Consider the following 57,671-nt stretch of genomic DNA (forward strand, 5'->3'; position numbering starts at 1 on the left):
CGCGATCGGCGGGTTCCTCACCGCGCTGGTCCTCTTCGCGGTGGTGGAGTGGATGGCCCGCCGGGAGGGGTCCCGCATTCCCACGCTGGGCGAGGTCTGCGCGTACGTGATGCGGTACGAGGTCGGCTCGGTGCCGGTGGGCCGGATCGGTCTGTTCGGGTTCTGGTGGTGGCTGGGCTGGCACTTTCTGGCCCGCTGAGCCGGGTTGTCGCGTGTCCAGATGGCGGGAACCGTGAGCAGTATGTGGACCTGAACGATAACTTGGGAGAGGGCCGGCGCCGCCTGGCGGTGCAGGTCACGGGCGGTGGTGTCACACCCTGTGCCGCCTCCCTCCAGGGTCGACCGACCCGGGCTCACGTTGCCCAGCCGGCTGCTCCGGTAACCCCGGACCGCCGTGGGGCGCTCAGCACGATCGCCCGTGAGGGCCGCCGCCTGCCGGCGGCTCCCGCCTGGAAGAGGAGCGCCACCATGCCGAACAAGCCCAAGCCCGAGACCACCACCGACGACGCCCGCGAGCAGGCCCGCCGCGCGCTGCAGACGTCGATGGACACCCGTCAGTGAGCCGACCGCACCAGTGGTGATCCCCTCTGTCGACACGGCCGGGGAGGATCCGACGCCTCCTGGTGCGCCTTTGGAGCTGAATCGTCTACGACATCGCAGGACCTGCCCTGTCTGCGACGTCACGGCCTGAGTCGTCTACGGCGTGACGACGCGCTTTGTCTGCGACGTCACGACGTGATTCGTCTACGACGTGACGACGCGCTTTGTCTGCGACGTCACGACGTGATTCGTCTACGACATCAGCTCCAAAGCCTCTGACCACAGTTCCTCGCCCCGGCCGGCCCGACCGCAACCGGCCGGCCCGACCGCAACCGGCCGGCCCGACCGCAACCGGCCGGCCCGACCGCAACCGGCCGCCCGGCGACCGGGGTAAGCCCTGGGCGGGATTGCGATCCTTACTGTCGTCGTGTCAGGATCGGCGGCGATGAGTCAGACCGCCGCCACCGCCCACCGACCCGCCTCGCCGCGCCGGATCGCCGCGCTCGCCCTGCCGGCCCTCGTGGTGCTCGCCGCCGAGCCGCTCTACGTGCTGGTCGACACGGCGGTGGTCGGTCACCTCGGCCGGGTGCCGCTCGCCGCGCTCGCCGTCGGTGGCACGGTCATGACGCTGACCGCCTGGGTCGGCACCGTGGTCGCGTACGGCACCACCGGGCGCGCGGCCCGCCGGTTCGGCGCGGGTGACCGGGCGGCCGCCGTCTCCGAAGGCGTCCAGTCGTCCTGGCTGGCGTTCGGTGTCGGTCTCCTGATCGCGGTCGGCATGCAGTTCGGCGGTGGCGCGCTCGCGCGTACCCTCGTCGGTGGTGGTGGCGAGGTGGCCGACGACGCCGCGCAGTGGTTGCGGATCGCGGCCCTCGGCGCTCCCGGCCTGCTGCTCGCCGCCGCCGGAAACGGCTGGCTGCGCGGCGTGCAGGACACTCGCCGCCCGTTGGTCTTCGTGCTCGGCCCCAACCTGCTCTCCGCGCTGCTCTGCCCGCTGCTGGTCTACCCCGGCGGGCTGGGCCTGATCGGCTCGGCGGTGGCCAACGTCGTCGCGCAGACGCTCTGCGGGGTGCTCTTCGCCGCCGCCCTGGTCGCTGAGCGGGTGTCGCTGCGACCCCGGCCCCGGGTGATCCGCCAGCAGTTGGTGCTCAGCCGGGACCTGCTGATCCGCGGGCTGGCGTTCCAGGCCAGCTTCCTGTCCGCGACCGCCGTCGCCGCCCGGTTCGGCGCCGCCGCCGTCGGCGCCCACCAGATCGCCCTGCAACTCTGGTTCTTCACCGCGCTGGTGCTCGACGCCCTCGCCATCGCCGCGCAGTCCCTGGTCGGCGCCGCGCTCGGCGCCGGCGACGACGCGGGGGCGCGGGCGCTCGCCCGCCGGATCGGGCTGCTCGGCGGCATCTGCGGCGTGGGCTTCGCGCTGCTCATCGCCGCCGGCGCCGGCATCGTGCCGTCGTGGTTCAGCTCCGATCCGGGGGTACGCGAGCAGGCCGCCGTCGCCTGGCCGTGGTTCGTCGTCATGCTGCCGCTGGCCGGGGTGGTGTTCGCCCTCGACGGCGTGCTGATCGGCGCGGGCGACGTGCGTTATCTGCGCAACCTCACCATCGTGGCGGCGCTCGGCGGCTTCCTGCCGGCCATCTGGCTGGCGTACGCGCTCGATCTCGGGCTGGGCGGCATCTGGGCCGGGCTCACGGTGTTCGTGGTGATCCGGCTGGTCGCCCTGCTGCTGCGACTGCGCAACGGCGGCTGGGCGGTGACCGGCGCGGTCCGCTGAGTGCCCCGCCGGTCGTCCGGGTCACGCGGGGGCCCGCCCACGCACTCTCCGACAGCGGTCATCTGGCAGGCTTGGCCGACGTGAGCACCGATGGTCTGATCGTGGTCGACAAGCCCGGCGGCATGACGTCGCACGACGTGGTGGCGCGGATCCGCCGACTGGCGAAGACCCGACGGGTCGGGCACGGCGGCACCCTCGACCCGATGGCCACCGGGGTGCTGGTGATCGGTGTCGGCCGGGCCACCCGGTTGCTGACGTACGTGATCGGCGCGGGCAAGAGCTACACCGGCACCATCCGGCTCGGCCAGACCACCGTCACCGACGACGCCGAGGGCGACGTGACCGCCACCGTGCCGGCCGGCCACGTCACCGACGACGCGATCCGCTCGGCGCTGGCCGGGCTCAGCGGCGAGGTGGACCAGGTGCCGAGCGCGGTCAGCGCCATCAAGATCGACGGGCAGCGGGCGTACAAGCGGGTCCGCGACGGGGAGAGCGTCGAGCTGCCGGCGCGGCGGGTCATCATCTCCCGGTTGGCGGTGCTGGCGATCCGCCGCACCGAGCCGGACGTGGTGGACGTGGACGTGGACGTGACCTGTTCCTCCGGCACGTACATCCGGGCCATCGCCCGGGACGCGGGCCTGGCGCTCGGCGTCGGTGGGCACCTCACGGCGCTGCGGCGCACCGCGGTGGGTGGCTTCACCCTCGGCGAGGCGGCCACCCTCGACGAGTTGGAGCAGCGCGCCCCGGACGTGGTGAACCTGCCCCTGGACGCGGCGGCCGACCGGTTCTTCGCGCGCCGGGAGGCCACGCCCGACGAGGCCCGGGTGCTCGCCCACGGTGGGCCACTGGACCCGGCCGGCCTCACCGGGCCGTACGCCGTGTTCGGGCCGGCCGGCGGCCTGATCGCTATCGTCAGCGAGCGGGACGGCCGGGCTCGGGCGGAGATCGTGCTCGCCCCGGCCTGACCGCGGGCGCAGGTCCGCCGGCCGGCAGCCGGCGGTGTCGACCCGCCGGCCGGCGGGACAGCAGAGAGGAACGGCATGCAGCGGTGGCGGGGCTACGACGCGGCGCCCGGCGGGTGGGGACGCTCGGTGGTCACCATCGGCGTCTTCGACGGCGTGCACAAGGGGCACCAGGCGACCATCGGGCACACCGTGGCCCGGGCCCGGGAGCTGGGCGTGCAGTCGGTGGTGGTCACCTTCGACCCGCACCCGGCCGAGGTGGTCCGCCCCGGTTCGCACCCGGCGGTGCTCACCGAGCCGGCCCGCAAGGCCGAGCTGATCGAGGCGCTCGGCGTGGACGTGCTCTGCGTGGTGCCGTTCACCCCGGAGTTCTCCCGGGTGCCGGCCGAACAGTTCGTGCACGACGTCCTGGTCGAGCACCTGCACGCGGCGCTGGTGGTGGTCGGCAGCAACTTCCGCTTCGGGCACCGGGCGGCCGGCGACGTCGCGTTGCTGGAGCAGTTGGGTCGGACGTTCGGCTTCGGCGTGGAGGGCGGCCCGCTGGTCGCCGAGGACGGCACCGTCTTCTCCTCCACGTACATCCGGTCCTGCGTCGACGCGGGCGACGTGGGCGCGGCGGCCGCCGCGCTGGGTCGCCCACACCGGCTGGAGGGGGTCGTGGTCCGCGGCGACCAGCGGGGCCGGGAGCTGGGCTTCCCCACCGCCAACCTGCTCTGCCACCGGTACGCGGCGGTGCCCGCCGACGGGGTGTACGCGGCCCGGCTGATCCGGCGCGGCCAGCGTGAACCGCTGCTGGCGGCGGTCTCGGTGGGCACCAACCCGACCTTCTCCGGCCGGGAACGGCGGGTCGAGGCGTACGCGCTGGACTTCTCCGGCGACCTGTACGGCGAGCGGCTGGCTCTGGACTTCGTGGCGCACCTGCGTGGTCAGGTCCGCTACGACTCGATCGAGCCGTTGATCGCCCAGATGAACCAGGACGTCGAGCGCACCAGGCGCGCGTTGGCCTGATCGTCGTGGCGTGACGGGCCGCCACCGAGGCCCTTCGCCGGGTGTTACCGGCGAGTGCTGGTAGTCTTGCCGGGACGTCGGGTGACCGGCGTGGGGCCTCGCGTGCCTGCTCGACGCCGCGGGTGCGAGGTACCGGTCCGTTCCCGGTCCATCGGGACGACGGACACCTACTTGATCAACCCATCGAAACAGGGAGAACATGGCGCTCGATCAGGAAGCCAAGGCCAGCATCCGCGCGGAGTACGCGACCGCCGAGGGCGACACCGGTTCGCCGGAGGTTCAGGTCGCGGTCCTCACCAAGCGGATCGCGGAGCTGACCGAGCACCTGAAGGTGCACAAGCACGACCACCACAGCCGCCGTGGGCTGCTGCTGCTGGTCGGCCGGCGCCGTCGGTTGCTCAACTACGTCCAGAAGAAGGACATTGCCCGCTACCGGTCGCTCATCGAGCGGCTCGGTCTGCGCCGGTGACGTGACGGGGGAGTGGCCGGACGGCCGCTCCCCCGTGCCGCGTCCCACCTGAAGAAACACGGGCCGCGCGACCACCCGAGAGGGAGCCGGTCAGCGTACCGGTCTCCGGTAGTGGCCCCCGGGAACCCGGCATCATGCCGACCACCCGGGCGCTTCGATCGAAGACCGGCCGGCTGAGCAGCTCCCCGATGTCGTGGGCCCACGACGCGAAGGAGCACGACAGCACATGACCGAGACCAAACTCGGCACCGAATCCCGCACCGCCGTGATCGACAACGGGTCCTTCGGCACCCGTGAGATCACCTTCTCCACCGGTCGGCTGGCTCGCCAGGCCGCCGGTTCCGTCATCGCCCAGCTGGGCGAGACGGTGGTTCTCTCCGCCACGACCGCCGGTAAGCACCCGAAGGAGCAGTTCGACTTCTTCCCGCTGACCGTCGACGTCGAGGAGCGGATGTACGCCGCGGGCCGCATCCCCGGCTCGTTCTTCCGCCGTGAGGGTCGGCCCAGCGAGGACGCGATCCTCACCTGCCGGCTGATCGACCGGCCGCTGCGCCCGTCCTTCGTCAAGGGCCTGCGCAACGAGGTCCAGGTCGTCGAGACCGTCCTCGCGCTCGACCCGCAGCACCCGTACGACGTCGTGGCGATCAACGCCGCCTCGATGTCGACCAAGCTCTCCGGCCTGCCGTTCTCCGGCCCGATCGGGGCGACCCGCGTCGCCCACATCGACGGCCAGTGGGTCGCCTTCCCGACCCTGGAGGAGCTGGCCCGCGCCACCTTCGACATGGTCGTGGCCGGCCATACGCTCGACGACGGCGACGTCGCGATCATGATGGTCGAGGCCGAGGCCACCCCGAACGCCGTCGCCCTCATCTCGGCCGGTGCCACCGCCCCGACCGAGGAGATCGTCGCCAGCGGCCTGGAGGCCGCCAAGCCGGCGATCCGTGAGCTGTGCCGCGCGCAGAGCGAGCTGGCCGAGGTCGCTGCCAAGCCGGTCACCGAGTTCCCGGTCTTCCTGGACTACCAGGACGACGTGTACGACGCCGTCGCCGAGTTCGCCCGCGCCGACGTGGCCGAGGCGATCACCATCGCCGGCAAGGCCGACCGCGAGGAGGCCCTGGACCGGGTCAAGGCCCGCGTCGCCGAGGAGCTGGGCGCTCGGTTCGAGGGTCGGGAGAAGGAGCTCAGCGCTGCCTTCCGCTCGCTGACCAAGTCCGAGGTGCGCAACCGCGTGCTGCGCGAGCAGGTCCGCATGGACGGGCGTGGCCCGCGCGACATCCGGGCGCTGACCGCCGAGGTCGGGGTGCTGCCCCGGGTGCACGGTTCGGCGCTGTTCGAGCGGGGCGAGACCCAGATCCTGGGCGTCACCACGCTGAACATGCTCCGCATGGAGCAGATGGTGGACACGCTCTCCCCGGAGAACCGCAAGCGCTACATGCACAACTACAACTTCCCGCCGTACTCGACCGGTGAGACCGGCCGGGTCGGCTCGCCGAAGCGTCGGGAGATCGGCCACGGCGCCCTCGCCGAGCGGGCGCTGATCCCGGTGCTGCCGTCGCGCGAGGAGTTCCCGTACGCCATCCGGCAGGTCTCCGAGGCGCTCGGCTCCAACGGCTCCACCTCGATGGGTTCGGTCTGCGCGTCGACGCTGGGCCTGCTCTCCGCGGGTGTCCCGCTGAAGGCGCCGGTCGCCGGCATCGCGATGGGTCTCATCTCCGACGAGGTCGACGGCAAGACCCAGTACGTGACGCTGACCGACATCCTCGGTGCCGAGGACGCGTTCGGTGACATGGACTTCAAGGTCGCCGGCACCCCGGAGTTCGTCACCGCGCTGCAGCTCGACACCAAGCTCAACGGCATCCCGTCGGACGTGCTCGCCGCCGCGCTCCAGCAGGCGAACGAGGCCCGGCAGGTCATCCTCGGCGTCATGAAGGCGGCGATCGAGGCTCCGGCCGAGATGTCCGACTACGCGCCGCGGGTCACCACCGTCAAGATCCCGGTGGACAAGATCGGCATGGTGATCGGCCCGAAGGGGCAGACCATCAACGCGATCCAGGACGAGACCGGCGCCGAGATCTCCATCGAGGACGACGGCACGATCTACGTCGGCGCCACCAACGGCCCGTCGGCCCAGGCGGCCGTCGACCGGATCAACGGCATCGCCAACCCGACGCTGCCGAAGCAGGGCGAGCGGTTCCTCGGCACGGTGGTCAAGACCGCCGCGTTCGGCGCGTTCATCTCGCTCCTGCCGGGCCGCGACGGCCTGCTGCACATCTCCAAGGTGGGCGACGGCAAGCGGGTCGAGCGGGTCGAGGACTTCCTCAACGTCGGTGACCGGGTCGAGGTCGAGATCGCGGACATCGACGCCCGCGGCAAGATCTACCTGGACAAGGTCCGCCCGGAGGGTGCCGAGGCTCCGGCCGCCGGTGAGGCCGCCGCTGGCGACCGGCCGGCTGGTCGGGACCGGGGCGACCGGGCTCCGCGTGACCGCGGTGACCGTGAGCGCGGCGGCGACCGTGGCGGGCGTGGCCCGGAGCGCGGCGGCGAGGGCGGTAGCGGCGGCGAGGGTGGCGAGGGCGGCGAGCGTCCGCGCCGCCGGACCCGGCACAGCTGATCGTCGTACCTCGCATCACCCACCCCTCGTCGAACCGGGAGCACCACGTGAGTCGGGCCTTCAGCGCGCCGTTTCCACCGGATCGACGGGGGGTGGCTGCGTCTCGGGGCACCGGGGCGGGCCGTTCCGGCGGCACCGCCCGCGCGGTGACCCGGACGCTCAGCGACGACCCGCTGGGCGGCACGGTACGACGTACCGTGCTGCCCAGCGGCCTGCGCGTCCTCACCGAGGCGATTCCGGCGATGCGCAGCGTCTCGTTCGGCATCTGGGTGGCGGTCGGCTCGCGCGACGAGACCGGCCCGCAGGCGGGTGCCGCGCACTTCCTGGAGCACCTGCTCTTCAAGGGCACCCACAAGCGCACCGCACTGGAGATCTCCTCGCAGATCGAAGCGGTGGGTGGTGAGACCAACGCCTTCACCACGAAGGAATACACCTGCTACTACGCGCGGGTGCTGGACGAGGACCTGCCGCTGGCGATCGACGTGATGTGCGACCTTGTCGCCGACTCGTTGTTGGAGCCGGCCGACGTCGAGACCGAGCGCGGCGTGATCCTGGAAGAGATCGCCATGCACGACGACGAGCCGGGTGACGAGGTGCACGACCTCTTCGTCCAGGCCGTCTACGGCGATCACCCGCTGGGCCGGCTCATCTCCGGCACCGCGGAGACCGTCACCCCGATGACCCGCCGGCAGATCCAGAACTTCTACCGGGGGCGCTACACCGCGCCGCAGATCGTCATCGCCGCCGCCGGCAACCTCGACCACGCGGCGGTGGTCAAGCTGGTCCGTCAGGCGGTGCGCGGCACCCCGCTGGACAGCGACCCGGCCAGCCCGGCACCGCACCGCGCGGCGACCCCGGCGGTACGCACCAGGCCGGTGACCACGGTGGTGGAGCCGAAGGAGACCGAGCAGGCGCACGTCATCCTCGGTTGCCCCGGCATCGACCGGCTCGACGATCGCCGGTTCGCCCTCGGGGTGCTCAACAACGTGCTCGGCGGCGGCATGTCCAGCCGCCTGTTCCAGGAGATCCGCGAGCAGCGCGGCCTGGCCTACTCGGTCTACTCCTACGCCAGCCAGTACGCCGACAGCGGCCTGTTCGCCGTCTACGCCGGCTGCGCGCCGGGCAAGGTGGACGAGGTGCTGGCGCTGACCCGTGCCGAGCTGGCCCGGGTGGCCGCGGACGGGCTGACCGAGGCCGAGGTGGCCCGGGGCAAGGGGATGAGCAAGGGCTCGTTCGTGCTCGGCCTGGAGGACACCGGTTCCCGGATGAGTCGGCTGGCGAAGGGCGAGCTGCTCTACGGCGACCTGATGCCCGTCGACGAGTTGCTCCGCCGGGTCGACGAGGTCACCGTGGCGGACGTCAACGTCCTCGCCGCCGAGTTGCTCAGCCGCCCGATGTCGTTGGCAGTGGTGGGCCCGTTCGGCGCTGGCGACTTCGCGGTCTGAGGGCTGTCGCGGCACGGTCCGGCGCGCGTCCCGGTCGGTGGAGCCGCCCGGATCCGACGACTGGGGCACGTCCCGATTGGGATAGGTTGTGCCCCGTGACTGACGAGCAGGAGAAGATTCGGGTCGGCGTCTTCGGCGCGCGCGGCCGGATGGGCATCGAGGTCTGCAAGGCCGTCGACGCCGCCGACGACCTCACCCTGACGGCGTCGATCGACCAGGGTGACAGTCGTTCGGCCGTCTCCGCCGCCGAGGTCGTCGTCGACTTCACCACGCCGGACGTCGTGATGGACAACCTCCGGTGGTGCGTCGAGCAGGGCATCAGCGCGGTGGTCGGCACGACCGGCTTCACCGAGCAGCGGTTGGAGCAGGTGCGCGGCTGGCTGGCCGACCGGCCCGAGGTGGGTGTGGTCATCGCCCCGAACTTCGGCATCGGCGCGGTGCTGATGATGCAGTTCGCCGCCCGCGCCGCCCGACACTTCGAGTCCGTCGAGATCATCGAGCAGCACCACCCGCGCAAGCTGGACGCCCCGAGCGGCACCGCCACCCACACCGCCCGGCAGATCGCCCGGGCCCGCGCCGAGGCCGGCCTCGGCCCGGTGCCGGACGCCACCAAGGACGAGGTGCCGGGTGCGCGCGGCGCCGAGATCGACGGGGTACGCGTCCACGCGGTGCGCGCCACCGGCCTGGTCGCCCACCAGGAGGTGCTGTTCGGCGGCACCGGTGAGACGCTCACCATCCGACACGACTCGTACGACCGGGTGTCGTTCATGCCGGGCGTGCTGCTGGCCGTCCGCGCGGTGCGCAACCGCCCCGGCCTCACCGTCGGTCTGGACGCCCTGCTCGACTGACCGCAGATCGTGGACAGTTTCCGTTCTCGCGTAACGGAAACTGTCCACGATCTCCCTGTCCGGGCCGGGTAGCATCCGCCGATGATCGATGACGCACACCTGGATCGGCTCGGTCGGCGGGTCACCCTCCGGCCGGTCGACGACGACAACTGGCGGGCGGTCGCCGACGTCGCCCCGCGCGACGACCAGCGCCGGTTCGTGGCCGCGCTGGGTGCCCGCTACCTGCTGCTCAGCATGCGCTCCGACGTGTGGAACTCGCTGGCGGTGTACGCCGACGAGGCCGTCGTCGGCCACGTCATGTGGGGCGTGGACGACGACGGCTCGCACTGGATCGGCGGGATGCTGATCGACGCGGCGGAGCAGGGCCGGGGCGTCGGCCGGGCCACCGTGCAAACCCTGGCCCCCTGGCTGGCGGCCCAGGACGGAAACCCTGCGGTCCGCCTCTCGTACCACCCCGACAACACCCAGGCAGCAGCCCTGTACGCCTCCCTGGGCTTCCACCCCACCGGCGACACCGACGACGACGAGCTGATCGCCGAACTCCGCCCCTGACCCCCACCGCCGCGTCCACGCCGGCTCCCACCCCCCTGCCCCCGTTGATCATGAAGTTATCGCCACGGCGCGCCGCGCCGGATGACAACAACTTCATGATCACGGGGGGCAGGGGGCAGGGGGCAGGGGGCAGGGGGGAGTGGGGCCGCCTGTAGCAGCAGCACCGCACCGGCGGCAGCCCAGGCCTGTGGTCGGCACGCGGCCGGGTACGGCACCGGACGGTTCACCAGTGCCCGGTCGTCCCCGCCGTACAGCTCCGGCATCCGGTAGTCGAACGCCTCGGCCGCGCTGAGCAGCCCGTCGGCCAGGCCGAGTGCGGCGTCGCGGTGCCCGGCGCGGGCCAACCCACCGAGCACGATCGTGGTGTTCCAGCGCTACTTCGTCCGCGACGCCAACGACGGCTCGGACAAGGGCTGACCTGGTTCGGTGTGGCGGCCCCGATCCGGGTCCGCCACACCTGTCACTCGACCTTCTCGGCCGGAACGGCGACGTGCAGGCGCACCTGCGGCACCAGCATGTCGTCCACGTCGAGCGCGCGGGCCGCCCCGTCGGGCTCCCACCCGGTGCTGGTGAGGAACTTCCGGGTCGCCTCGTCCCCGTCGAACGCCCAGGCCACCGCTCGGCTCAGGCCGTCCTCCCGCCACAGGTCGACGGCGGCGGCGAGCAGCCGACTGCCGTGCCCCCGCCGGCCCCAACGCGGCTCCACCAGCAGGTCGGTCACCGCCGCCACGTCCGGGCCGAGCGCGTCGGCCGGCTCACCCGGCGTGAGGGCCTCGCCGTCGGCCGGGCCGGAGGCGGCGAACCCCACCAGATACGATTGCTCGGCCTGTTCGACGGCGACCAGCACCCGGTGCTTGCCCGAGGGCGGCTCCAGCACTGCGGCGCTCCACCGCCGGGCGAGGAACGCCTCGTCCAGGTTGTCGAGCACATGCCGAGGCAGGATCCGGCGGTACGCGACCCGCCAGGTCGCGAGTTGGATGCGTGCGATCTCGCCGGCGTCCTCGGGACGCGCCGGGCGGACGTACCCGAGAGCCATGGGACGGAAGCCTACGCAGGGCGGGGGAGACGACGGTGGCGCAGGGTGCCAACAGGACGACCGCGCAGGTCGTGGGGGTGGTGGTGCTCGCCGCGGCGGTCACCGGGTTCCTCGCCGTCGCCGCCGTCCGGCACGGCTTCTTCGACCTGAAGGTCTACTACGGTGCGTTGACCTGGTGGGTGCACGACGGCGGGGAGATCTACGACTACCTCAAGCCGGGCACCCAGTACGGCTTCACCTATCCGCCGTTCGCCGCACTGGCCATGCTGCCGATGGCGTACCTGCCGTGGACGGCGGCGATCGTGGTGAGCGTGCTCGCCAGCGTGGCCACCACCACGGTGCTGATCTGGTGGCTGGTCGACCCGATCGCCCGCCGCGCCGGCTGGACCCGGTGGTTCGCCCTCGCCGTTGCGCTCTGCCTGGCCGCCGCGTTCGAGCCGATGCGGGAGACGGTCAATTTCGGCCAGGTCAACACGCTGCTGCTCTTCCTGGTGGCGGTGGACCTGCTGCGACTGCTGCCGGCGGGCAGCCGGTGGACCGGAGTGGGCATCGGCCTTGCCACAGCGATCAAACTGACCCCGGGCGTGTTCATCGTCTACCTGCTGGTGACTGGGCGGTGGCGGGCCGCGCTCACCGCGAGCGGCACGGCTGCCGGGGTGTCGCTGCTGGCCGCCGCGCTCTTCCCGGACGCGTCCCGGGAGTTCTGGACCGAGGCGCTGTGGAACACCGGTCGGGTGGGTGAGCTGGCCTTCGTCTCCAACCAGTCGCTGCGCGGGGTGGTCGCCCGGCTCGACCCGGAACACCCGAGCACGCTGCTGTGGCTGCTGCTGGTGCTCGGCACCCTGGCGCTCTGGGCCTGGCGGTCCCGGGCCGCCGTCGCGGTCGGCGACGAGGCGACCGGCCTGGCGCTGACCGGTGCGGTGATGTGCCTGGTCAGCCCGGTCACCTGGGTGCACCACCTGGTCTGGCTGCTGCCCGCGTTGATCCTCCTGGTGGACAACGCGATGGCCGCGCCGGCCGGCCGCCGACGGCGGGTCCTGCTGGCCGCCGCGACCATCGGGTACGCGCTGCTGATCAGCCGCACCGTCTGGTTCTGGGAGAAGGACTTCACCGGTGTGGACGGCTTCCTGGGCAGCAACGCCTACGTGTGGATCAGTCTGGCGCTGCTGGCCTTCCTGCCGATCCGCCGGTGGCTCACCCCGCACGGGTCAACGGTCGAGGCGTCCGGCGTACCGCAGCTCGACCAGCCCGACCGGCGGGCCCCCGCCGGCCAGCGGCACCTGATAGGTCGACCGCTCACCGTCCGGTGACAGGCCGGCACGCTCGCAGAACCGACGGGCCCGCCGGTTGTCCGCCAGCACCCACGCCCGGTACCCCGCCCAGCCGCGCTCGGTGAGCCCGCTCCGGGCCGCGTCCAGCAGCGCATCGGCGGTCCCGTCACCCCAGCGGGCCGGCTCCACGTAGAGCGCCACCACCTCGCCGACCGTCTGGTCCAGGTCGTCCCGGTCCTGGTTGCGGCGGTACGGCCCGAAGGTGGTGAAGCCCACCACCGACCCGTCCACCTCGCCGAGCAGTGTGGTGAACGGGTGCTCCGGATCGGCGGTGCCGACGTCGCGGCGACGCTGCGCCCAGGCCACCACGTTGAGCCGCCCGAGCACCTCGTCCGGCATGAAGCCGGCATAGCCCGCCTGCCAGCCGTGCACGTGCACCCGGGCGACCGCCTCGGCGTCGTCCGGCTCCTCCCGACGGATGGTCAGCATTGCACCGTTCTATGCCTCGTTGGTCGTCACGTCCAGCTTCCCGCACCGGCGTCGTACCGATGAATTAAGGTCGCCGACGATGACCACACCGGAATCACTCTCGCTCGCCCAGGCCCGCCGCGTGGCGCTCGCCGCACAGGGCTTCGCCGACCCGGCGCCGACGGGGGTGCCCACCCGCCGGCACCTGCGTCGGGTGCTGAGCCGGGTCGGGCTGATCCAGATGGACTCGGTCAACGTGCTGCAACGCGCGCACTACCTGCCGCTCTACAGCCGACTCGGGCCGTACCCGACCACACTGCTCGACCAGGCCGCCTACCGGCGCCCGCGGGAGCTGTTCGAGTACTGGGGCCACGAGGCGTCGCTGGTCCCGGTCGAGCTGCACCCGTTGCTGCGCTGGCGGATGGCCCGCGCGCACAGCGAATCCTGGGGTGGCATGCGGCGGATCGCGCAGGAGCAGCCGGAGCTGGTCGCCTGGGTCCGCGACGAGGTGGCCGCCCGGGGGCCGCTGACCGCCGCCGAGATCGAGCACGACGCGCCCCGGGAGACCGGCAACTGGGGGTGGAACTGGTCGGCCGTCAAGCGGGCCCTGGAGTTCCTGTTCTGGGCCGGGGAGGTGGCCGCCGCCGAGCGCAGCACCTCGTTCGCCCGCCGCTACGACCTGCCCGAGCGGGTGCTGCCGGCGGCGGCGCTGGCCGCGCCCACCCCGAGCGACGCCGAGGCGTACCGGACGCTGGTGGCCCTCGCCGCGCGGTCGCTCGGGGTGGCCGCCGAGCCGGAGTTGCGCGACTACTTCCGGTTGCCGTTGGCCGGTGCCCGGCAGGCCGTCGCGGAGCTGGCCGAGGCCGGTGAGCTGGTGCCGGTCACCGTGGCGGGCTGGCGACAGCCGGCGTGGCTGCACACGTCCGCCCGGTTGCCGCGCTGGGTGCGGGGCAACACACTGGTCAGTCCCTTCGATCCGTTGATCTGGGAACGTGCCCGCACCGAGCGGCTGTTCGACTTCAGCTACCGGATCGAGATCTACGTCCCGGCGCCACAGCGGGTCTACGGCTACTACGTGTTGCCGTTCCTGCAGGGCGACCGGTTCACCGCCCGGGTCGACCTGAAGGCCGACCGCAAGGCCAAGGTGCTGCTGGTCCCGGCCGCCTGGCTCGAGCCCGGCGCCGACCCGGGAGAGACCGCGGTGGCGCTCGCCGCCGAGCTGTACCGGCTGGCCGGCTGGCTCGGGCTGGACGCGGTGGCACCGCCCGCGGCCGGCGACCTGGCCGGTCCGCTCACCGCCGCGTTGGCCGGCGTGTCCGGTGTACCGTGAGCGCGTGACGAGCGTTCCCGGACCGGTCGACAAGCCGCAGCCCGCCCCCGGTGCGGTGCACCAGGCCGCCCTCGCCGACGGCGGTCCCGGAGGCGCGGGTCCCGGAGGCTCGGCTCCCGGAGGCTTTGGTCCGCATGGCGCGGGTCCCGAGGGGGCGGGTTCGGAGGGTTGGCCGGCGACCCCGCCGGGCGGTTACCCGGCACCCGAGCCGGACCGGCTCACCCGGTTCGTGCTGCGGCTCTACGAACGCTCCCCGCGTTGGGCGGTGCCACTGGCCGCGGTCGGCTGCGTCGCCGTCGGTATGAGCTACGCGCTGCTCAGCAACCCGACCCACGCCGACCCGGACGCCGCGCCCACCTGTCTGCTCAAGTTGACCACCGGGCTGGACTGCCCGGGCTGTGGTGGCACCCGCGCCCTCTGGTACGTGCTGCACGGCGACCTTCCGGCCGCCGCCCGACACCACTTCCTGTTCGTCTTCGCGCTGCCGTTCCTGGCGTACCTCTTCGTGGCCTGGGCAGGAAGCCAGGCGTTCGGGTGGCGAATGCCCGAGCTGCGGATCAGCTCGAAGGTCATCGGCGGCTTCCTGGCCGCATGGCTGGCCTTTTCTGTGCTCCGCAACCTGCCCTGGGCGCCGTTCACCTCGCTCTACGTCTGACCGCGCCGTCGCCCGACGCGCTGGTGCCCCGAGGTGCGCGTCGCCCGACGCGCTGTCCCGGGGTTCCTCGTCACTCATCCGCACACCCTCCGTCGTCTCCGTCCCGTCCGGCCCGCTGGTGCCCCGATGCTCCAGCGCGATGTAGGGCTGGCATGCGTTGTTCGGCGTCCTTTGGAGCTGATCCGTTTACGACATCACGGGACTCCTCCGCCGGTCGCCACTTGATCGACTCGGTATTCAGAAAACGGGGCCATCCACCCGGCCCGGACACCCCGACTTACAGAAACGCGAGTCGATCACCAGTAGGCAGCCGGCAACCGCGCTCGCGGCGCACCGCGGCCGACGCATTTCGCCCCAGGATCGTGCTCGATCCTGGATGTAGTGGTGTCAGGCGCGGGGGATGCCACTACATCCAGGATGTTGCGTGATCTTGTGGGTGGAGCGGCTGCCGGGCCGCTCGGGCCGCTCGGGGCGTTCGGGCGCGCTCGTCAGGTTGGGAGCCCGTCCTCGGCAGAGAGACGTGCCTGGTCGAGAGAGCCCGATCCACGGCGCTGATGTCGCAAACGATTCAGCTCCAAAGGACGCCGATGGAACTGCCCGCCCCGACCCCGAGGCCCAGCAACGATGACGCCGGACGCGGACGCCGGACGCCGGACGCCGGACCAGCCCAGTGGATCCCGGCTCGGGCTTCGGCGGCGCCGCCACTGCCTGAGTGATCGACGTTGCACGGGGCGCGCCTGAGTTGGGCCGACCGGCACCGCACCACTACAGTCCCAGGAATGCCGGACATGGTGCAGCCCCAGGTCAAGTTGATCGCGTGGACCCAATTCGCGGCCCCGGACGACGTGCCGTGGTCGACCGACGCGGAGGGTGGCCAGGCGCTCGCCGAGTTCGCCGGTCGGGCCTGCTACCAGTCGTGGAAGAAGCCGAACCCGGCGACCGCCACCAACGCCGGCTACCTGGCGCACATCCTCGAGGTGGGCCACCTCAGCGTGCTGGAGCACGGCTCGGTCACCTTCTACTTCACCGGGGTGTCCCGCTCCTTCACCCACGAGCTGATCCGGCACCGGCACTTCTCGTACTCCCAGCTGTCCCAGCGGTACGTCCCGGAGCGGGACGCGGCCATGGTCGAGCCGGCGGTCATCGCCGACGACCCCGAGCTGCACAAGAGGTTCGTGGAGGCGGCCGAGGCCAGCGTTCGGGCGTACACCGAGTTGCTGGAGGGCCTCGAGCAGCGCTTCTCCGACGAGCCGAACCCGACGCTGCGCCGCAAGCAGGCCCGGCAGGCGGCCCGGGCGGTGCTGCCCAACGCCACCGAGACCCGGATCGTGGTCTCCGGCAACTACCGGGCCTGGCGGCACTTCATCGCGATGCGGGCCACCGAGCATGCCGATGTGGAGATCCGTGAGCTGGCCGTCGAGTGCCTGCGCCAGCTGCAGGGTGTCGCCCCGAACGTGTTCGCCGACTTCGTGATCTCCACGCTGCCGGACGGCACCGAGGTGGCGGCCAGCCCGCACGAGGCGTCCTGAGCCCTTCCCCGGCAGGGCCCGGCTGGTCGTCCGCTAGGTTGGAGGGTATGACGCACGACCACCTCGACGCCGCGGCCCGACCGGCGTCCCGCCCTTTCGGCCGGCTGCTGACAGCCATGGTGACCCCGTTCACCCCCGACGGTTCCCTCGATCTCGACGGCGCCGCCCGGCTGGCGAGCCACCTGGTCGACGAGCAGGGCAACGACGCGCTGGTGGTCAACGGCACCACCGGTGAGTCGCCGACCACCACCGACGCGGAGAAGGAACACCTGATCCGGGCCGTGGTGGAGGCTGTCGGTGACCGCGCCAAGGTGGTCGCGGGCGTCGGCACCAACGACACCCGACACACCATCGAGCTGGCCGCCGCCGCCGAGAAGGCGGGTGCGCACGGCCTGCTGGTGGTCACCCCGTACTACAACAAGCCGCCGCAGAGCGGGTTGCTGCGCCACTTCACCGCGGTGGCCGACGCCACCGGTCTGCCGGTGATGCTGTACGACATTCCGCACCGCTCCGGCGTGCCGATCGACACCGAGACGCTGGTCCGGCTCGCCGAACACGGCCGGATCGTCGCGGTCAAGGACGCCAAGGGCGACCTGACCGCGACCAGCTGGGTCACCAGCCGCACCACCCTCGCCTTCTACAGCGGCGAGGACGCGCTCACCCTGCCGGCGCTGGCCGTCGGCAGCGTGGGCGTGGTCGGCACCTCGACGCACTTCAGCGGGGCGCTGACCGCACAGATGATCGAGGCGTACGACGCGGGGGACATGCCGACCGCGCTGGCCCTGCACCGGCGGCTGCTGCCGCTGTTCACCGGCATCTTCCGTACCCAGGGCACGATCCTGGTGAAGGCGGGCCTGGCGTCGCTGGGCCTGCCGGCCGGCCCGGTGCGACCCCCGCTCGTGGACGCCACCGACGACGAGATCGCCCAGCTGCGCGCGGACTTCGCGGCAGCGGGCCTGGAGCTGCCCGAATGAACGAACGAAACGATGGACGCCGAGTGACGGCGTCGCAGAACGAGGTGGACGCGTGACCGAGGCGCACATCGGGGCGGAACTACCCCCGCCGTTGCCGGAAGGCGGCCTGCGGATCATTCCGCTCGGCGGGCTCGGCGCCATCGGTCGGAACATGACCGTCTTCGAGTACGACGGCAAGTTGCTGATCGTCGACTGCGGGGTGCTGTTCCCCGACGTCGAGCAGCCGGGTGTGGATCTGATCCTGCCCGACTTCGGCCCGATCCTGGACCGGCTCGCCGACGTCCAGGCGATCGTGCTGACGCACGGCCACGAGGACCACATCGGCGCGGTGCCGTACCTGCTCGCCCACAAGCCCGACATCCCGCTGGTCGGTTCCCAGTTCACCCTCGCCCTGGTCGAGGCGAAGTTGGCCGAGCGGCGGATCCAGCCGTACACGCTGACCGTGCGGGAGGGTGGCCGCGAGCGGCTCGGCCCGTTCGAGTGTGAGTTCTTCGCTGTCAACCACTCGATCCCGGACGCTCTCGCGGTGGCCATCCGCACCCCCGCCGGCCTGGTGCTGCACACCGGCGACTTCAAGATGGACCAGCTCCCCCTGGACGGTCGGATCACCGACCTGGCCGGCTTCGCCCGGCTCGGCGCCGAAGGCGTCGACCTGCTGCTGTCCGACTCCACCAACGCGGAGATCCCCGGCTTCGTCACCCCGGAGCGGGAGATCGGGCCGGTGCTCGACTCGATCTTCGCGAAGGCCAAGGGCCGGATCATCGTGGCCTCGTTCGCCTCGCACGTGCACCGCGTGCAGCAGGTCTTCGACTCCGCCGCCGAGCACGGCCGCAAGGTCGCGCTGATCGGCCGGTCCATGGTCCGCAACATGGGCATCGCCCGGGACCTCGGCCTGCTCAACATCCCGGCCGGCCTGGTCATCGGGATCGAGGAGGCGACCACGCTGCCGCCGGAGCAGATCGTGTTGATGTCCACCGGTTCGCAGGGTGAGCCGATGAGCGCGCTGGGCCGGATGGCCAGCGGCGACCACCGGCACATCACCATCGCCCCCGGTGACACGGTCGTGCTGGCCTCGTCACTGGTGCCCGGCAACGAGACCTCGGTCTACCGGGTGATCAACCGGCTGGCCCGGGCCGGCGCGGTGGTCGTGCACAAGGACGTGGCCAAGGTGCACGTCTCCGGGCACGCCCCCGCCGGGGAGCTGCTCTACCTGCTCAACGTGGTCCGGCCCAGCAACCTGATGCCCGTGCACGGCGAGTGGCGGCACCTGCGCGCCCACGCCCGGCTCGGCATCGAGTCCGGGGTCGCCGCCGACCGGGTGGTGCTCTGCGAGGACGGCGACGTGGTCGACCTGGTCGAGGGCCGCGCCAGCCTGGTCGGGCACGTGAAGAGCCGGTACGTCTACGTGGACGGCCTCGCCGTCGGCGACGTCAGCGAGTCGTTGCTCACCGAACGGCGGATCCTCGGTGACGGCGGTTTCATCGCCACCACCGTCGTGGTCGACTCGGTCACCGGCAAGGTGGTCGCCGGCCCGACGCTCTCCGCGAAGGGCTTCTCCGAGGACCCGGAGGCGTTCAACCCGGTGGTGCCGCTGGTCACCGAGGCGCTCAACCGGGCCGCGGCCGACGGGATCACCGACCCGCACCAGCTGCAGCAGATCGTCCGGCGGACCGTGGGGCGGTGGGTCAACGACAAGTACCGTCGTCGGCCGATGATCGTGCCCACCGTCGTCGAGGTCTGAGCGACGTCCGCTGACGCCGGTCCACCCGAGCGGGGTGGGCCGGCGTTCGCCGTGTTCGGGGCGGTCAGGGCAGCGCGGCGACCGCCTCGGCGTACGCGACGCCGGTGGCGATGGCGGCGTCCATGAGGACCCGCAGCTGCGCCGGGGCGACCCCGTGCGCCAGGTCGGTGGCCAGGTCGCCGGCAAGCACCAACTCGTCGCCGAGGTCGTGCGCGTACGCCTTGGGCAGCAGCCGGTCATGGTTCCACGCGTTGCAGAAGGCGTACGCCTCGGCGCGGCGGGCCGCCGGCAGCCGACGGTTGGCCATGGCCCGTGCGTGCAGTACCTCACCGCGCTCACCGGCCCGCCGGAACTGGATCACCGCACCGTCCCAGTGGCCGACCACCGTCCCGCCCTCGTCCAGCGTGTACCGGTCGCCGCGCCCGTCCAGGACGGCGGTGATCATGGTGAGGGAGAGCGCGGACAACTCGCGTTCACCGGGCTCGGCCTCGACGTCGCGGCGGTCGGTGTCGGGATCGTCGAGCCCGGCACCGTCGTCGTCGGTGGGTAGCGGCACCAGCGCCGCGAGGGGGCGCTCGGCCAACCAGGCGGCCATCCGTCCGGAGTGGTGCCCGGTCCCGTTGCGCGCGTCGAAGCTGCCGGCCAACTCGCTGGCCACCCCGAGCAGCAGCGCCCCGAGCGAAGCCACGTCCAACTCGGTGGCGGTCCGCTCGCCGTACGCCGGGCGGGGCATCGTCCGCCCGCCGAGCCCTGCCTCCACGGCCAGCGCACAGACCAGTGCCCCGGCGGAGGCGAACTCCATGGCGGCCAGATCGTCGGTCGGCCGGTCCAACCGGGGCAGCTGCTCGGCCAGAATGGCCAGGCCGCGTTCCAGGTGCCCGCCCAGCGCGCAGAACCGCAGGTGCGCGGCGAGGTGCCCGAACGCCGCCCGCTCGTGCCGGTGCCGGCGGTAGGCCCGCATGTGTGCCGCCGCCGCCCGCGCCGGCTCGCCGGTCCGCAGCGCCGGCAGCAGACCGGCGACCAGGTCCCGCTCGGGTTGGTCGGTGCAGGATCGCGGATCGCCGTCGGATGCGCCGAGTTCGGTGAGCGCGGCACTCCATTCGCCCCAACCGGCCAGCAGCTCGGCCCGCCGGGCCGAGGCGCAGCCCGGGCAGCCGCCGGCCGGGCCGGGCCGTTTCCCGGACCACCGCTCGTACCAGTGCCGGGCGGTGGGCTCGTCGCCCAGGTGATCGGCGATCCGGCAGTGCAGCTCCGCGACGGTCGGTGTGTCCGGGCCGTCCGCCCCGACGCGGTGGGCCAGGTCGTGCAGCAGGGACCGGGTCTGGTCCAGCCCGACCCTGGGGGTCCCGAGCAGCGCCTCCACCGCGTACCGCTGGTAGCGCAGCAGCAGCGGGTTCTCCACGTCGGTGAGCAGGTCGGGCCGGTGGTCGGCGGCGGCCCGGCAGCGCCGGACCGGCTCGACCAGCCGCCACCGCTCCCCGTGCAGCAGGTACGCCTCGATCAGCGCGAACCGGGCGTCCATCCCGGACCGGACGTCGCCGGCCGCGTCGGCGCGTTCGGCGAGCCGTTCCAGGGCCGCCTGCCGGGCCGGGCCGTCGGGGAGGTCCCGGGCGTCGGCGAGCGCGGCCTCCAACGCCGGTACGCGGCCACGGGCGAGGCGGTCACCGGGACCGGTGGGTGGCGTGCCGGTGCGGTTGCCGGTGGACTCGTCCCGGCTGGTCACGACGGCACCGCACCGGGCAGTCGACGGACCGCCACGGCCAGCTGGCAGCCGGTGGAGATGCCACAGTCGAGCAGTTGGTCGAGCTGGTGGGGGGTGACTCCGCGTTCCAGGTCGGTGATCACCTCGCCGTACACCCGGGCCCGACCGTCGTCGTCGACGTGCACGAACGCCTTCGGCCAGAGCCGGTCGTGGTTCCAGGAGTTGCAGAACGCGTACAGGTCGGGAACCCGTTCGATGCCGAAGGTCGGATCGACCATGGTGCGGATCTGGAGCAGCTCCCCGTCACCGCCGACGCGGAGGAACCAGATCATGTTGTCGTCGAAGAGGCCCACCAGGTCGCCGTCGGGTGTCGGGCCGACGGACCGGCCACGGGCGGCGAGCACCGCGGCGACCAGGTCACCGGTCAGCGGACGCAGTGCGCCAGGGTGGCCGGCCAGCGGATCGTCCGGATCGCCCGCGAGTTCCGGCGACGCCATGGGGCATCCCTTCTGAGGCGGATATCACGACCGGCGGTGGGGTTCGTGTTACGACGCGCGGACACGACCCGGAAAAGCGGGGATCTGCCCGGCACCACCGTTACCGTGACTCTATGGCGGGCCGTACCTCTCAGGCGAGCCGGCGGCGCGGCGCGTCGCCGCGCGGTGGCACCAACAGTCGTGCCCGTCAACCGGCGAAGAAGACCCGGGCGCCGGTCCGACGGCGCACCACGCCGCCCCGACCCGGCCCGGCGGTCTACGTCGGCCGCGCGATCGGTGCACTGTGGATGGGGCTGGCGCACGGGATGGGCTGGGCCGTGCGCGCCGCCGGGCGGCAGGCTGCCTCGGCCCGTGACCTCGACCCGGAGCACCGCCGGGACGGCGCCGGGCTGCTCATGTTCGGGCTCGCCCTGCTCTCCGCCGTGGCGCTCTGGCTGTCCGGAGCGGGGCCGGTGGGCGCGCGACTCGCCGACACGATCCGGCTGTTCCTGGGCGCGATCTCGGTGGTCGTACCGGTGCTGTTGATGATCGGGGCGTGGCGGCTGATGCGTCAGCCGGCGGACCCGGAGCACCGGGGCCGCGGGTTGATCGGTTGGGGTTCGCTGCTGGTGTCGACGGCCGCGTTGCTCCAGATCGGCCAGGACCCGGTGGACACGCTGGAGCGTGACTTCGCCGGCGGTCTGATCGGCGCGGGCGTCGGTGGGCTGTTGGAGCGGGCGGTGACCGCCTGGGTGGCGGTGCCGCTGCTCGTCCTGTTGCTGCTCTTCGGCCTGCTCGTGGTGACCGCGACGCCGATCAACAAGATTCCCGAGCGGCTGGGCCTGCTCGCCGGCGGGCTGGTGGGCGCGCCGGAGACCGACGAGGAGGTCGACGAGCCGGTCGCGAAGCCGGCGCGTAAGCGACCGGCCAAGCGGATGCCCCCGCCGCTGGACCCGGACGACTTCGAGGACCTGGACGGCGCTGACCGCCAGGAGACCATGGTCCTGCCGCGCAAGTCACCGGCGAAGGTGCCGGCGAGCCGCAAGCCGCCGGTCGAGCCGCCGGAGCACTCCCCGGCTCCGACCCGGGCCGAGCAGCTCGCGTTGACCGGGCTGGCCGGGGACTACACCCTGCCGCCGGCCAACATGCTCAGCGCCGGGGCCGCCGCGAAGACCCGCAGCAAGGCCAACGACGAGGTGATCGCCGCGCTGACCGGCGTGTTCGACCAGTTCGATGTGGACGCCGCGGTCACCGGCTTCACCCGTGGCCCGACCGTCACCCGTTACGAGGTGGAGCTGGGCCACGGCGTCAAGGTCGAGCGGATCACCCAGCTGTCCCGCAACATCGCGTACGCGGTGAAGTCGCCGGATGTCCGGATCCTCAGCCCGATCCCGGGCAAGAGCGCCGTCGGTGTGGAGATCCCGAACACCGACCCGGAAAACGTCGCCCTCGGTGACGTGCTGCGCTCGCGGGCGGCGACCAGCGATCACCACCCGATGGTGGTGGCGCTCGGTAAGGACATCGAGGGCGGTTACGTGGTGGCCAACCTCGCCAAGATGCCGCACATCCTGATCGCCGGCGCGACCGGCGCGGGCAAGTCGAGCTGCCTCAACACCCTGCTGGTCTCCATCCTCACCCGGGCCACGCCGGACGAGGTCCGGCTGTTGCTGATCGACCCGAAGCGGGTCGAGATGACCGGCTACGAGGGCATCCCGCACCTGGTCACCCCCATCGTGACCAACGCGAAGAAGGCGGCCGACTCGCTGGACTGGGTGGTCCGCGAGATGGACATGCGCTACGACGACCTCGCCGCCAACGGGGTCCGGCACATCGACGACTTCAACCGCAAGGTCCGCAACGGCGAGATCAAGGCCCCGCCGGGCAGCGAGCGGGAGATGCGGCCGTACCCGTACCTGTTGGTGATCGTGGACGAGCTGGCCGACCTGATGATGGTCGCGCCGCGCGACGTGGAGGACTCGGTCGTCCGGATCACCCAGTTGGCCCGTGCCGCCGGCATCCACCTGGTGCTGGCCACCCAGCGCCCCTCGGTGGACGTGGTGACCGGTCTGATCAAGGCGAACGTGCCGTCCCGGCTGGCGTTCGCCACCTCCTCCCTGGCGGATTCCCGGGTCATCCTGGACCAGCCGGGTGCGGAGAAGCTGCTCGGTCGTGGTGACGGCCTCTTCCTGCCGATGGGCGCCTCCAAGCCGGTCCGCATCCAGGGCGCCTGGGTCACCGAGCGCGAGATCGCCGACGTGGTGAAGTTCTGCAAGGACCAGCGGGAGCCGGAGTTCCGGCCGGACGTGCTGGCCCCGGCGCAGGAGAGCAAGAAGAAGATCGACGAGGACATCGGCGACGACCTCGACCTGTTGGTCCAGGCGGTGGAGTTGGTGGTCACCTCGCAGTTCGGCTCGACCTCGATGCTCCAGCGCAAGTTGCGGGTGGGTTTCGCCAAGGCGGGCCGCCTGATGGACCTGATGGAGACCCGGGGGGTGGTCGGGCCGTCCGAGGGGTCGAAGGCGCGCGACGTGCTGGTCAAGCCGGACGAGTTGGACGAGGTCCTGGTCGGCCTGCGCGGCGACGTGGACTGACCGACAGCCGACCCCGGACGCACGACGGGCCCGCCGGTATCCGGCGGGCCCGTGACGGGGAAGAGGTCAGTTGTTGATCAACGCGCCGATGATCACCAGGCTGATGATCGCGGCGACGACGCTCGCCACGGCGGCGTACCAACCCAGCGGCTTGTCGCCCAGCACGGCGCCGACGACGCCCGCGATCACGCCGAGTACGCCAAAGATGATCGGGTTGAGCAGCAGGGCCAGGACCGCGAAGACGAAACCCACGATGGTGACGATGCGGGCGGCGTTGCTGCGGGGACGGGCGGTGCTCGGCATGTCGGTCATGTCTTCCTCCGGGTGAGAGCCTGTCGTGACAGATCGATCACTACCCACTGGTGGGGCCGGTCACGCCTGTCGCCGGGACACCTCAGTGGAAGATCTTCAACCCGATCACGCCCGCCACCACCAGCAGCAGGCAGAGGATCCGGGGCAGGCTCGCCGACTCGCCGAGCGCCAGCATCCCGACCAGTGCGGTGCCGACCGCGCCGATGCCGACCCAGACCGCGTAGCCGGTGCCGACGGGAATGTCCCGCAGCGCGTACGACAGCCCGGCCATGCTCAGCAGGAGTGTCACCACGAACACCACGGACGGGACCAGCCGGCTGAAACCGGCGCTGCGGTCCAGGGCGATCGCCCAGGCCGTCTCCAGCAGTCCTGAGATCACCAGCACGAGCCAGGCCATCGTTCACCTCACCGGAAGCGCCCGGGGCTGCCGCACCGGGACGAGTCGAGTCTGCACGTCACGCGGGGCGTCTTGGCCTGACCGGGTACGCCCACCACTCGTCCGGAGTGACCACGAGCATCCGGCCACCGGGTCCGACGCTAGCACCGCCCCCGGCGCGGTGGCGGTGACCACCGCCACGCTCCGTTGACCTCTACCTGACTTCAACATGCACTATCGCCAGCATGACCCTGCTCTACGCCGACCCCGAGGTCGCCGCCACGCTGGACGCCGCCACCACGGTCGACGCCATGCGCGCCGCGCTCCTGGCCGCGTACGAGGGACGCCTGATCGCACCGCCCCGGGCCGCCGCACCGCTGGACGGCGGGCGGATGGTGCTCACCGCCGGGCACCTGGTCGGCGAATGGTACGGCTTCCGGTCGTACGACACCTTCGGTCACCCGCAGGGCGAGCAGTTGGTGGTGCTGCACGACGCCCGGACCGGGGCGGTCCGGGCGGTGGCGGTCGGCGAGGAGCTGGGCTCCCGTCGTACCGGCGGGTTGGGTGGTGCCGCTGTCGACGCGCTGGCCCGGCCCGACGCCGCCACCCTCGGTGTGATCGGCTCCGGCCGGCAGGCGTGGACCCAGGTCTGGGCCGCCGCCGCGGTCCGCCCGCTACGCGAGGTGGTGGTGCACAGTCGGTCCGCCGCTCGCCGGGAGACCTTCGCCACCCGGGTCCGTGCCGAACTGGGCGTGCCGGCCCGAGCGGTGGCCGACCCGGGCTCGGCCGTCACCGGGCGGGACCTGGTGGTGCTGGCGACCACCAGCCCGACCCCGGTGCTGCGCGCCGCCGACCTCAGCCCCGGCACCCACGTCAACGCGGTCGGCTTCAAGCAACGCGACCGCAGCGAGTTCGGCACCGACCTGCTGGACACCGCCGATCTCCTGGTCACCGATTCGCCGGTCCAGGCGGTCGACTACCAGCCGCCGATGCTCGCCGCCACACCCCCGTACCTCGGGCGGTTGCGTGACCTAGGCGGCATCCTGGCCGGCGCGGTCCCCGGCCGGACCAGCGCGGACCAGGTCTCGGTCTTCTGCTGCACCGGCCTGGCCGGCACCGAGGTGTTCCTGCTCGACGCGCTGACCCGGGTGGCCGCCCCGGCCCGCTGACCCGGCACACGGGGCTGACCGAACAGCGGACCGCCGCCTGCGCGACCGGACGGGTCGCCGGTGGCGCGAACCGATCATGATGAGGGTGGCCGCGCGACCGCCGGCGGAGCAACCCGAGCGTGAGGTGCCATGGTCCTCGGACTGGTGACTGTCCTGTCGGTACTCCGGGTCGCGGCGACCACCGGCTACTCCGGTCCTAGCCTTTCGCCGCGATGAACGTCTCCCATCGGGTCGTCGAGATCGCCCTGCCGCTCGCGAGTCTCGCCCTCTGGGCCGTGGTCTACGGAATGACCCGGCTGGCCACCCGACCCTCCGCCCCGGCCCCGGCCCCGCTGGACCTTTCCGGCGCCGAGCCGCCGGCCGTGGTCAGCCTGCTCGCCAACCGTTGGCGGCACACTGTGGGCGCCGCCGAGTCCACGCTGCTCGACCTGGCCGCGCGCCGCTACCTGGACCTGCGTCAGACCGAACCGGATCCCCGCCGGACCACGGTGCACCTGACCGGCCTCGCCGCCGACGACCTCAACCCGTACGAGCGGCAGGTCTTCGACCGGGTGACCGCCCGGGCGGTCGACGGGGTGGTGCCACTCACCGCGCTGGCCTTCTCCGACGAGAAGCAGTCTGCGGCCTGGTCCAAACGGCTGCGCCGGGCGGTCGTCGCCGACGCCCGGCGGCGTGGGCTCTCCCGCCCCCGGTCCTCCCGAGGGCTTGTCCATCTGTTCACCGTGCTCGGCGCGGTCGTCGCGGCCGTGGTCGGGGTCGGGAGCTGGCACTACGTGACCCGCGTCGGGCAGGACGTCTTCGGCAGTGCCGCCGCGTTCCTCGTCACCCTGGCGGTGCTCGTCAGCCTTGCCCGTAGGGACCTGGGGGAACGGGACACGCCCGCCGGCCGGGCCGCCGCCGCCCGCTGGCTCGGGGTGCGCGACTGGCTGGGCGGGCAGGAGGGTTTCGCCGACCTGCCACCCGTCGCCGTCACGCTCGGCAACCGCCATCTGCCGTACGGGGTCGCGCTCGGCGTTTCCCGGGGGGCCGCCGAGGTGGTCGACCTCGGCATGGCCGACCGCCGACGACTCTGGTCGTCGTACGGGGGCCGGTGGCGTCAGGTGGATGTCAGCTATCCGCGCGGGTTCCCCCGGTACGGCCAGCCGCTGGGCTGGATCGTCTTCCGGGCGCTCATCGCCGGCCTGCTGGGAGGGACGTTCACCCGGGTGATCGGGGGATCGCCGATCCCCTGGTTCGACGACCTCGGCCCGGTCGCACTCGGAGTGGTCCTGGTCGGCCTCGCGCTGCTCGTCCTCGCCGGGTATCTCCTGCTCCGTGCGGCGGTCGACCTGGCCGCCCCGATCACCGTCACCGGCGAGGTGCTCTGGCACGAGGTGTGGCAGCGGCAGACGTCGGACGACGGTCCGGGCCGGATCGTCAACCGCTACCTGGTCATCGACGACGGTCACGCCAACCAGCTCCGCGCGTGGGTCATCCCGGAGCAGATCGCGGGGGAGTGCCGCCTCGGTGACGTGGTCACCGCCCAGGTCCGGCCGTGGACCCGGCGGGTGCTCGGGGTGAGCGTCCACCGCGCCACTCCGGACCCCGCCGAACACGCCGCGTCCGAGCCCCGCTTCGGGCACGAGGGGTCGGCGGACCGGCCGGGGTGACGAAGCCGACACCCGGGCCCGAACCGGGGGTGCTCCCGTGCCGCCGCTGGTCCGGCCGCCCGCGTGCGTGGGCTCACCGGACCGGCCCGGTACCCTCGGATGGTGTCTGCCACCTCTCCTTCGCCCGCTGAGCACGCCGAGGGCCGTCGCGTCGCCCTGCTGACCCTGGGCTGTGCCCGCAACGAGGTCGACTCGGAGGAGCTGGCCGCCCGCCTGCACGCCGACGGCTGGCAGGTGAGCACCGACGGCGAGGGCGCCGACGTGGTGGTCGTCAACACCTGCGGTTTCGTGGAGAAGGCCAAGCAGGACTCCATCCAGACCCTGCTCGCCGCCGCCGGGACGGGCGCCAAGGTGGTCGCCGCGGGCTGCATGGCCGAGCGGTACGGCCGGGAGCTGGCCGACAGCCTGCCCGAGGCGCAGGCGGTGCTGAGCTTCGACGACTACCCGGACATCGCCGCCCGGCTCAACGCCGTCGTCGCCGGCGAGCAGATCAGCGCGCACACCCCGCGCGACCGGCGGGAGCTGCTGCCGCTGACCCCGGTGCGCCGCCGCGACAGCGGGGTGTCGCTGCCCGGCCACGGCACCGTGACCCGCACCCCCACCGACACCGACGAGCACACGCCGGCGCACCTGCGCCAGGTGCTGCGCCGACGGCTCGACACCGGCCCGGTGGCCTCGCTGAAGCTGGCCAGCGGCTGCGACCGCCGCTGCGCGTTCTGCGCCATCCCGGCCTTCCGGGGGGCGTTCGTCTCGCGTACGCCGGACGAGCTGCTCGCCGAGGCGGAGTGGCTGGCCAAGTCCGGGGTACGGGAGCTGGTGCTGGTCAGCGAGAACTCCACCTCGTACGGCAAGGACCTGGGTGACCCGCGCGCCCTGGAGAAGCTGCTGCCGCAGCTCGCCGCGGTGAGCGGCATCGTCCGGGTGCGGGCCAGCTACCTCCAGCCGGCCGAGACCCGGCCGGGGCTGGTCGAGGCGATCGCCACGACCCCGGGTGTGGCACCGTACTTCGACCTGTCGTTCCAGCACTCCAGCGAGCCGGTGCTGCGCCGGATGCGGCGTTTCGGCTCCACCGACCGGTTCCTGGAGCTGTTGGCCGGTGCGCGCGCCCTGGCCCCGGAAGCGGGCGCCCGGAGCAACTTCATCGTCGGTTTCCCCGGCGAGACCCGCGCCGACGTCGACGAGCTGGTCCGGTTCCTGACCGAGGCCCGGCTCGACGCGATCGGCATGTTCGACTACAGCGACGAGGACGGCACCGAGGCCGCCGGCCTGCCCGGCAAGGTCTCCGCCGCGACGATCAAGCGGCGCTACGACCGGCTCAGTGCCCTCGCCGACGAGCTCTGCTCGCAGCGGGCCGAGGACCGGCTCGGCTCGACCGTCGAGGTGCTTGTCGACTCGATCGAGGACGGCGTGGTGGAGGGCCGGGCGGCCCACCAGGCGCCGGAGGTCGACGGCTCCACCACCCTGGTCGCACCGGCCGAGGGCGGGGTCGACCTGGCCGCGCTGCGCCCGGGCGATCTGGTACGCGCGACAGTGACCGGCACCGAAGGGGTGGACCTGCTCGCCGTGCCGGATGAGATGATCTCGGCGGCGCCCGGCGCGGCACGGTGACGGCGGGCCCGAGCGGAGCGGGGGACGCAGGTGGTGCGGTGCCGGGAACGCCACGGCGGCCCGAGCGGAGTGCGGCGGTGACCGGGGCGACGGAGTCGACGCCCGGCCGGGTGGTGGCCGTGGTCCCCGTCGTCAACGCCGCCAACGCGCTGACCGCCCTGCGGCTGGTGCTGGTGCCGGTCTTCGCCGCCTCGGTGATCATGTCCGGGATGACCCACGCCGGGTGGCGGATGGCGGCCTGCCTGATCTTCGCCGTGGCCTCGGCGACCGACCTCGTGGACGGCTGGATCGCCCGCCGCTTCGGGCTGGTCACCTCGGTCGGCAAGGTGGCCGACCCGATCGCCGACAAGGCGCTCACCGGTGCCGCGCTGGTGCTGCTCTCCTGGTACGACCAGCTGCCCTGGTGGGTGACCGCGCTGATCCTCGTCCGCGAGCTGGGCATCACCGGGTTGCGGTTCTGGGTGATCCGCCACGGTGTGATCGCCGCCAGCCGAGGCGGCAAGGTCAAGACGGCGCTCCAGATCCTGGCCATCGCCTGGTACCTGTGGCCGATGCCGGCCGCGCTCGCCACCGTCGGGCCGTGGATCATGGCCGCCGCCGTCCTGGTCACGGTGGCCACCGGCTTCGACTACATAGCCCAAGCCCTCCGCCTGCGCCGCCCCCACTAGCCCCCACCCCGCCCCGACCCCCCGTTGATCATGAAGTTATTGCCCGCCGCCTCGGCGTGTCATGGCAATAACTTCATGATCGACGCGATTGGGTTGGGGTTGGGGATCGGTGGGTGGGGAAGGACTGGGGATGCGGCGAGGGGTGAAGGCGGGGTGGCGGTGGACAGCGCTGGGGTGAGTGGTGCCGAGGTGGACGGTGCCGAGGTGGACGGCCCTGAGGTGGACGGTGCCGAGGTCGGCAGCGCGGCGGCCGCCGTGGTGCACCGGTTGTCCGAGCGGCACGAGACGCTCGCCACCGTCGAATCCCTCACCGGCGGATCGCTGGCCGCCTCGATCGTGAACATCGCCGGGGTCAGCGGGGTCTACCAGGGTGGCCTCGTGGTCTACGCCACCGAGTTGAAGGCGACGCTGGCTGGCGTCCCCGCCGACCTGCTCGCCGAGCGGGGGCCGGTGGACCCGGAGGTGGCGGCGGCGCTCGCCGAGGGCGGCCGACAGCGGTGCGGTGCGGACTGGGGACTGGCCACCACCGGGGTCGCCGGTCCCGAACCGCAGGACGGCAAGCCGGTGGGCCTGGTCTACGTGGCGGTCGCCGGCCCGAACGGCGGTGAGGTCCGCCAGCTCGACCTGGACGGCGGGCGCGACCACGTCCGGGCGGCGGCGGTGGTCGAGGCGCTGCGGCTGCTCACCGAGCGGCTGGCCGCCGCGACACGGTGAAATTCGCTGCGGCACGGTGAAATTCGCTGCGGCACGGTGAAATTCGCTGCGGCACGGTGAAATTCGCCGTGACACGGTGAATGCCGCCCGGGGTGGGCTCGGACCGCCCCGGCAGGCCCGCCCCGGCGAACCGACGGGCGGGGCGGGATGTCGCCCGGGCCCGCAACGGGTACGGTTGCGGGAAGGCTCCGACGTTCGGGGCCGGCGTGGTCCGCCGCGACCGGCTGCCCAGCGCCGGGCGCGAGGAATCCCTCTGGGGGAGGTGCGATGATCCTGCTACGCCGGGTGATCGGTGACGCACTGCGAGCGCGCCGGCAGGGCCAGCAGCGCACGCTGCGTGAGGTCTCCACCGCCGCCAACGTCAGCCTCGGCTACCTCTCCGAGATCGAACGGGGGCACAAGGAGCCGTCCAGCGAGCTGCTCGCCGCGATCTGTGACGCCCTCGGTGCCCGCCTGTCCGAGCTGCTGCGTGAGGTGAGCGACACCGTGGCGCTCGCCGAGCAGATGCCCGATGTGCTCGTCTCGATGCCGGACGAGCCGGCCGACGCCGCGCCCAAGAGCACCAACCGGGGCGTCCGTCGGGTCACCTCCGACGGCAAGGTCGCCGTCTCGGTCCGCCAGGACTCGCCGCTCAAGGCCACCCTGCGCAGCACCCGGGTCCGCCCGACCGAGCGCGACCGGGACGTGGTCTGCGCCGCCTGACCCCGATCCGGCTGACCGTGGGCGGGGTGGCCCCGGCCGCGTAGGGTTGCTCGCAGGAGCCGCCGGTGCTGTCGACCGCCCGGTACGGATGCCTCGTTGGCGTTCTGCTGGGACGATGGAGGCCGGCCGGTGACGGTCGGTCGGTTCAGCCGGCCCGGCCGTGGTGGAGCGACGCTACTGAGGGGATACCACGGAGATGGCGAACCCGTTCGTCAAGGGTTGGAACTACCTGATGGCGCTCTTCGGTGCGAAGATCGACGAGCACGCCGATCCCAAGGTGCAGATCCAGCAGGCCATCGAGGATGCCCAGCGGCAGCACCAGGCACTGGTCCAGCAGGCCGCCGCGGTGATCGGCAACCAGCGGCAGCTGGAGATGAAGCTGTCCCGGCAGATGTCCGAGGTCGAGCGGTTGCAGGGCAACGCCCGGCAGGCACTGGTGCTGTCCGACCAGGCCCGGGCCAAGGGCGACGAGGCCGAGGCGGTGCGCTTCGAGCAGTCCGCGCAGACGCTGGCCAGCCAGCTCGTCTCCGCCGAGCAGGCCACCGAGGACCTGAAGACCCTGCATGACCAGGCGCTGGGCGCCGCCGCGCAGGCCCGCCGGGCGGTCGAGAACAACTCGATGATCCTCCAGCAGAAGCTCGCCGAGCGCACCAAGCTGCTCAGCCAGCTGGAGCAGGCCAAGATGCAGGAGACGGTGGCCCGCTCGCTGGAATCGATGTCGTCGCTGACCGCGCCGGGCACCACCCCGTCCCTGGACGAGGTGCGCGACCGCATCGAGCGGCGGTACGCCAACGCGATGGGCCGCGCCGAACTGGCCGGCAACTCCGTCGAGGGCCGTATGTTGGAGATTCAGAAGGCCACCATCGACTCGGCCGGCTCGGCCCGGCTGGAGCAGATCCGGTCCAGCATGGCGGGGGAGCAGCTCGGCGGCGCGACCCAGCGACCGGCCGTACCGCAGGCCGAGAAGACCGGCCCGGCCAACGACCCGACCGCCGCCGCCCGACTGGACGAACTGCGCGCCAGCATGGCCCGCGAACGCGGCACCGGCGACCCCACCGCCGCCGGCTGAACGACCGGACCGAGGAGGCACTGTGGCAGACGAGCGGACCCGGTACTTCCGGAGGCTGGGTCGGCTTCGCCGGTCGGCCCGACGGTGGAGCGTGCTGGCCGGTGGGCTCGGCGGCGCGGCGGCGGTGCTGACCCCGTACGCCGGTCTTGGTCTGCCCGACGCGGCCTGGGCCGGTGCCGCGGGCAGTGCGGTGGCGCTCGCCGCCTGGCGGTGGATCGACGTGCGCGCCCTGGCCGCCCAGCCGGCACCCCCGGCGCTCGACCCGGCCGAGGCGGCGGCCCGCTCGCGGGCCCGGCTGGTCGCCGCCGTCGAACGGCTGCCGGTCGGCCCGGGCGTGCTGGCCGAGGTGCGCCGGGTCCGTTCCCGGATCGCACTGCGCGGCACCAGCGCCGGGGAGCAGTGGGTCCGCCTGGACCGGGCGGCGCTCACCCTGGCCGGGATGGCCCCCCGGCTCACCGGGCTGGCCGAGCCGGCGGTGCTGGAGGCCGCCGCCGCCGACCGCTCGCTGCGCGACCTGGCCACCCGGGTGGCCAGTGTCGAACGCGCGCTGCGGCTGGCCCCGGCCGACGCCCGGCCGCCGCTGGCCGAGGCGCACGCCGCGCTGACCGCGCAACTAAAGGCCGGGGTGGCGGCGTACGAACGGCTGGTGGTCGCCGCCGCCGGCTATCTGGCCGAGGACGCCCGACCGGAGAGCGCCCACCCGGCCGCCGACCGGCTCACCGAGGCGACCGACCTGCTGCACGGGGTCGCCGGGGCCCTCGCCGAGCTGCGGGCCGTCGGCACCCCGCTGCGCGCACCGACGCGCTGAGCGCACACTCCCCGGACCGCCGGCCCGTCACGGTGGGGTCGTCACCAGGACCGGCCCGGTGTACGCCGAGGTGCCAACGACGTTGAACGACCGGATCCGGTAGTGGTAGGTCACTCCCCGGGCCAGCCCCGTGTTGGTGAAGCCGCGGCCGGTCACCGTGAAGGTGGCCACCTCCTGCTCGAAGGTCGGGTCGAGGGCCCGCTGCACGGTGAACCCGGACCCCGGGCCGCCGGGGGTGCTGGCCGCCCACGCCAGGATCACCGTCGCGGTGTCCGGCCCCGGCGCGGTGCCGGTGGCGCTCACCCCGGTCGGGACGCCCGGCGGGGGTGGCGAGGTCACCGTGGCGATCGTCGACCACGCCGAGGCGGCACCCAGGTAGGTGGTCCGCACCCGGTAGTAGTACGTGGTGTCCGGTGCCACTGTCGGGTCCAGGTGGTTGTCACCGACCCCGATCGCCGTGGTGCCCGGGCCACTGGTGAACGTCGGGTTGGTGGCCCGTTGCACGTCGATGCCGGTGGCGAACGACCGGTTCGTCCAGCGCAACGCCACCCGCAGCGGTGCCGCCGGCGGGAGCGCCGCCACCAGACCGCTCGGCGCGGCCAGGTGCACCGAGGCGGGCACCCCGTTGGACCAGGACGAGTAGCTGACCGCGTTCTCCGCCCGGATCCGGTAGTGGTACGTCACCCCCGGGGTGACCGTCGCGTCGGTGTACCGGGTGGCGGCGGCAGCGACGGTGATCGTGGTGACCTCGCCGCCGAAGGTCGCGTCGGTGGCCCGTTGCAGCAGGTGGCTGGTGGCGGCCGGTCGCCCGCCGTTGCTGGTCCAGGCCAGCGCGATAGCGGGTAGTGCGGTGGCCGACCCGGGCACCGGGGTGGCGGTCAGCCCCGTCGGCGCCTTCGGCGTCACCCGCAGCACCAGCGGTCGGGTCATCCCGCCGTCGCGGTGGCCGGCGAGCTGGCTGTGCCAGCGGTACTCCCAGCCCAGGTTGACCAGTTGGTTGACCACTGTGGCGGGTCGCCCGTCGGCCGGGCTGACCGGCGTCGAACCGGCCCGCGCGCCGGCCGGGCGACAGGGGTCGAGCAGCCGGAGGCTGTCGCCCAGCTTGAACGGCAGCACCGGCGCGACCGGACGCAGCGCCACCACCACGTCCTCCCGGGGGTTGACCCGGACGATCCCCTTCCAGCCCAGCTCCGTGTCGTGCGAAAGGCGCAGCGTGCCGTCCCAGCCGACCCGGTTGATCACCTGTAGGTCGCAGCCGTCGACCTGCACCGGCTCGGTCTGCCGGACGTTGCCGCTGATCCGCCAGAGCTGCGTGCCGTCGGTGGGGGCACCCACCGGTACGGCGGTGTCGGTGGCGAACAGCACCTCGGTGGCCGGGTCGGTCGCGCCGAGCGGCAGCGTCGTCGGGTGCAGCGGCCCGGCGTGCGGGTGTCCCACGCCGAGCCGGCCCGCCAGCCGGCCGTGGTCCGGCTCGAAGATCTGCTGTGCGGCCTTCACCGTGATCGGCAGGGTCACCGGGCCGGTGCCCGCCGTCGGCGTGAACGTCACTGTGGTGGCGTGCACCGGCACCGTCGTCCACGTCGTCGTCCGGGTGCCGAACGCCGGGTCGTACGCCGGTTGCGGGACGATCGGCGGGCGCTGGCTGGCCGCGTACGCCAAGGGGAGCCGGTCGCGCAGCCGGTCCAGGTCGTACGGCGGCGCGGGTGTGCCGTTCACCCGGAACTGGAGCAGGGTGCGGGTGTTCGGGCCGTACCCCGGTTCGGTCGGGGGCGGGCCACCCTCCGCGCTGCGGTCCGGGGCGTCGGTGTGCTGGTCGTAGCGGCTGTCGAAGCCGGGCAGTGGGGCCGGAGCGTCGTTGTACAGGATCAGCGTGCTGCCCGGCGGCACGGCGGAGAAGTCGACGAGCACGTCGGCCCGCTCACCCGGTGCGAGCAGCAGGGTGTGCCCGTCGACGTTCAGCACTGTCGGGTCGAGCCGGTCGTACCGGTAGCCGATCGGTCGGTTCGGCAGCACCACCGGGGCCGGCAGGAGACCGGCCTCGTTGCCGATCTGGATGAACTCCGGGCCGGCGGCGCGGGGGTCCGGCACACCGCCGTCGCGTCCGTCGGTCGGCCAGAGCGCCGGCCGGTCCGCCGCGCGGGTGGCCGGCACCATCGGCACCTCACCGGCGTCGGGGTCGGCGAGCGCGCCGTCGGCCGTCCACATCGCCGCGTCGGAGCGGGCGCGGTAGAGCTGGAGGTTGAGGCTGCGGTCCAGGCAGGCGTTGAGGATCCGGAACCGGTACGTGCGCGGCAGCACCTCCAGGTACGGGTAGGCGACGCCGTTGACCAGGGGGGTGTCGCCGTACGCCTCGGGGACAGCCGACGGGTGCGGGACGCCGGGGTTCAGCGGTGGTTCGTCCGGGGCGTCGACCGGGTCGTGGTACGGATTCGGCACCCAGCCGTCGGGGTGGCTGTCGTGGGCTGCGGCGTTGCGGGTCCAGGGGCCGTAGTCCCACCGGCCGGTGCGGTTGCGTCCGCCGGAGGAGTACGGGTTCTGCCGGGGCTGGTAGACGTGCGGGTGCCAGAGGCTGCCCCGGGCACCCCAGCGTTCCCGGTCCCAGGTCGGGTCCTCGGCGGCGAGTTGGGCGTCGTCCGGGACGAACGTCTTGTCCTCGATCACCAGGGGCACCTGGTCGGCCGGCAGCACCGCGTCGGCGACGAGCTGGTCCTCGGCCGGGTCGGTGAGCAGGTAGAGCGCGAGCTGTCCGCCGTAGACGGTGAGCCGGGCCAGGCCGAGGGTGTTGTCGTGGAACCACAGCAGCCGGCCGCTCTGCTCGTTCGGGAAGTAGAGAGTGGTGGCTCCGGCGCCGGGCGCCGGCATGTCCGGCACGTGGGCCAGCCCGGGTCCGGTCGGGTACGGGGTGATCTCCCCGGCCGGGGTGATCCACTGCCCCGGGTTGCCCGCGCTGGTCCAGCCGGTCTGCGCCCCGGCCAGGTGCAGCACGGCCCGGTTCTGCGGGTACGGCGCCGGTCCGTCCAGCGGGCCGAGGCCGGCCCCCTCGATCGTGTCGTCGACCGGCAGGAACAGCTCGCCGGCCCGGCCGGTGGGGAGTTGGTTGATGAACTTCACCCGGACCGGTCGACCCCGACGGGCGAGGATCATCGGCCCGAGGTGCCACTGTCGCTCCGGTGGCACCACCGTGTTGTGGCCGGCCGGGTCGGTGCCCAGGTTGAGCTGCCGGTAGCCGCGCAGCCGGGTGGCCGGCAGGTCCCGGTGCAGCCGTTGCGCGTACTCCTGGAGGCCGATCTCGTAGTAGTCGCAGCCCGGATAGCTGATCGTGTCGGGCACTGCGACCGGTAGCTGGTTGCCGAGGTCGCCGCGGCCCGGCTGGCCGGGGAGGGGCAGCGGGTCGACGAACTTGCGCAGCCCGGACCCGGCCGTCACCTGCCCGTCGGGGTCGCGGGTCGGGCGGGGGCTGTGGGCGAAGTTCGGCACCGGGCCGAAGTAGCGGGGCACCACGGCCGGGTCCAGGCTCGGTGTCGCGACGACCTCCTCGGCGGTACGCGCGGCCGGCACGGACGCCCCCCGGCCGGTGGCGGGGGCGTCGGTGTCGCGGGTGGTCCGTGTGAGGAAGGTGGAGCGGAGTCTGCGGAACATCGCCATGACTCTCCCCGGTTCGGGGCGCGAGGTTCGCCACCCCGACGTGGGGAACCTCGGCACTCTGCTGACGGTCGGTGAGCGCTCAACCGCAGCATGCGACGTCGGCGGCCGGTTAGGAATTACCCAATCGTCCGTTTCTGCCGTGGGTCTCGATCGGTGGGAGCCTGGTCAGCCGGCCGGTGGCGGGGCCGGGCGTTCGGGCTGGCAGGCCGGGCACCAGTAGGTGACCCGTTCCCCCAGCTCCTCCTTGCGGATCGCGGTGCCGCAGCGGCGGCAGGGCTGGGCACGGCGGCCGTAGACGTAGCTGGTCTGCCCCCGGTGCAGCGAGCCGGTGCTGCTCTGCGTCCACCGGCCCCGGTTGGCGGCGAGCAGCCGTTGCGCGAGAGTCACCAGGCCCGGCAGGTCGGGCACCCCACCGACCGGGGTCCACGGTGACACCCCGCGCAGGAACAGCACCTCGCACTTGTAGAGGTTGCCCACGCCGGCCAGGTTGCGCTGGTCCAGCAGCGCCTCGCCGATGGTCTGCTCCGGGTGTTCGGCGAGCCGTCGGACCGCCTCGGCCGGGTCCCAGTCCGGCCCGAGCAGGTCGGGGCCGAGGTGGCCGACCAGGTGGTCCTCGTCGGCGGTCGGCACCAGTGTCAGCTCGTGCAGGTGGTAGCCGACCGCTACCGCGCCGGGGCTGCGCAGCACCACCCGGATCAGGTGCGCGGGTCGACCGCTCCAGCGTTCCCCCGGGGCGTACGCCCGCCAGGCGCCGTCCATCCGCAGGTGGGAGTGCAGGCTCCAGTGCTCGTTGGTGGGGGTGTCGAGCCGCAGCAGCAGGTGCTTGCCCCGGCTGGCCGACTCGCGGACGGTCCAGCCGGTGAGATCCGTGGTCGCCAGTTGCGGCACCCGGAAGTCACTGCCGGTGATCCGCGCGCCGGCCAGCGCGCGGTGCAGCACGCGCGCGGTGTTCCAGACGGTGTCGCCTTCGGGCACCCTGCCATTCTCCCTCTTCGAGCAAGATTCGCATGTGTCGCTATTTGTACACAGGTTCCTCATGATCTCCTGACATGCGAAGGTCAGGGGGTTCTGAGGAGAATGCCCATGACGCGACCCTGTTGTCGTATCCCATCCGTCGCCCTCATCGCCACCCTCGCCCTCCTGCTCACCGCAGCGCTCCTACCCACCACCGGTAACGTCCCGGCCGCCGGCGCACCGATCGCCCTCGTCGCCGCCGCACCCGGCGACGAACGGTGGAGCGCCGACCTCACGATCGTCGACCGCGACGACGTCAACGTCCGACGCACCGCCGCCGGCCTCCGCCTGCGGGAAGCCCGGCCCACCGGGCGCGGCGCCCGCAGCCCGCACAGCGCCGTCGCCGAGGGGATGCTGCTGACCGCACCCCGCACCCTCGCCCGGCCGGCCACCCGGGTCCGCGCCGAGATCGACGCCGCGGTCCCCGCCGGGGCGACGGTGGAGGCGCAGGTCCGCGGCTGGCGGACCGCCGGCTGGACGGAGTGGCGGGCCGCCGGCACCGTCTTCGACCGGCCCGTCACCCGGGTACAGGCCCGGGTGGTGCTCACCGCCCCCGACAAGGGAGCGACGGCGACGGTACGGGGCATGCGGCTCACCGCCGACGCGAACGCCGCCGCGTCCGCCGCCACACCCGGTCGCACCTACCGGGTGTACGCCACCCGCATCGGGCTGGTCGGTGAGGTGACCGCCAACGGCCGTACCGTGCAACCCCGGGACCACTTCGCGGCACTGCCGTCGCGGCGCGGACTCTCCCCGCTCAACACCGGCGACTACACAGTGCGGGTCTGCACCACCAACGGCGCCCGCTGCGAGTACGCCCCGGTCTGGGACGTCGGGCCGTGGAACACCCGCGACGACTACTGGAACCCGTCATCGGTGCGGGAGAACTGGAAGGACCTGCCGCAGGGGCGACCCGAGGCGCAGGCCGCGTACCAGTCCGGCTACAACGGTGGCCGGGACCAGTTCGGGCGGACCGTGCTCAACCCGGCCGGCATCGACCTGGCCGACGGCACGTTCTGGGACGGGCTGCGGTTGACCACCAACGCCTGGGTCGACGTCGCCTACCTGTGGACCGGCGGCGGGCCGCGCGGCGTGGTCGGTGACGGGCCGCTCAACATCCGCACCGGGGCCAGCACGTCGTACGCGATCCGTGGCCTCGCCGCCCGGTTGGCCCACGTGCCGATCCAGTGCTACGTCACCGGTCAGTCGGTCGCCGGCCCCTACCGCACCACCACCCGCTGGAACCGGCTTGCCAGCGGCCAGTACGTCAGCCACGCGTACATCTCGAGTGTGTACGGCGGCAGCGTGCCGGTCTGCTGAGCCACGCTCACCCCGTCGGGCGCCGCCTCAGCGTCAGGGGCGCTCGTCGGGGCGAGCCGTGCGCACCATGTCCTGGTAGCGCGGGTGGCTGGCACCGTAGACGGCGTAGTTGAGACGGGCGTGGGTGAGGCTCAGGTCGCCGTTGGGGCCACCCCGGACGGTGTCGGCGTCGGCATCGGTCTGGCCGTCGTCGGTCCAGAAACAGACCGGACAGGTCCCCCCGCCGGTCCGAGACGCACAGCAGGGACACCCCACAGGAACCACATGCTCACCCACCGGAGAAGCATTCCACAGTCGAACATCAGCCCGATACCCGCAGCAGGTCCCCCGCGGACACCGCGAGGAGGTCCACGGCCCGTCCGCCGTTGACAGCGACCGCGACCAGGCCGGCCGAGTCGACGTACGTCACCAGGCCACCGGCCGGGGCGTCGCCGAAGGTGCGCCCGTGCACCGCCGCATGAGCCGGCGCGGTTCCCGGCGGACCCAACCGCAGCGTGGCCGGCAGCGGATCGAGCAGCTCGGCCGGTGCGGCCAGTTGGACGTTGCCGAAGTGGTCCACGGTCAGCACCTCGGCGGTGAATCCCTCGGCGTCCCGGGTCACCGTCGGCGTCGGCAGCCGCACCAGCCCGGCCGGGTCGACAGCTGGCCCCGCCTCGGCGAGCGGCACGCCGAGCGCCAGCCGGGCCGCCACCGGCGCGAAGACGTCCCGCCCGTGGAACGTGCGGGACACCCGGGCGGCCAGCCAGCGCGGCTCGGTCAGCTCGACCGCGTCGGTCACCCCACCGAGCGCGGCGGCGGCGTCCAGCAGCAACCCGTTGTCCGGGCCGACCAGCAGCCCACCCGGTGCGGCCAGCGCGACACCCCGCCGGGCGGTGCCGACACCCGGATCGACCACCGCCACGTGCACTCCCACCGGCAGGTACGGCACTGTCTGCGCCAGCACCGCGGCACCCCGCCGGACATCCCCGGGCGGCACCAGGTGGGTCACGTCGATCACCCGGGCGCTCGGCGCGACGCGGGCGACGACCCCGTGGCAGGCGGCCACGAAGCCGTCGGTGAGGCCGTAGTCGGTGGTCAGCGAGATCCAGGGCACTGCGGACATGCCCGCAGGCTAGTGGAACCGGGTGGGCTGACGGATTCGGGACAGCGCAGTGGCCGACCGGCCCCTCCCGCCACCGGATGGCGTTGGGCAGACTGCCCTGGTGACAATTCGGAGCCTGCCCGCCGTCGGAATCCTGCTGGTAGCCGTGGCCGTCACCGCCGGCTGCGGCGGTGGCGACGCCGATCCGTCGAGTGCGGCCCCCGCCCCCTCGTCGTCCCCGGCCCCGGCGGCCACCGGCCTGCCGAGCGCGCCGACGCCCTCGGCGGCGCCGCCCAGCGCCAGCGGTGCCGCGACACCGGCAGCCCCGCCGGCGGCCCCGCCGTCCGTCGCCCCCCAGGGGCCCACGCAGCGCCGGCCGGCCAGCCCACCGCCGGTGGTGCTGCCCAAACGCCCGACGGGTGCGCCCGGGGCCACCCAGGTCGTCAACGCGTTCAAGGCCGCCGGCCTGAAGGTGCCGCACCCGAAGGACCGCTCGGTCGACTGCGGGCCCGACGGTCTCGGCCTGGGCTGTTCCGAGCTGATCGCCACCGACGCCGTCACGGTGTACGTGTTCCCCGACGAGATCAGCGCCAGCGACATCGCCGAGACGTGGAGCGGCCAGTCGTACCGGCGCGGTGCGGTGGTGCTCAACTACCTTGAGGCGAAGACCCCGGCCGCCGACCGGCTCCGCTACGAGAAGGTGCTCAACGGCCTGGGCTGACGCGGAAAACAGGCCCGGTCAGCCGCGCAGGCGCAGGCCGCGCGGGGTGGCCCGGAAGCCGGCGGCGGTCAACGCGTCACGCAGCGGCGAGGAGTGCAGGGCCTCGCCGTCGGCCCGCTCCACCGACATCGCACCCAACGCCCCGGAGTGGACGGCGTCGGCGAGCGCCTTGCCGGCCGTGGCGAGGGTGTCGGTGTCGTCGGTGAAGGAGAGCAGCGTCCGGCCGCCGCGCTCGACGTAGAGGACCAGGTCACCGCCGACCTGCACCACCAGGGCCCCCGCCTTGCGGCCGGCCCGGTGCCCGGTCGCCGGGGCGGCACCGTCGCCGGAGTCGACAACCCGTTCCGGCCAGGGCAGCGCCGCGCCGTACGGGTTGGCCGGGTCGGTAGCGGCGAGCACGGTGGCCACCGCGCCCCGCCCCCGGGCGCCGTCGGTCGGTTCGGCCAGCGCGCGCAGCCGGTCCACCGCGCCCGGTACGGCGAACTGCGCCGCGCCGAGCCCTTCGACGAAGTAACCCCGTCTGGCCGCGCCGCGCTCCTCCAGCGCCGACAGCACCGGGTAGACCGCCGAGAACCCGCCGGCCACCTGCTCGGCCATGACCGCGCCCCGGGTGACCACCCCGTGCCGCTCCAGCAGCAGGTCGGCGAGCGCGGCGGCGCGCCGGGTCGGGTCGAGGTCCCGGTCCGGAAGGCGGGACCAGCGGCCGGCGACCGTCGGCGGGCCACCACGGGTCGGCAGCGCCACCCGGCCGGGCCGCCGGTAGCGGGTGCGGGGCGCGGACGGCCGGGAGCGGTGCGCGCCCCCGGCGCCGAGCACCGCGCGCAGCGGAGCGAGGGTGTCGTTGCTGAGGTGCCCCGCCCAGACCAGATCCCAGATCACCGCGGTCAGCGCGGCGTCGTCTGTCGAGCCGACCCGGTCGGCCAGCGGGCGGAAGAACAACGCCTGCCCGTCGCCGAGCGCGTCGAGCACCGTGTCGTGCAGCGGGGTGCGGGTCAACGCCTCGTCGGGCGGCGGGAGCAGCAGTGGCGCCGTGTCCGCGTACGCCAGGGTGACCCAGCCGTCACCCCCGGAGATCGCGCCCGACCCCGCCCAGAGCACCTCCCCGCTCGCGCACAACTCGTCGAGGTGGGCGGGGGAGTAGTCCGCGACCCGGGCGGGCAGCACCAACCGCTCCAGGGCGGACGCCGGCACCGCCGCGCCCTGCAACTGCTCCACCGTGGCCGCGAGTGCCTCGACACCTCGGGCGGACGAGCCGACCTGCTGCCAACGGGGCAGGAACGTCGCCAGCGCCCGGGGCGGCACCGGCTCGATCTCCCGGCGCAGCGCGGCGAGCGAGCGGCGGCGCAGCATCCGCAGCACCTCGGCGTCGCACCACTGGGCGCCCGCCGAATCCGGGGTGAACTCCCCGGAGACCACCCGGCCGGTGGCGCCGAGGCGGCGCAGCGCCTGCTCGACGACGAACACGCCCAACCCGAAGCGGGCCGCGCAGCTGGCGGCGGCGAACGGCCCGTGGGTGCGGGCGTAACGGGCCACCAGATCACCGAGCGGATCGGCCACCGGGGCGAGGTACGCCTCGGCCACCCCCACCGGCAGTGCCACGCCGAGCGCGTCGCGCAGGCGGGCGGCGTCCTCGACGCCCACCCAGCGCTGCTCGCCGGCGATCCGGACCCGCAGCACCCGGCGGGTGGCCTCCAGCTCGCTGAGCCAGCCCTCGGGCACGCCCCGCTCGGTCAGCTCGGCGTCGCTCAGGTCACCGAGCACGCGCAGCAGCTCGACCACGTCCTCGGCGTCGCGGGGGCGACGCTGCTCGGTCAGCCACCGCAGTTGCCGGTCGGTCTCGGCGAGCACCGCCGGGTCGAGCAGTTCGCGCAGGTCGACCCGGCCGAGAAGCTCGCCGAGGAGGGTGGAGTCGAGGGCGAGCGCGGCGGCGCGGCGCTCGGCCAGCGGGGCGTCCCCCTCGTAGAGGAACGCGCCGACGTAGCCGAAGAGCAGCGACCGCGCGAACGGGGACGGCGCGCTGGTCTCCACCTCGACCAGTCGCACCTTGCGGGTGGCCAGGTCGCGCATCAACCCGGCCAGCGCCGGCTGGTCGAAGACGTCCTGGAGACACTCCCGGGCGGCCTCCAGCGTGACCGGGAAGTCCGCGTACTCGCGGGCCACGTCGAGGAGCTGGGCGGAGCGTTGCCGTTGCTGCCAGAGCGGTTGGCGGCGGCGCGGGTCGCGGCGCGGCAGCAGCAGTGACCGGGCGGCGCACTCCCGGAAACGGGCGGCGAAGAGGGCGGAGGTGCCGACCGACTCCTCCACCAGCTGGGTGATCTCGTCGGGTTCGAAGACCACCACGTCAGCGCCGGGCGGCTCGTCGGCGGTGTCCGGAAGTCGCACCACGATGCCGTCGTCGGAGGGCATCACCTGGGCGTCCACGCCGTACCGCTCGGCCAGCCGGCGGCCCACCGCGAGCGCCCAGGGCCCGTTGACCCGGGCGCCGAGCACGCTGTGCACGGCGAGCCGCCAGTCACCCAGCTCGTCGCGGAACCGTTCGACGACGACAGTGCGGTCGTCGGGCAGCGAACGGGTGGCCTCCCGCTGATCGCGCAGGTAGGCCATCAGGTTGCCGGCGGCCCAGTCGTCCAGCCCGCCGTCGCGAAGCGCGGTCAGTGCGGCTTCGTCGGTCTGCCGCAGCAGGGCGCGCACGCGGGCGCCGATGGCCCGGCCCAGCTCGACGGGCCGACCGAGCTGGTCGCCCTTCCAGAACGGCATGCGGGCGGCCTGCCCCGGGGCGGGCGAGACCAGCACCCGGTCAGGGGTGATCTCCTCGATCCGCCAGGAGGAGGAACCGAGCAGGAAGACGTCGCCCACCCGGGACTCGTAGACCATCTCCTCGTCCAGCTCGCCGACCCGGGCGGCCCGCTCGGCGCCGGCCAGGAAGACCCCGAACAGGCCCCGGTCGGGGATGGTGCCGCCGCTGGTCACCGCGAGTCGCTGCGCGCCGGGGCGGCCGGTGAGCTGGTCGGTGGCCCGGTCCCAGACCAGTCGGGGGCGCAGCTCCGCGAAGGCGGTGGACGGGTAGCGGCCGGAGAGCATGTCCAGCACGGCGTGCAGCGCCGAGTCGGGCAGCTCGGCGAAGGGTGCGGCCCGGCGGACCAGCACGGCCAGGTCGCCGAGCGCCCACGGCTCCAGCGCCACCATCGCGACGATCTGCTGGGCCAGCACGTCCAGCGGGTTGCGCGGGTAGTGCAGCTCCTCGATCGCGCCGTCGGTCATCCGCTCGGCCACGACCGCGCAGGAGAGCAGGTCGCCACGGTGCTTGGGGAAGACCACCCCACGGGAGACCGCGCCCACCTGGTGCCCGGCCCGGCCGACCCGTTGCAGCCCGGCGGCCACGCTCGGCGGCGCCTCGATCTGCACCACCAGGTCGACAGCGCCCATGTCGATGCCCAGCTCCAGGCTGGAGGTGGCCACCACCGCCGGCAGCTGGCCGGACTTGAGCGCCTCCTCGATGTGCTTGCGTTCCTCCCGGGAGACGCTGCCGTGGTGGGCGCGGGCGATCACCGGTGCCGCGCCGGTGGCGGCGCCGGACTGGGCCATCACCTCGGCCGGTGGCCGGTTGCGCACCGGGCCGGCGGGGCCACCCCACCGCTGCACGCCGGTCGTCGGGTCGTCGTCGACCGCCGGGTCGTCGTCGGCCGACAACCCTTCCGGTACGCCGGTCGCGCCCTCGGTCGCCGCTTCGGCGGCCAGCTCGTTGAGCCGGGCGCACAGGCGCTCGGCGCTGCGGCGGGAGTTGGTGAAGACGATGGTGGAACGGTGCTGCCCGATGAGGGTGAAGACCCGCTCCTCCACGGCCGGCCAGATCGACGCCCGACGTGGCCCGGGGCCGCCGAGGTCGTCCTCCGGTGGCTGCTCCTGCTCGTCCAGGCGGGTCATGTCCTCGACCGGGACCTGCACGCTGACCTCGATGGTCTTCGGAGTGGCCGGCTGCACCACGTCGACCGGGCGGGCGCCGCCGAGGAACTGCGCGCAGGCGTCGATCGGGCGGACGGTGGCCGAGAGGCCGATGCGCTGCGCCGGGGCGGGCAGCAGCTCGTCGAGGCGTTCGAGGGAGAGGGCGAGGTGGGCGCCGCGTTTGCTGCCGGCCACCGCGTGCACCTCGTCGACGATCACCGTCTGGATCCCGCGCAGTGAGTCGCGGGCCGCGGACGTCAGCAACAGGAACAGCGACTCGGGCGTGGTGATGAGGATGTCGGGCGGGGTGCGGGCGAAGGCCCGTCGTTCGTCGGCGGGTGTGTCGCCGGTGCGCATGCCGACGGTGATGTCGGGCGGTGCCACGCCCAGCCGGGTGGCCGCCTGCCGGATGCCGGCCAGCGGGGCGCGCAGGTTGCGCTCGACGTCGACGGCGAGGGCCTTGAGTGGGCTGACGTAGAGCACGCGGCACCGCTGGCGGGCCTCGGTCGGTGCCGGCTCGCGGGCCAGCCGGTCCAGTGACCAGAGGAAGGCCGCGAGCGTCTTGCCGGAGCCGGTGGGCGCCACGACGAGGGCGTTGCGACCGGCGGCGACCGACCGCCAGGCACCGATCTGCGCGGCCGTCGGCGCGGCGAAAGCGTTGTCGAACCAGGCGCGGGTGGCTGGGCCGAACCCGGCGAGCACCGCGCCGGTGTCTGCGTCTGCCCCGGTCACCGGTCCATCGTGCCCCTCCGGTCTGACATCCACGAACGGCTCACGACGGAATGGGCGAGCAAAAGGCAAAAAGCGTGGAACGTGCGCTTAATACGTTAAGTCTCACTTAACTGCTTGCTTCTGAGGAGCAACATAAAGTAACTTCACTCGCAACGCGAACCGGGGTGAGGGGGTGTGATGGCCGGCGAGCAGCACACCGTCGAACCGGGCACCGACGTGCTGATTCGCAAGGTCGACAGCCATCTCGCCGCCCTTCGCGCCGGCCTGCACGGCCCCGAGCTCGAGCTCGCCGAACGTCTCGCCCGCTGTCTGCGCGAGCTGGTCCTCTGCACCGCCCAGGCCAGCGCCGCCGATCGGGGTCAGGTCCGCGTCGCCGTGCACTACTTCGTGTTGCGCCGCGAGAGTCGCGGCCGTCTGCTCGCGGTGCGCTCGCTGACCGCCGCGGAACGCGTGGTCGACCGCGTCGCCCGCCAGCTCGGCCGCCCCGACCTGCTGGCCGACCTGCGCCGCCCCGCCCCCGACGACGCCCAACCCCTCAACAACGCCCTCCTGCACTAACCCCACCCCCCACCCCCCTTTTTCCGCGTTGATCAAGAGGTTTGCGTCAGAAAAGCGGGCGCGGATGACGCAAACCTCTTGATCAACGGAAGGGGCCTGGGGTGGGGGTCTGGGGCGGGGTGGGTGGGTTTGGGGGTAATTCCGGCAAAACCGGCCCGGCGGGCTGCGAACTGTCGTCTGATCGCTGCTAGGCGCCACCGCTGCCACTGGCGTCGGCCATGTCGATCGGGAGCGCAGGTGCTGGTACTGCTCATCCTCCATCTCGTGGCGGCCCTCGCCGCGCCCCTGCTCGTCCGCGGGTGGGGTCCGCGCGCGTGCTACCCGCTGGCGCTCGCGCCGGCCGCCGCGTTCGGCTGGGCGGTGGCCCGCACCCCGGCCGTGAGCGGTGGCGGGGCGGTGGTCGAGACGTACCCGTGGATCCGGCAGTTGGGCCTCGACATCGCCTTCCGGCTCACCACGCTGTCCTGGCTGATGACGCTGCTGATCGGCGGCGTCGGCGCGCTGGTGCTGATCTACAGCGCCCGCTACTTCAGCGCCGGCTCCGTCGGGCTGGCGCAGTTCGCCGCGGTCCTGGTCGCCTTCGCGGGCGCGATGCTCGTCCTGGTCTTCGCCGACGACCTGCTGCTGCTCTACGTGGGCTGGGAGCTGACCACTGTCTTCTCGTACCTGCTGATCGGGCACAGCACCGAACGGCGGTCCAGCCGTTGGGCGGCGGCGCAGGCGTTGACAGTCACCACGCTGGGCGGGCTCGCCATGCTGGTCGGCTTCATCATGCTGGGCGAGCACGCCGGCAGCTACCGCTGGTCGGAGATCATCGCCCAGCCGCTGCCCGGCGGCGGGTACCTGGTGGGTGCCGTGGTGCTGATCCTGGCCGGCGCGCTGTCCAAGTCGGCGGTGCTGCCGTTCAGCTCGTGGCTGCCGGTCGCGATGGCGGCACCCACGCCGGTCAGCGCGTACCTGCACGCCGCCGCCATGGTCAAGGCCGGCGTCTACCTGGTCGGGCTGCTCGCGCCGGCGCTCGCCACGGTCGGCCCGTGGCGGCCGGTGGTGCAGGTCGCCGGGGTGGCGACCATGCTGCTCGGCGGTTGGGCGGCGCTGCGCCAGACCGACCTCAAGCTGCTGCTGGCGTACGGGACGGTCAGCCAGCTCGGCCTGCTGGTCGCGGTGACCGGCTCCGGCACGCCGGACGCCGCGCTGGCCGGCACCGCCATGCTGCTGGCGCACGCCCTGTTCAAGGCGGCGCTCTTCCTGGTCGTCGGCATCATCGACCACAGTGCCGGCACCCGTGACCTGCGCGAATTGTCCGGGCTGCGGCACTGGTCCCGGCCGCTGTTCGTGGTGGCCGTGCTGGCCGCGGCGTCGATGGCCGGGGTGCCGCCGCTGGTCGGCTTCGTGGCGAAGGAGGCGGTGTTCGCCGCGTTCACCGACCAACCGGTGCTCCTCACCGGCCTGGTCGCCGGGACGGTGCTCACCGTCGCGTACAGCGCCCGTTTTCTCTGGGGCGCGTTCGCCGACCGGCCGGGCGTGACGCCGGTCCCGCCGGGGTCGATCGCCGCGTCGTTGCTGGTACCGCCAGCGGTGCTGGCCGGGGCCGGTCTGCTCGCCGGCCCGGCCGCGAGCGTCCTGGAGGACGGGCTGCGGCCGTACGCCGATCTGCTCGGCGGGGTCGACGCGCACCTGGCGCTGTGGGCCGGACCGACCCCGGCGCTCGGCCTGTCCGTGTTGGCGCTCGTCGGCGGTGGCCTGCTCTTCGCCGTGCGCGGGCCGCTCGCCCCGGTGCTGGCGCGGCTGCGCGCACCGGTGGGGGGCAACCAGGGGTACGAGTGGGTGGTGGGCCGGTTCGACCGGCTGGCCATCGATGTCACAGGCGCGACCCAGCGCGGCTCCCTGCCGCAGTACCTGGGCGTCATCCTGGTCACCCTGGTGCTGGTCCCGGGCGTGGCGATGCTCTCCGCCAGTCCCTGGCGGGCGCGGATTCCGCTCTGGGACAGCCTGCTGCAACCGGTGGTCGTGCTGGTGATCGCGGTGGCGGCGGTGTTGGCGGTCGGTGCCCGTCGCCGCCTGACCGCGATGTTGCTGGTGGGCATGACCGGTTACGGCACGGCGATGCTGTTCGTGCTGCACGGAGCACCCGACCTGGCGCTCACCCAGTTTCTGGTGGAGACCTCGACGATCGCGGTCTTCGTGCTGGTGCTGCGCCGCCTGCCGGAGCGGTTCTCGGCCCGCCCGATGCGGCGTACCCGCCTGATCCGTCGGGTGATCGGGGTGGCGGTGGGCGTGGTGGCCGCCGGGCTGGCCCTCGTCGCCGTCGGCGCCCGCCAGGCCCCGACCATCTCCGCGGCCTTCCCGGATCTGGCGGTCGCGCAGGGGTACGGCCGCAACGTGGTCAACGTGACCCTGGTCGACATCCGGGCCTGGGACACGATGGGTGAGCTGGCGGTGCTGGTGGTGGCCGCGACCGGGGTGGCCAGCCTGATCTTCGAGCGCTCCCGCACCGGGCCGCGGCCGCGCCGGCCCGAGGCGGACCAGCGGACGGGTGTGCGGGGCCGGCCGGTGTGGCTGCGCGGTGGTCCCACCCTCTACGAGGAGCGCCGCTCGATCGTGTTGGAGGTGGTCATCCGGCTGATCTTCCACACCGTGGTGCTGTTCTCCCTGTTCCTGCTCTTCTCCGGGCACAACGCGCCGGGCGGCGGGTTCGCCGGAGGGCTGGTGGCGGGTCTCGCCCTGGTGGTCCGCTATCTGGCCGGCGGTCGGTACGAGCTGACCGAGGCGGCGCCGATCGGTGCCGGCCCGATTCTCGGCGCCGGGTTGGCCATGGCGGTGGGCAGCGGCCTGGTGGCGCTGCTGGCCGGCGGGTCGGTGCTGGAGAGCGCGAAGGTCGACCAGCGGCTGCCGCTGATCGGCGACACCCACCTGGTGACGTCGCTCTTCTTCGACATCGGCGTGTACCTGGTCGTGATCGGGTTGGTGCTGGACATCCTGCGCAGCCTCGGCGCCGAGGTGGACCGGCACATCGAGGCCACCGGAGCGGCCACCGGCGGTCTGGCCGTCGACAAGGGCGAGCGGACATGAGCGCGAGGAGTGAGCCGGTGTTGCGAGCCCCGCAGTCGCGAACAGGAGCAACGCCGTGACGGAGAGCGGGGCGGGGCCGACGTTGGTGCTGGTGCTGGCCGTCGCGGTGCTGGTCGGGTGCGGGGTGATCCTGCTGTTGGAGCGCAGCCTGACCCGGGTCCTGCTGGGGATCATCATGCTCGGCAACGGGGTGAACGTGTTGATCCTGTTGGGTGGGCGCCCGGGTGGGGCGCCGATCGTCGGCAGCGGGCCGGTGGAGCGGATGAGTGACCCGTTGCCGCAGGCCATGGTGTTGACCGCCATCGTGATCACCTTCGGGTTCACCGCGTTCCTGCTCGCTGTGGCGTACCGCAGCTGGTATCTCTCCGGCGACGACGAGGTCCCCGACGACCTGGAGGACCGGCAGATCATCAGCCGGGCCGGGCGGAACGAGGCGAGCGCTGCCGACCTCGGTGGGGAGGGCCCGAACGGTGACCCGGAGCAGGTCGATCCCGAACCGGCCCGCCGACGGCTGCGACGTGGGGATGACGGGCAGTGAGCGCGCTGCTGCCGCTGCCGGTGGTGGTGCCGCTGCTGGGTGCGGCGCTGAGCCTGCTGCTGGCCGGGAAGCCCCGACTTCAGCGCACGATCAGCGTGCTGTGTCTGAGCGGCACGCTCCTGGTGGCGGTGCTGTTGCTGGTGCAGGCGTACCGGTACGGGCCGGTGGTGGTGGCGGTGGGGGCGTGGCCGCCGCCGGTCGGCATCGTCCTGGTCGCCGATCAACTCGCCGCGTTGATGCTGGTGGTGTCCTCGGCGGTGACCCTGTGCGTGTTGTTGTACTCGGTCGGCCAGGGTCGCAGCGAGACGAGCGAGAGCTCGCCGGTGTCGATCTTCCACCCGACGTACCTGGTGCTCACCGCAGGCGTCACCAACGCGTTCCTGGCCGGTGACCTGTTCAACCTCTTCGTCGGGTTCGAGATCCTGTTGGCCGCCAGCTTCGTGCTGATCACCCTGGGCGGCACCGAGACCCGGATCCGGACCGGGTCGACGTACGTGGTGGTCAGCATCCTCTCCTCGATGATCTTCCTGACGTCGGTGGGTCTGGTGTACGCGGCCACCGGCACGCTCAACCTCGCCCAGCTCGCCGAGCGCCTCGACGACCTGCCCGGCGGTGTGCGACTGGCCCTGGAGCTGATGCTGCTGCTGGCGTTCGCGATCAAGGCGGCGGTCTTCCCGCTGTCGGCCTGGTTGCCGGACAGTTACCCCACCGCGCCGGCCCCGGTCACGGCCGTCTTCGCCGGTCTGCTCACCAAGGTGGGCGTCTACGCGATCATCCGCACCGAGACGTTGCTGTTTCCCGGTGGACGCGCCGACGTGCTGCTCATGGTCGTCGCCGGGTTGACCATGGTGGTCGGCATCCTCGGTGCGGTGGCCCAGTCCGATCTGAAGCGACTCTTCTCGTTCACCCTGGTCAGCCACATCGGCTACATGATCTTCGGGGTGGCGTTGAGCACCGCCGCCGGGCTCTCCGGCGCGATCTTCTACGTGGTGCACCACATCACCATCCAGACCACGCTGTTCCTCGTCGCCGGGCTGGTGGAGGAGCGCGCCGGCAGCACCGACCTGCGCCGCATCGGAGGGCTGGCCCGGGCGGCGCCGCTGCTCGGTGTGCTCTTCTTCGTCCCGGCCATGAACCTCGCCGGAGTGCCACCGTTCTCCGGCTTCCTCGGCAAGCTCGGCCTGCTCCAGGCCGGGGTGGCGGCCGGCGGGCCGCTGCCCGGGGTGCTGGTCGCGGCCGGCACGCTGACCAGCCTGCTCACCCTGTACGTGGCGTCCCGGGTGTGGAACATCGCCTTCTGGCGTGCGCCCCGCACGGCCACCAGCGAGCCGGTGGTCCAGCTGCCGAGGCTGATGGTCGGCGCCACAGTGGCCCTGGTCGCGCTGGGGCTGGCGTTGACAGTGCTGGCCGGTCCGCTCTTCGACGTCACCGCCGACGCCGCCGGGGACCTGCTCCTGCGTACCCCGTACGTCAGTGCCGTGTTGCCGGGCGGCGGGCCGTGACCGGCCCAACCGAGCCAGCTCCCGACGCGCCCAGGCCTCGCGTGGTGGGGCGCGGTCAGGTTGGGCGCTGGCGCGACCAGGCGGTGGCGCTCGGCTGGCTGGTGCTGGTCTGGAGCCTGCTCTGGGGCAACATCACCTGGGCCAATCTGGTCAGTGGCCTGCTGGTGGGCGGGGCAGTGCTGGTGTTCTTCCCGCTGCCGGCGGTCAGCTTCGGTGGCCGGTTGCGACCATGGGCGCTGCTGGTGTTCGCGGGCCGGTTCGCTGTCGAACTGGTCAACGCGAGCCTGCACATCGCCCGGATCGCGGTGCAGCCCGGCTACCGGCCACGAGGGGCGATCATCGCGGTCCGGTTGCGGGTGCCCACCGACCTGAACCTGGCGCTCACCGCCGAGGTGGTCTCGCTGGTGCCGGGCACGCTGATCCTCGAGGTGGACCGGGACTCCGGAACGCTCTACCTGCACGTCCTGGACACCCACGGTCCGGCGGATCTGGACGTGGCCCGGGACCGCACGCTCGTCGTCGAGCGGCGAATCGTCCGCGCGGTCGGCTCCAGCGCCGAACTGCGCCGCGTCGACGTCACCTCATCCGAGAAGGGAACCCGCCCGTGACCACGTTCCTGGCCGCCGTCCTCACCCCACTGCTGTCGGTCACCGCGCTCCTCGCGCTGGTCCGCCTCTACCGGGGCCCGTCGCTGGTGGACCGGGTCATCGCCGCGGACATGCTGCTCGCCACGATGGTCGGCGCGGTGGGCGCCGAGGCGGCGGTGAACCGGCACGCCACCACCCTGCCCGTGCTGGTGGTGCTCTCCCTGCTCGGCTTCGTGGGCTCGGTGTCGCTGGTCCGCTTCGCCGTCCGGGAGCAGCAGTGATCGCCACCGTCGCGGACTGGCTCGGCGCCGCCTGTCTGGTGGCCGGCGCGCTGCTCAGCCTGGCCGCCGGGATCGGTGTGCTGCGCTTTCCGGACGCGCTGTCCCGGATGCACGCGGCCACCAAACCGCAGGTGCTCGGGGTGCTCCTGTTGCTGCTGGGCATCGCGTTGCGGCTGCGGTCCCCGGCGGACCTGGGCATGATCCTGCTGGTGGCGGTCTTCCAGTTGTCGACCGCGCCGGTCGCGGCGCAGATGATCGGGCGGGCAGCGTACCGGGCGGGGCGGCTCGACCGGGGCCTGCTCGACGCCGATGAGCTGGCCGAACGGGGAGCGGGCGGTGAGCCGGCGGGGCCGGCGTGACGGCCGGCGGCGTCCGCTCAACCGGACGATCCGCTCCTTCGGCCCACCCCCAGCGGAGTCACAGCCAGCGCCGATAAAATGGGGGCATGATCGACTCTTCTGCCCAGGAGGGCAGCAGTAGCCAGCCGGGTCGTGCCCGGCATATCCCCGTACCGACGACCCCGGGAGCCCTGAGCGACCCGTGTTGATCGTCGTTGGTCTCCTACTGATCATCATTCTCACTGCCGCCACCGGCTACTTCGTGGCGCAGGAGTTCGGCTACGTCGCCGTGGACCGGGGCAAGCTGCGCCAGCTCGCCGATGACGGCGATCAGGCCGCCGCCCGGGCCCTCACCGTCACCAGCCGGCTCTCCTTCATGCTCTCCGGCGCCCAACTCGGCATCACCGTCACCGCCCTGCTGGTCGGCTACGTCGCCGAGCCGTACCTGGGTGGTGGTCTCGCCGACCTGCTCGGCGTGGCCGGCGTCAGCCAGGGGGTCAGCCTGCCGCTGTCGGTGGCGCTGGCCCTGGTCATCGCGACCATCGTGCAGATGGTGCTCGGTGAGCTGGCCCCGAAGAACCTGGCCATCGCGCGGGCCGAGCAACTGGCCCGGGCGCTGAGCCGGTCCACCCTGATCTACCTGGCCGTCGCCGGGCCGCTGATCCGGCTCTTCGACCGGGCATCGATCCGGCTGCTGCGCCGCGTCGGTATCGAACCGATCGAGGAACTGCCCAGTGGTGCCACCCCGGCCGACCTGGAACAGATCATCGCCGAGTCCCGCGAGGAGGGCAGCCTCGACGCCGAGATGTCCACGCTGCTCGACCGAGGTCTGGACTTTCGCGAACTGACCGCCGGCGAGGCCATGGTGCCCCGCGTGGACGTGCACACCGTACGGGCGCACGAACCGGTGAGCCGGGTGGTCGAGCTGCTGGACACCGGGCACTCCCGGTTCCCGGTACGCGGCGCGGAGGGCGTCGACGACCTGCTCGGCATCGTCGGCATCGCCGACGTGCTCGGCGTACCCCCGGGGGAGCGGGCCACCACCCCGGTGAGCGCGGTGGCCGGGCCGCCGCTGCTCGTACCGGAGACGTTGCCCCTGCCCACGGTGCTCGACCGCCTGCGGTCCGGGCACCGGCAGATGGCCTGCGTGGTCGACGAGTACGGCGGCTTCGCCGGTGTCATCACGCTGGAGGACATCGCCGAGGAACTGGTCGGCCCGATCCGCGACGAGGACGACCCACCGGAGCGGGCACCGGCCCGCCAGGACGACGGGTCCTGGGTGGTGCCGGCCCGCTGGCGGATCGACGAGGTCGCCGACAGCACCGGCATCGCCCTGCCCGAGGCCCCGGAGTACGACACCCTGTCCGGGTTGGTGATGCGGGAGCTGGGCCGGGTACCGGAGGTCGGTGACCGGCTGGAGATCAGCCTGCAACCCGAGGGGGCGGACGGCGAGGAGAACGACGCGGAGCCCCGGGCGCTGGTCGAGGTGCTGGCGGTGGACCGGCACGTGGCCGACTCGGTGCGGTTGCAGCTGACCAAACCCGAGGTGACCGCATGAGCGCGAGGAGTGAGCTTGCGAGCCCCGCAGTCGCGAATGAAGGACAGCGCCGATGAGCCCCGGAATTGCCCTGTTCAGCTCGGTGATCCTGCTGGCGCTGAACGGGTTCTTCGTGTCCGCCGAGTTCGCCCTGGTGGCCAGCAAGCGCTACCGCCTGGAGCAGGCGGCGGCGAACGGTGGCCGGGCGGCCCGCGCCGCGCTCGACGGGGTCCGCGAGCTGTCGCTGATGCTGGCCGGGGCGCAGCTGGGCATCACCCTGTGCACCCTGGGGCTGGGCGCGCTGGCCGAGCCGGCGATCGAGCACCTGATCAGCCCGCTGCTGCACGCGGTGGGGCTGCCCGACGCGGCCAGTCACGTGGTCGCCCTGGTCTTCGCCCTCGGGTTGGTGACCTTCCTGCACCTGGTGGTGGGGGAGATGGCCCCGAAGTCGTGGGCGATCACCGACGCCGAGCGGTCGGCGACGCTGCTCGCGTTGCCGTTCCGGGCCTTCGCCCGGGTCTCCCGGCCGGTGCTCTCCGCGCTGAACGCCCTGGCCAACGCGATCCTGCGGCTGTTCGGCGTCAACCAGCAGGACCAGCTCGCCCAGGTGCACGGCCCGGACGAGCTGCGGATCCTGCTGGAGCAGTCCCGTGAGCACGGGCTGCTCGGCGCCGAGCAGCACCAGCTGCTGACCAGCATGCTGGAGTTGCAGGGCACCTCGGTGGCGCAGGTGATGGAACCGTTCGCCACCATGGTCACCGTCCGCCGGGACGACCCGGCCGGGCGGATCGAACAGGTCAGCCGGGACAGCGGCCGATCCCGGCTCGCGGTGCTCGACGAGGCGGGCGACGTGTGCGGCCTCGTGCATGTCCGGGAGGCGGTACGGGTGGTCACCACCGGCCGGGCCGCCACCGCCGGGGAGCTGATGACGCCGGCGTTCACCCTGCCCGCGACGTCCACGGTCACCGAGGCGGTGGCCGCGATGCGGGCCCGGCAGTCGCAGCTCGCGCTGGTGCGCAACGGCGGCGGCCCGGCCCGGCCGATCGGCTTCGTCGCCTTGGAGGACCTCCTGGAGGAGGTCATCGGGGAGTTCGACGACGAGACCGACACGGTGCCGCGCGGGCGCCGGATGCGGTGAAACCGGATGGGTGGTCACGTTCCGTCGAAGTCGGGTGACCGCGCGCCGGATCCGCGAAAGTCGGGGTGACCCCGCACCGGGTCCGCGACAGTTGAGGTGACCTCGCGAGGGGCGAGGTCACCTCAGCCTGGCGTGGAGGGTGCGGTGCGCTTGACGGGAGTGTCACCGGAGTCCGGTGGGACCGGGCTCTCCGTGCAGACCACTCTCCCCAATCCGAGCACCCGGCCGGGCCTGCGCCTGCCCGGCCGGGTGACTCTCGCCGCCGGTCCGGAGGACGTGCTCGTCCGTCACATCCGGCTCGGCCTGGTCACCACCGTCGAACCGGACGACCCGGCGGCGCCGCGGCGGCTCATGCAGTTCCACCAGGTGCCCATCGCCGGCCGGTTCGTCGTACCGGCCGGTCGGCGGCGGGCTGTCGACTTCGCGTTCCCGCTGCCCTGGGAGACTCCGGTGACCATCTTCGGCGGGGTGCCGCTGCTGAGCCTGCGGATGGGCCTGCGGACCGAGGTGTCGCTCGACCCCGACCGTGACCAGGGGGCCATGGTGCCGGTCTTCGTGCACCCGATCCCCACCCAGCAGCACGTGCTGGCGGCGTTGGACACGCTCGGCTTCATGATCCGCCAGGCCGGGTTGCAGCAGGGCGGGTTGCCGGGTGTGGAGCACACCCTGCCGTTGCACCAGCGCTGGGGCTACTGGGTAGGGCCGCTCTACGCCGGTCCGATCACCGAACTGGAGCTGATCTTCGTGACCAACTCTGCCGGCCTTGAGGTGATCCTCTGGATGGATCGCCGGCTGGCCCTGGCCGGAATCACGCACCAGAGCATCAGCCGGTTCCGGATCTGGCACGAGGGTGCCGACCGGCGCGACTGGGTCGCCACCGTGGACGGCTGGCTCCGCCAGGCGATCAACAGGCACGCCGCCGCTGCCGCGCACGCCGACTGGTCCGCCCAGATCGCGGGCTCAGCCCACGTCAGCCGCCATCCCGACGAGCCGGTCCGACCCGGCTACGGCCTCGGCGGCACCGCCGGCGGCGCCGGCGTGGGAGGCGGCGGCTCCGGCGGCGACGGCACCTGACCGCCAGCCCTCCCGCGATCTTGCAGTTTCTGCGGCGACAAATAGCCCTGAAGCGCGCATGTCGACGACCGAAAGTGCAAGATCGCGAGCAGGTGGGGCGGGGTCAGCCGGCGGTGGCGGTGGCCAGCTTGAGGCTGAAGGCCAGGAAGAGGGCGGCCACGGCCGTGGTGCCGCCGGCCGCCAGACGGCGACGTTGGCGGAACTGGGCGGCCAGGAAGGTGCCCGCGAAGATCAACGCGGTCAGGTAGAGCGCGCTGGTCGCCGTGGCGATCAGGCCGAGGAGCAGGAACGACAGCGCCGGCCAGGCGTAGCCGGGGTCGACGAACTGGATGAAGAACGAGATGAAGAACAGGATCGCCTTCGGGTTCAGCAGGCTGATCACCAGCGCCTTGCGGAACGGGCTGCGCATCGCCGCCGGCTCCGCGGCGTCGATGAGCCGCGGCGTGCCTGGGTCGTTGCGGTCGCGCCAGCGCCGCGCGGCGCCGAGCAGCATGGTCACCCCGACATAACCGAGGTACGCGGCACCGGCGTACTTGATCACCAGGAACAGCGGTGGGTACGCCTTGAGCAGCGACGCCACCCCGGCGGCGGAGAGGAACATCAGCACCCCGTCGCCGACGAACACGCCACCGGCGGCCCGGTAGCCGACCGCGACGCCCCGTTTGGCGGCGGTGGAGAGCACGAAGAGTGAGTTCGGACCGGGCAGCAGGATGATGGCCACGGTGCCCAGCACGTACGTCCAGATGTCGGTGATCCCCAGCACGCCCGCCATCATCACGCCACCGGCGCCGTCCGCAGAAGTCTTTCTCGCAGCCTGACCTGTGCGTTCGGCCACTCGTCGACGGTCATCGCGTACTGCACGGTGTCCCGCCAGGAGCCGTCCGGGCGTTGCCGGTGCATCCGCAGCACCCCTTCCCGGGTGGCGCCGAGCCGTTCGATGGCCGTCTGTGAGCGGACGTTGCGGATGTCGGTGTGCCAGGCGACCCGCACCGCGCCCAGGTCGTCGAAGGCGCGGCCGAGCAGGAGCAGCTTCGCCTCGGTGTTGATGCCGGTACGCCACCACTGCCGGCCGAGGAAGGTGTGCCCGATCGCCACTGCCCGCCGCTGCGGGTCGATGTCGTAGTAGGAGGTGCTGCCCACCACCGCCCCGGTCGCCGCGCACCGCTGCACCCAGGCCACCCGCTCGCCCCGGTGCTGGGCGGCCAGGGCGGCGCCGATCACCTCCGCGGTCTCGGCGGGGGCGGTCGGTGGCGCGACGGTGAGGTGCCGCCACACCTCGTCGTCGGCGGTGGCGGCGTGCAGGTCGTCGGTGTGCGCCAACTCCAGCGGTTCCAGCAGGACGTGCTCGCCGCGCAGCGGGACCGGCTCGTGCCACGGTGTGCGGGCCGTCCGCAGGTACTCCGGCAGCGGCGCGGTGACCCCGGCGTCCGGCTCCGGTGCCCCGGCGGTCAGTCGCAGCGGCAGCACGCCGGCCCAGTGCGGCAGGTGCAGGTCGGCCTCGTCCTCGCGGACCCCACCGGTGCGGGCCCGGACGGAC

Annotated in this window: 50 protein-coding genes and 1 riboswitch (2 of these 51 running past the window's edge); of the genes, 36 read left to right on the forward strand and 14 right to left on the reverse strand. The window is 72.9% G+C overall.

Going from position 1 to position 57,671, the window contains the following annotated elements; translation table 11 throughout:
* The 9 genes from QCZ28_RS13560 to QCZ28_RS13600 all read left to right on the forward strand — a co-directional run.
* Positions 1-199: the 3' portion of a DUF6186 family protein gene (locus QCZ28_RS13560; RefSeq protein WP_030337599.1), read on the forward strand. Its footprint begins 11 nt before the window's first position; 199 of the gene's 210 nt are visible here — the last part of the coding sequence; its start codon lies beyond the left edge, outside the window; its stop codon occupies positions 197-199.
* A gap of 786 nt (positions 200-985) precedes the next feature.
* Entirely contained in the window at positions 986-2,311 is a 1,326-nt protein-coding gene (locus QCZ28_RS13565; protein WP_279516981.1) for an MATE family efflux transporter, read from the forward strand.
* 80 nt (positions 2,312-2,391) lie between these two features.
* Complete coding sequence (truB, locus tag QCZ28_RS13570) at positions 2,392-3,276, forward strand: tRNA pseudouridine(55) synthase TruB (protein WP_279516982.1); 885 nt, start codon at positions 2,392-2,394, stop codon at positions 3,274-3,276.
* Positions 3,277-3,351: 75 nt separating this feature from the next.
* A complete protein-coding gene (locus QCZ28_RS13575; protein WP_030337595.1) occupies positions 3,352-4,281 on the forward strand; it encodes a bifunctional riboflavin kinase/FAD synthetase in 930 nt (309 codons plus the stop codon).
* Positions 4,282-4,480: 199 nt separating this feature from the next.
* A complete protein-coding gene (gene rpsO, locus QCZ28_RS13580; protein ID WP_030337594.1) occupies positions 4,481-4,750 on the forward strand; it encodes a 30S ribosomal protein S15 in 270 nt (89 codons plus the stop codon).
* 226 nt (positions 4,751-4,976) lie between these two features.
* Positions 4,977-7,361: a polyribonucleotide nucleotidyltransferase gene (locus tag QCZ28_RS13585; protein ID WP_279516983.1), complete on the forward strand. Its 2,385-nt coding sequence runs from the start codon at positions 4,977-4,979 to the stop codon at positions 7,359-7,361.
* A 47-nt stretch (positions 7,362-7,408) separates the two neighbouring features.
* Positions 7,409-8,806 carry a pitrilysin family protein gene (locus tag QCZ28_RS13590; RefSeq protein ID WP_279516984.1) on the forward strand — a complete coding sequence of 466 codons (1,398 nt, stop codon included), beginning with the start codon at positions 7,409-7,411 and terminating at the stop codon, positions 8,804-8,806.
* Between the two features lie 95 nt (positions 8,807-8,901).
* Positions 8,902-9,654: a 4-hydroxy-tetrahydrodipicolinate reductase gene (gene dapB / locus QCZ28_RS13595; RefSeq protein ID WP_279516985.1), complete on the forward strand. Its 753-nt coding sequence runs from the start codon at positions 8,902-8,904 to the stop codon at positions 9,652-9,654.
* 81 nt (positions 9,655-9,735) lie between these two features.
* Positions 9,736-10,206 carry a GNAT family N-acetyltransferase gene (locus QCZ28_RS13600; protein ID WP_279516986.1) on the forward strand — a complete coding sequence of 157 codons (471 nt, stop codon included), beginning with the start codon at positions 9,736-9,738 and terminating at the stop codon, positions 10,204-10,206.
* Between the two features lie 56 nt (positions 10,207-10,262).
* On the opposite strand, the gene QCZ28_RS13605 is transcribed toward QCZ28_RS13600, so the two are convergent.
* Complete coding sequence (locus tag QCZ28_RS13605; RefSeq protein ID WP_279516987.1) at positions 10,263-10,562, reverse strand: hypothetical protein; 300 nt, start codon at positions 10,560-10,562, stop codon at positions 10,263-10,265.
* Positions 10,563-10,666: 104 nt separating this feature from the next.
* The gene (locus QCZ28_RS13610; RefSeq protein ID WP_279516988.1) at positions 10,667-11,242 is read right to left on the reverse strand and encodes a GNAT family N-acetyltransferase; all 576 of its coding nucleotides are present in this window, start codon (positions 11,240-11,242) and stop codon (positions 10,667-10,669) included.
* Positions 11,243-11,277: 35 nt separating this feature from the next.
* Here QCZ28_RS13610 and QCZ28_RS13615 point away from each other — a divergent pair, with 35 nt between their 5' ends.
* A complete protein-coding gene (locus tag QCZ28_RS13615) occupies positions 11,278-12,552 on the forward strand; it encodes a glycosyltransferase 87 family protein (RefSeq protein WP_279516989.1) in 1,275 nt (424 codons plus the stop codon).
* On the opposite strand, the gene QCZ28_RS13620 is transcribed toward QCZ28_RS13615, so the two are convergent.
* The gene (locus tag QCZ28_RS13620) at positions 12,451-13,002 is read right to left on the reverse strand and encodes a GNAT family N-acetyltransferase (RefSeq protein WP_279516990.1); all 552 of its coding nucleotides are present in this window, start codon (positions 13,000-13,002) and stop codon (positions 12,451-12,453) included. The genes QCZ28_RS13615 and QCZ28_RS13620 overlap by 102 nt on opposite strands.
* 79 nt (positions 13,003-13,081) lie before the next feature.
* On the opposite strand from QCZ28_RS13620, the gene QCZ28_RS13625 reads away from it, so the two are divergent.
* From QCZ28_RS13625 to QCZ28_RS13645, 5 genes are all read left to right on the forward strand, one after another.
* A complete protein-coding gene (locus QCZ28_RS13625) occupies positions 13,082-14,311 on the forward strand; it encodes a crosslink repair DNA glycosylase YcaQ family protein (RefSeq protein WP_279516991.1) in 1,230 nt (409 codons plus the stop codon).
* Positions 14,312-14,366: 55 nt separating this feature from the next.
* The gene (locus QCZ28_RS13630) at positions 14,367-14,966 is read left to right on the forward strand and encodes a DUF2752 domain-containing protein (RefSeq protein ID WP_279517044.1); all 600 of its coding nucleotides are present in this window, start codon (positions 14,367-14,369) and stop codon (positions 14,964-14,966) included.
* Between the two features lie 788 nt (positions 14,967-15,754).
* Entirely contained in the window at positions 15,755-16,495 is a 741-nt protein-coding gene (gene thyX / locus QCZ28_RS13635) for an FAD-dependent thymidylate synthase (protein ID WP_279517045.1), read from the forward strand.
* A 47-nt stretch (positions 16,496-16,542) separates the two neighbouring features.
* Entirely contained in the window at positions 16,543-17,469 is a 927-nt protein-coding gene (gene dapA / locus QCZ28_RS13640) for a 4-hydroxy-tetrahydrodipicolinate synthase (RefSeq protein ID WP_279516992.1), read from the forward strand.
* 52 nt (positions 17,470-17,521) lie between these two features.
* Positions 17,522-19,210, forward strand: coding sequence for a ribonuclease J (locus tag QCZ28_RS13645; protein ID WP_030336843.1), 1,689 nt, complete (start codon positions 17,522-17,524; stop codon positions 19,208-19,210).
* Positions 19,211-19,274: 64 nt separating this feature from the next.
* Here the strand turns inward: QCZ28_RS13645 and QCZ28_RS13650 are convergent, their stop codons facing one another.
* A complete protein-coding gene (locus QCZ28_RS13650) occupies positions 19,275-20,843 on the reverse strand; it encodes a YbjN domain-containing protein (protein ID WP_279517046.1) in 1,569 nt (522 codons plus the stop codon).
* An 86-nt stretch (positions 20,844-20,929) separates the two neighbouring features.
* Entirely contained in the window at positions 20,930-21,409 is a 480-nt protein-coding gene (locus tag QCZ28_RS13655) for a YbjN domain-containing protein (RefSeq protein WP_279516993.1), read from the reverse strand.
* A 113-nt stretch (positions 21,410-21,522) separates the two neighbouring features.
* On the opposite strand from QCZ28_RS13655, the gene QCZ28_RS13660 reads away from it, so the two are divergent.
* A complete protein-coding gene (locus tag QCZ28_RS13660; RefSeq protein ID WP_279516994.1) occupies positions 21,523-23,979 on the forward strand; it encodes a DNA translocase FtsK in 2,457 nt (818 codons plus the stop codon).
* 66 nt (positions 23,980-24,045) lie between these two features.
* On the opposite strand, the gene QCZ28_RS13665 is transcribed toward QCZ28_RS13660, so the two are convergent.
* Complete coding sequence (locus QCZ28_RS13665; RefSeq protein WP_279516995.1) at positions 24,046-24,291, reverse strand: hypothetical protein; 246 nt, start codon at positions 24,289-24,291, stop codon at positions 24,046-24,048.
* An 82-nt stretch (positions 24,292-24,373) separates the two neighbouring features.
* Complete coding sequence (locus QCZ28_RS13670) at positions 24,374-24,688, reverse strand: SMR family transporter (protein ID WP_112586602.1); 315 nt, start codon at positions 24,686-24,688, stop codon at positions 24,374-24,376.
* A gap of 61 nt (positions 24,689-24,749) precedes the next feature.
* A riboswitch (guanidine-III (ykkC-III) riboswitch) is annotated at positions 24,750-24,820 on the reverse strand.
* A gap of 92 nt (positions 24,821-24,912) precedes the next feature.
* Here QCZ28_RS13670 and QCZ28_RS13675 point away from each other — a divergent pair.
* The 8 genes from QCZ28_RS13675 to QCZ28_RS13710 all read left to right on the forward strand — a co-directional run bounded on the left by QCZ28_RS13675 (position 24,913) and on the right by QCZ28_RS13710 (position 33,054).
* Positions 24,913-25,836, forward strand: coding sequence for an ornithine cyclodeaminase family protein (locus tag QCZ28_RS13675; RefSeq protein ID WP_279516996.1), 924 nt, complete (start codon positions 24,913-24,915; stop codon positions 25,834-25,836).
* A gap of 212 nt (positions 25,837-26,048) precedes the next feature.
* Positions 26,049-27,485: a DUF2207 domain-containing protein gene (locus tag QCZ28_RS13680; protein ID WP_279516997.1), complete on the forward strand. Its 1,437-nt coding sequence runs from the start codon at positions 26,049-26,051 to the stop codon at positions 27,483-27,485.
* A 99-nt stretch (positions 27,486-27,584) separates the two neighbouring features.
* Positions 27,585-29,093 (forward strand): 30S ribosomal protein S12 methylthiotransferase RimO, encoded by a 1,509-nt coding sequence (rimO, locus tag QCZ28_RS13685; RefSeq protein WP_279516998.1) that lies wholly within the window; start codon positions 27,585-27,587, stop codon positions 29,091-29,093.
* A gap of 77 nt (positions 29,094-29,170) precedes the next feature.
* A complete protein-coding gene (gene pgsA, locus QCZ28_RS13690; protein WP_279516999.1) occupies positions 29,171-29,761 on the forward strand; it encodes a CDP-diacylglycerol--glycerol-3-phosphate 3-phosphatidyltransferase in 591 nt (196 codons plus the stop codon).
* Positions 29,762-29,965: 204 nt separating this feature from the next.
* Positions 29,966-30,475, forward strand: coding sequence for a CinA family protein (locus QCZ28_RS13695; protein WP_279517047.1), 510 nt, complete (start codon positions 29,966-29,968; stop codon positions 30,473-30,475).
* A gap of 267 nt (positions 30,476-30,742) precedes the next feature.
* On the forward strand, positions 30,743-31,177 hold the full coding sequence (locus QCZ28_RS13700; RefSeq protein ID WP_279517000.1) for a helix-turn-helix transcriptional regulator: 435 nt from the start codon (positions 30,743-30,745) through the stop codon (positions 31,175-31,177).
* Positions 31,178-31,373: 196 nt separating this feature from the next.
* Positions 31,374-32,246: a PspA/IM30 family protein gene (locus tag QCZ28_RS13705; RefSeq protein WP_124777699.1), complete on the forward strand. Its 873-nt coding sequence runs from the start codon at positions 31,374-31,376 to the stop codon at positions 32,244-32,246.
* Positions 32,247-32,268: 22 nt separating this feature from the next.
* The gene (locus QCZ28_RS13710; protein ID WP_279517001.1) at positions 32,269-33,054 is read left to right on the forward strand and encodes a hypothetical protein; all 786 of its coding nucleotides are present in this window, start codon (positions 32,269-32,271) and stop codon (positions 33,052-33,054) included.
* A 27-nt stretch (positions 33,055-33,081) separates the two neighbouring features.
* Here QCZ28_RS13710 and QCZ28_RS13715 read toward each other — a convergent pair whose 3' ends face one another.
* Together QCZ28_RS13715 and QCZ28_RS13720 are read right to left on the reverse strand one after the other, a co-directional pair.
* The gene (locus QCZ28_RS13715; RefSeq protein WP_279517002.1) at positions 33,082-36,699 is read right to left on the reverse strand and encodes a hypothetical protein; all 3,618 of its coding nucleotides are present in this window, start codon (positions 36,697-36,699) and stop codon (positions 33,082-33,084) included.
* A 165-nt stretch (positions 36,700-36,864) separates the two neighbouring features.
* Positions 36,865-37,674: a DNA-formamidopyrimidine glycosylase family protein gene (locus QCZ28_RS13720; RefSeq protein WP_279517003.1), complete on the reverse strand. Its 810-nt coding sequence runs from the start codon at positions 37,672-37,674 to the stop codon at positions 36,865-36,867.
* A gap of 108 nt (positions 37,675-37,782) precedes the next feature.
* Here QCZ28_RS13720 and QCZ28_RS13725 point away from each other — a divergent pair, with 108 nt between their 5' ends.
* Positions 37,783-39,033 carry a hypothetical protein gene (locus QCZ28_RS13725; protein WP_279517004.1) on the forward strand — a complete coding sequence of 417 codons (1,251 nt, stop codon included), beginning with the start codon at positions 37,783-37,785 and terminating at the stop codon, positions 39,031-39,033.
* Between the two features lie 33 nt (positions 39,034-39,066).
* Here the strand turns inward: QCZ28_RS13725 and QCZ28_RS13730 are convergent, their stop codons facing one another.
* Positions 39,067-39,309, reverse strand: coding sequence for a CPCC family cysteine-rich protein (locus QCZ28_RS13730; RefSeq protein WP_347815105.1), 243 nt, complete (start codon positions 39,307-39,309; stop codon positions 39,067-39,069).
* 25 nt (positions 39,310-39,334) lie between these two features.
* On the reverse strand, positions 39,335-40,135 hold the full coding sequence (locus QCZ28_RS13735) for an SAM-dependent chlorinase/fluorinase (protein WP_279517005.1): 801 nt from the start codon (positions 40,133-40,135) through the stop codon (positions 39,335-39,337).
* A gap of 100 nt (positions 40,136-40,235) precedes the next feature.
* Between QCZ28_RS13735 and QCZ28_RS13740 the strand changes: the two genes are divergently transcribed.
* Positions 40,236-40,835 (forward strand): hypothetical protein, encoded by a 600-nt coding sequence (locus QCZ28_RS13740; RefSeq protein ID WP_279517006.1) that lies wholly within the window; start codon positions 40,236-40,238, stop codon positions 40,833-40,835.
* Between the two features lie 18 nt (positions 40,836-40,853).
* Here the strand turns inward: QCZ28_RS13740 and QCZ28_RS13745 are convergent, their stop codons facing one another.
* A complete protein-coding gene (locus QCZ28_RS13745) occupies positions 40,854-45,509 on the reverse strand; it encodes an ATP-dependent helicase (protein ID WP_279517007.1) in 4,656 nt (1,551 codons plus the stop codon).
* 177 nt (positions 45,510-45,686) lie between these two features.
* Here QCZ28_RS13745 and QCZ28_RS13750 point away from each other — a divergent pair, with 177 nt between their 5' ends.
* From QCZ28_RS13750 to QCZ28_RS13795, 10 genes are all read left to right on the forward strand, one after another.
* Positions 45,687-46,067 (forward strand): hypothetical protein, encoded by a 381-nt coding sequence (locus tag QCZ28_RS13750; RefSeq protein WP_279517008.1) that lies wholly within the window; start codon positions 45,687-45,689, stop codon positions 46,065-46,067.
* A gap of 237 nt (positions 46,068-46,304) precedes the next feature.
* Entirely contained in the window at positions 46,305-49,139 is a 2,835-nt protein-coding gene (locus QCZ28_RS13755) for a Na+/H+ antiporter subunit A (protein ID WP_279517009.1), read from the forward strand.
* Positions 49,140-49,194: 55 nt separating this feature from the next.
* The gene (locus QCZ28_RS13760; protein WP_279517010.1) at positions 49,195-49,677 is read left to right on the forward strand and encodes a Na(+)/H(+) antiporter subunit C; all 483 of its coding nucleotides are present in this window, start codon (positions 49,195-49,197) and stop codon (positions 49,675-49,677) included.
* Positions 49,674-51,179: a Na+/H+ antiporter subunit D gene (locus tag QCZ28_RS13765; RefSeq protein WP_279517011.1), complete on the forward strand. Its 1,506-nt coding sequence runs from the start codon at positions 49,674-49,676 to the stop codon at positions 51,177-51,179. Before QCZ28_RS13760 ends, QCZ28_RS13765 begins: the two co-directional genes overlap by 4 nt.
* Before the next feature lie 44 nt (positions 51,180-51,223).
* Positions 51,224-51,787 carry a Na+/H+ antiporter subunit E gene (locus tag QCZ28_RS13770; RefSeq protein ID WP_347815106.1) on the forward strand — a complete coding sequence of 188 codons (564 nt, stop codon included), beginning with the start codon at positions 51,224-51,226 and terminating at the stop codon, positions 51,785-51,787.
* Entirely contained in the window at positions 51,784-52,047 is a 264-nt protein-coding gene (locus QCZ28_RS13775) for a monovalent cation/H+ antiporter complex subunit F (RefSeq protein ID WP_279517013.1), read from the forward strand. The genes QCZ28_RS13770 and QCZ28_RS13775 overlap by 4 nt, the downstream gene beginning before the upstream one ends.
* On the forward strand, positions 52,047-52,406 hold the full coding sequence (gene mnhG / locus QCZ28_RS13780) for a monovalent cation/H(+) antiporter subunit G (RefSeq protein WP_279517049.1): 360 nt from the start codon (positions 52,047-52,049) through the stop codon (positions 52,404-52,406). Before QCZ28_RS13775 ends, mnhG begins: the two co-directional genes overlap by 1 nt.
* A 181-nt stretch (positions 52,407-52,587) precedes the next feature.
* Complete coding sequence (locus QCZ28_RS13785; RefSeq protein WP_279517014.1) at positions 52,588-53,943, forward strand: hemolysin family protein; 1,356 nt, start codon at positions 52,588-52,590, stop codon at positions 53,941-53,943.
* A 52-nt stretch (positions 53,944-53,995) separates the two neighbouring features.
* The gene (locus QCZ28_RS13790; protein ID WP_279517015.1) at positions 53,996-55,060 is read left to right on the forward strand and encodes a hemolysin family protein; all 1,065 of its coding nucleotides are present in this window, start codon (positions 53,996-53,998) and stop codon (positions 55,058-55,060) included.
* Positions 55,061-55,204: 144 nt separating this feature from the next.
* Complete coding sequence (locus QCZ28_RS13795) at positions 55,205-56,134, forward strand: sporulation protein (RefSeq protein WP_279517016.1); 930 nt, start codon at positions 55,205-55,207, stop codon at positions 56,132-56,134.
* Positions 56,135-56,237: 103 nt separating this feature from the next.
* Here QCZ28_RS13795 and leuE read toward each other — a convergent pair whose 3' ends face one another.
* Positions 56,238-56,909: a leucine efflux protein LeuE gene (gene leuE / locus QCZ28_RS13800; RefSeq protein WP_279517050.1), complete on the reverse strand. Its 672-nt coding sequence runs from the start codon at positions 56,907-56,909 to the stop codon at positions 56,238-56,240.
* Positions 56,909-57,671 carry the 3' portion of a bifunctional pyridoxamine 5'-phosphate oxidase family protein/GNAT family N-acetyltransferase gene (locus tag QCZ28_RS13805; protein ID WP_279517017.1) on the reverse strand. 482 nt of this gene lie beyond the right edge of the window, so 763 of the gene's 1,245 nt are visible here — the last part of the coding sequence; its start codon lies beyond the right edge, outside the window; it ends in the stop codon at positions 56,909-56,911. The genes leuE and QCZ28_RS13805 overlap by 1 nt, the downstream gene beginning before the upstream one ends.

The organism is Micromonospora sp. DH14 (assembly GCF_029809455.1).
Classification (GTDB): Bacteria; Actinomycetota; Actinomycetes; order Mycobacteriales; family Micromonosporaceae; genus Micromonospora; species Micromonospora parva.

Coding starts and splice junctions, on each gene's coding strand:
- rpsO (WP_030337594.1), top strand. CDS start 4,481: ATGGCGCTCGATCAGGAAGCCAAGGCCAGCATCCGCGCGGAGTACGCG.
- QCZ28_RS13610 (WP_279516988.1), bottom strand. CDS start 11,242: ATGGCTCTCGGGTACGTCCGCCCGGCGCGTCCCGAGGACGCCGGCGAG.
- QCZ28_RS13735 (WP_279517005.1), bottom strand. CDS start 40,135: ATGTCCGCAGTGCCCTGGATCTCGCTGACCACCGACTACGGCCTCACC.
- QCZ28_RS13715 (WP_279517002.1), bottom strand. CDS start 36,699: ATGGCGATGTTCCGCAGACTCCGCTCCACCTTCCTCACACGGACCACC.
- QCZ28_RS13660 (WP_279516994.1), top strand. CDS start 21,523: ATGGCGGGCCGTACCTCTCAGGCGAGCCGGCGGCGCGGCGCGTCGCCG.
- thyX (WP_279517045.1), top strand. CDS start 15,755: ATGGTGCAGCCCCAGGTCAAGTTGATCGCGTGGACCCAATTCGCGGCC.
- QCZ28_RS13625 (WP_279516991.1), top strand. CDS start 13,082: ATGACCACACCGGAATCACTCTCGCTCGCCCAGGCCCGCCGCGTGGCG.
- leuE (WP_279517050.1), bottom strand. CDS start 56,909: ATGATGGCGGGCGTGCTGGGGATCACCGACATCTGGACGTACGTGCTG.
- QCZ28_RS13655 (WP_279516993.1), bottom strand. CDS start 21,409: ATGGCGTCGCCGGAACTCGCGGGCGATCCGGACGATCCGCTGGCCGGC.
- QCZ28_RS13620 (WP_279516990.1), bottom strand. CDS start 13,002: ATGCTGACCATCCGTCGGGAGGAGCCGGACGACGCCGAGGCGGTCGCC.
- rimO (WP_279516998.1), top strand. CDS start 27,585: ATGGTGTCTGCCACCTCTCCTTCGCCCGCTGAGCACGCCGAGGGCCGT.
- QCZ28_RS13750 (WP_279517008.1), top strand. CDS start 45,687: ATGGCCGGCGAGCAGCACACCGTCGAACCGGGCACCGACGTGCTGATT.
- QCZ28_RS13680 (WP_279516997.1), top strand. CDS start 26,049: ATGAACGTCTCCCATCGGGTCGTCGAGATCGCCCTGCCGCTCGCGAGT.
- QCZ28_RS13565 (WP_279516981.1), top strand. CDS start 986: ATGAGTCAGACCGCCGCCACCGCCCACCGACCCGCCTCGCCGCGCCGG.
- dapA (WP_279516992.1), top strand. CDS start 16,543: ATGACGCACGACCACCTCGACGCCGCGGCCCGACCGGCGTCCCGCCCT.
- QCZ28_RS13725 (WP_279517004.1), top strand. CDS start 37,783: ATGACGCGACCCTGTTGTCGTATCCCATCCGTCGCCCTCATCGCCACC.
- QCZ28_RS13665 (WP_279516995.1), bottom strand. CDS start 24,291: ATGACCGACATGCCGAGCACCGCCCGTCCCCGCAGCAACGCCGCCCGC.
- QCZ28_RS13705 (WP_124777699.1), top strand. CDS start 31,374: ATGGCGAACCCGTTCGTCAAGGGTTGGAACTACCTGATGGCGCTCTTC.
- QCZ28_RS13575 (WP_030337595.1), top strand. CDS start 3,352: ATGCAGCGGTGGCGGGGCTACGACGCGGCGCCCGGCGGGTGGGGACGC.
- QCZ28_RS13670 (WP_112586602.1), bottom strand. CDS start 24,688: ATGGCCTGGCTCGTGCTGGTGATCTCAGGACTGCTGGAGACGGCCTGG.
- QCZ28_RS13700 (WP_279517000.1), top strand. CDS start 30,743: ATGATCCTGCTACGCCGGGTGATCGGTGACGCACTGCGAGCGCGCCGG.
- QCZ28_RS13600 (WP_279516986.1), top strand. CDS start 9,736: ATGATCGATGACGCACACCTGGATCGGCTCGGTCGGCGGGTCACCCTC.
- QCZ28_RS13585 (WP_279516983.1), top strand. CDS start 4,977: ATGACCGAGACCAAACTCGGCACCGAATCCCGCACCGCCGTGATCGAC.
- QCZ28_RS13675 (WP_279516996.1), top strand. CDS start 24,913: ATGACCCTGCTCTACGCCGACCCCGAGGTCGCCGCCACGCTGGACGCC.
- QCZ28_RS13790 (WP_279517015.1), top strand. CDS start 53,996: ATGAGCCCCGGAATTGCCCTGTTCAGCTCGGTGATCCTGCTGGCGCTG.